Below are 46657 nucleotides of genomic sequence, written 5' to 3'. Positions count from 1 at the left end.
CCGAGGAGGCCGAGTCGGCACTGACGTTCTTGCGGTTGATCTCGTATTCGCCGGCGAGGAGGCGCGTGAAGGCGGTTTCGTCGGTGAAGGCCTGGTAGAGATCGAGGGAACTCTTCTGATACCGGCTGGCCAGCATTTCGATGATCGGCAGGAGCGCCCGATTCACGGCGCTGGCTTCGGGCCCGAGCCTCAGGTCGGCGATCGCATCGGCTAGGTTGGCGGTGGAGACCAGCAGGGGCTGCCGAGGTGCCTGCCTGAGATCGATTGCCCTGATTTCGCCGTCCCGACCGAAGGGCCGGGCCACCTCCGCCAGTTGCTCGGTCATCATGTCCGCATTGGTGCTCTGGACGATGATGGCACCCATACGATTGAGGCAGGCACCGAACACGAGGTTGGCGGCAGCCTCCTCGTGCCAGACGGAACCGTCGCTGTAGAAGCTCAAGCCCTGCACGAGATCCTCGCGCCGGAGCCAGACCTGTCCGGTAGCGGCAAGGCCGACCGGCCAAGTGGCATCGCCGCGGCGCCGAGTGGTCGCGTCGCGATAGCCGCGCCTGCCGATATGGAGCGGAATGCGGGCCGGCGCGCGCCAGGTCCGCCAGCCATAGGTGAAGTGGCGCAGGTAGCGATAGCCCGAATAAGCCAGGATCGCCTCCGGCACGAACGGGAGTGCCATGGCCGAGAAGGAGAGGGCGACCGCGATCCCGAATTGCGTGGCGACGGCCTTGGGCGGAGCATCGTCCATGGATCAGGACTCCTTGCCGCGCATCTTCGCCAGCATGGTCTGCCCGCCCTGGCGGGCATCCCTGACCGTGCGATTGATCGATCCTGTCGGGATCTGGCCGGGGGTGCGGGGCGCGACGATCCCGGCCATGGCGACGGCGGCGTGGTCGCCGGTGCGGCGCTCGATCTGACCGCCGATCCAGGACAGCACCGTCTCGGGCAGGGCACTGATCTGACCCGCAGAGGTGATGACGATCGAGAACAGGACGACGGCGTAGACGAACAATCCGGCGGTGCCGACCATGGCGTAGGCGACGGTGCCGTCGGGCGAGATCATCGCCAGGGCGCCGCGGAAGAAGATGTTGGTGATGTCGATGCCGACCCGCATGAGCAGGATCGAGACCAGCATGCCGATGACGATCAGGGGAGGGCGGAGCAGGATGCCGAGGAAGAACATGTAGCCCTGGCCGCTGTTGCCGACGAAGCTGTCGGAGCGGGCTGGCATGAACTTGGTCAGGAGCCAGATCGGTACGGCGATCATCGCCTCGGCGACGACGAGGAACCAGTTGAAGGTCGCCATCAGGAAGTGGACGATGACGACGAACGGCACGAGGCCGATCAGCAGGAAGGCGGCAAAGAACAGGATCAACGCCAGGATATAGACGAACCAAGACAGTTCCTGAGCGACGACCCGCCACTTACTATCGTCGTTAACGCCGAATTTTCCCAGCACCCAATCAAACCCGGTTAGCGTCGCGCCCACTCCCGTTGTTCCCATTCCGAATGATGCGATGCGCTGACCGATCTGCTGGACTTCCAGGATCGGATCCACCCAAGTCCTGCTTTCGGGCTGGCTGATGATGCCGAGGACGCCGGCGTAGATCTGCGCCAGGCCGCGGGCGAAGACATCGGATGGATCGACCTGCGCGGCCGGGTTGTCGCTGGCGACGCTGGCGATGCTGCCGGTGCCTTGCGCGGCGATGTAGCCGCCGAAGCTGACCACGTAGGTGAGATTGCGCTGCGCCTCCTCGGCGAGCGGCGCGTAGGCGCTGTGGCCGAAATACGGGATATACGAGTTGATGTTGGCCGGAGGCACGACCCGGACCGCCGCGTTCTGGCCCGCCGAGGAGGCCAGGAGCTTGGCCTGGACGAGGCTCAACGAGCGCTGCCAGAGCGCAGCAGCGAGCCAGCCATTGTCGGACGCGTTGGTGAGATAGTTGCGAAGCGCCTGATTGAGCTGGCTATTGTTGCTCTGGGTCATGCTCTGGGCGGCGGTGTTGTAGGCCGCATCGACCGCCTGTTTGATCCGGGCTTTGATCGCCTGATCGTCGCGGCTGCCGGAGTTGATGGTGCTGGCGATGCCGGCGGCGGCGCCGTCGAGGCTGTTGATCGCGGCCTGGAAGCTGCGCTGGCTCTGCTGTTCGGCCAGATCGATCACCAGCTTGGTGGTGCTGGCATCGTTGGCGTCGGTCAGTTGCGAGCCGAGCTTGTTGTACTCATAGACGACGGCGCCGCAGAGGTTGTCCGATTTGCGGAAATACCCATTGTCGTCGGTAAAATAATAGGTGGTCGCCCTCGCGTCGGACCAGGGGTTCCACGAATTGGTTTCCGTCCTCGCCGCCGGGCGAACCGTCGCGGCGTTGCTGCGACCGGAGACGTTGTCGGCATAGGTCTGCAGGGCCTGGGCGCAGACGTAGCCGTAGAGGCGGCCTTCCAGCACCTTGGCGAGCTTGCCGCGCAGCACGAAGTCCCCGAGCGCCTGGGTCGGGCTGGTGAGCGTGCCGTACATGCCGTTGAGGCCGGTGCCGGCGACGCGGGTCCAGAGGGTGTCGCCGAAGCCCGAGCCGAAGACCGCGAGCTGGACGACGAGGATCTGCACGAGCGACAGGCCGGACTTGATCGGCAGGCTGAGGATCGCGCCCGTGATGACCCGCAGGAGGGTGTATTTGGCGCTCGACTGGCGCCCGAAGGCCTGCCCGTCGTTGGCGGTGTCGGCCACCATCGAATAGAGCAGGTAGCAGGCGAGGATCGTCGCGACGATCAGGCAGCCGACGTTGAAGTAGCCGAGCGCGACCGTGAGCGGGCGGTCGTCGGTGCAGGCGGCGGCGGTCCAGACGCCGTCGACCACGCAGCCGAGGAGCTTGCGCAGGTTCACGAGCGCGAGGTCGTTCTGGACCGGGGTGAAGATCTCGCGCCCGGTGGTCTGGGCCTGCGCCGCCGTGGCGGCGGCGAGGAACCCGAGGCTGCCGGCGGCGGCCGTGATCCTGCGGAGCATACGGGCCTCTACAGATTGCCGCCGGCCTGGGTGGCCAGCATGGTGCCGAGGACCGCCGCGGTGCGGGCCTGCTGCTCGATGAGCTGCTGGCGCAAGGCCAGCGACATCGAGCGCATGCGGGTGAGTTCGATGAGCAGGCCGTGCTCGGACTGGCCGGCGAGGCCGGCCGACCACGCTTCGTATTGCGGCCCACCGCCGTACTGGGCGATGAGCGCCTCGAGCTGGGCGAGCGGCGAGGCGGCGGAGGTGCCGATCTGGTGGTCGTCGGTGGACGACATCGCCCGGACGGCGCTGAGCGACACCAGGGCGGGCGAGCGCAGGGCCTCGACGCGGCGGGCCCGCAGCATCATCAGGTCGGCCTCGGCCCCCGGCATGGCGGCCGTGGGCTTGGGCATCGGCAGACCGGCCATGTCCTGGATGACGATCTTGCGGTCGTCGTCGCTCGCGGAGGGATCGAACAGGATCGCGGCATCGGCCTTGGTCGGATCCTTCAGGCGGGCGCGGGTCGCCTCCGGGATCGGGACGTTCTTGCCCGGCGCGACGTCGAGTTCGCGATAGGATTCCCGGCCGGTCATGGCGACGTTGCCCATGGAGCGGTTGGTGGAGTTCATCAGGTCGATGGAGCCGCAGGCGTTCACGCCCTGGCCGGTGTCGATGGAATATTGCTCGCGGGCATCGACCAGGGCCTGGCGCTGGGCGACCTGGGACAGGGTGGCGGCCACGGCCTGCTGGGTGTTGCTGACGAGGTTCACCTCCCGCTCGCCGTTGGTGGAGACCTGGGCGGTCTGCACCTTCATGGCCGAGAGCAGCATTTCCAGGGTGAGGCTGCGCTGGGTGGCGACGTTGGTGCCCATGGTCGCCACCCGTGTTTCCAGGGCGCCGGTCGCCTTGGTGTGGCCGGCGACCCAGAGCTCGTCGACGACGAGGCAGGACTGCGCCGCCACGGGGGAGGCGAGGGCGGCCAGGGCCGCAGCGAGGAGGATCGGCTTCTTCATGGCGTCTGGAAGCTCGCTGGGGTCGAGGTACCGCGACCGGGGGAGGGCACGCTGGAGATGCGGGCGTTGACCATGGACAGGAGCAGGGCCGCGGCGGTGGCCTCGGTTCGCATCCCGCGTTTGATCTGGTGGGCGAGGAGGGCGAGGTTGGCCGCTTCCATCCGCACCGCGTCCTGAATGATGCCGCGGTCGTGCTGGCCGGCGGTGCCGGCGGCCCAAGCCGCACCGCCGTCGTTGCCCTGCCAGTGTCCCGACAGCGCGCGGGTTTTGGCGATCGGACCGTCCGGCCGGTAGTCGGCCGCGATGTCGGCGAGCACGACCGCGGTCATCGAGCGGTAGGTGTCCCGGCCGGTCTTCTCGAGCTTGTTGAGATCGTTGGTCGCGGAGTTTCCGGTGTTGCGCGGCTGCGGGTCGGGCGGGCCGATGACGGTGGTGATGAACTTCGTGGCGGCCTCGCGGTCGCCACTGTAGAGCGCGGCGCCATCGGGGGCATCGCCGGACTTCACGTCGGCGACCCAGTCCTTCGGGTCGGCGTAGCGGCCGGGCTGGGCGTGAACCTGGGTGACCATCTGCTGGCGGACCGCCGCGGAGCCCGTCAAGGCCGTGTAGAGCGACTGAGCCTTGGTGTTCGACCCGCACGGGTCGTAGCCGATCGAGCCGTAGCGGTGGGTGGCGAGGGCCACGGCCTGACGCTGGTCCTGGGTGGCGAGGGTGGTGGCGAGCGCCTGGCTCGAGGCCCGGAAGCCGTTGGCCACCTGGTCGGAGCCGGCGGCCGACTGAGCCGTCAGCACCTTCACGGCCGAGATGAGACGGGCCCGCTCGGCGAGTTCCTGGGCGACCAGGGCGGACTCGGTGGTGGTGATGGCGCCGGTGATCGCCGTGGTCAGGGTGGAGGTCGCGAGGTTCACGCGTCCCTCGACGCCGACGCAGCTCTGAGCCCGTGCCGGCGCCGAGACGCCGATCGCCGCGACGACGGCGCTGAGCCCGACGAGGGCGGTTGCGGTTCGAGCCCTCATGGGGTGCCTCCCTGGCGCCGATCGCCGCCCATGCCGCCGACGAGGACCCCGACGAGACCGGCGCGGGCACCGCTCATGATCGCGCCCTGGCGGCGGGCCTGGACCAGGGCGGCATCCTCCTCGGCCGTTCGCGGGTTGGGCTTCACCGTGGGCAGGGGGGCGACGACGTCGAGGTAGTCGGCGGCCGTCATCACCTCCTCGGCCGAGTAATTGCGATTGAACAGCCAAGGCGCCGCGTCGGAGTCGCCGGCACCATAGCCGCCGGGCTGGGCGCCCTTGCACCAGCCGGTCTCCTGCTCCGAGGGCGAGCAATAGAAGCTGCGCCGCTGATCGAGGGAATCGCCAATGCGAGCGCCGGCATCGCCGCCTTCCGTGAGCCAGCGGCGGTCTGCTGCCCCGAAGGCTTGGCGGGCCTTCGTCGCGGAGGCCTCGCTGTCACTGGCCTGCGAGAGCCCGAGCGAGATGTCGCAGGCGGCGTAGCCCGTACCGGTATCGTAACCGTATTGATGCTGGGCCTTGGCGATCCGCAGGGCGTTGTCCTGGCTCACCAGGGTTGAGGCGACCGCCTCGGCGCTGGCCTTGTCGCCGTTGGTGATCTGGAGCGCGGTGCCACTCGACTGCGCGCTGGAGACGCGCATGCCCGACAACACCCGCTGCAGGGAGATCTCCCATTGCGGGAAGAGGCTCTGCGCCTCAGCCGGACACGCCAAGGCGACGGCCAGGATGGCGCTCGCCGGAAGGAGGGGGAGGGGCCGTGTCATGGCTTCCCCTCCATCGGGCGCGCGTCGAGCGCGTAGAGCGTCACGAGCTGCGCGAGCGCGGCATCGATCTGGGCGTCGTAGTCGAAGGAGTTGGCGGCTAACTCGGCCGAGTTCGTGCGAGCCAGCTCGATGTAGAGGCTGCGGTTGGGCTGGTTGGCGACCTTGACCGCGTGGTCCTCGGAGCCCGTGGCCCTCTCGGCCGCGCTGGCGATCGCGGATTGCTGCGATTGGCTGTCGGAGCGCGAGACGGTCTCGCTGGCCGCGCCCTCATTGGCTCCCGGCGTGCAGGTCTTCGGCAGGGTCGTGTTCCGCGGGCCGCCGGCCATGTCGGGGTACGGATTGGAGATCGGTAGCTGGCGCGGCAGGAACGGTTCGGGATTGACGTAGTACCAGGCCTGCGGGAGCGCCGATTTGATCGCATCGGCGGTCATCGGGCTCGCGCCCTTGCCGGCATACATCTTCCAGACCCGGCCGTTGGTGCCGGTCGCGGCGAGGACGTTGCCCTTCAGGAGCGTGCCGAGATGGAGATGGGGGGCGCAGCTTTTCATGCCCTCGCAACCCATCGTCCCCACTTGCTCGCCGGCAGTGATCTGTGGGTCTTGCCTTTTGTTAAAAACAGCGGTGTTCATATGAAGATACAAAAAGCGCGTATCTCCAGAGACCACATCAGCGATGATCCCGCCGCCAGTAAAATTGTGATACGTTATCGCACCCGATGATCCTGAAAAGATCTTCGTTCCAGCCCCTTCGCTATTCACGATATCCATGCCTTGGTGATAACCGGCAGACGCACCGGCCCTGCCGGTTCGGTTCACACCGTACGGAGACGAAACCCTCTGACCGGCTGGTTTCATGATGTCAGACGTGAGGCACGTACCTGAAAGGGCGGGCACCGACGAAGCCATAAGTATGACAAGCGCCGATGATTGAATTTTTAATTCAATCATTACCCGACACCTTCTTGGACGAGCACAACGCATATTGCGTGTTGTTGAAGAGTATTTTTGTTTTGTCGATAACCTTTAGAGAAAACGAGTCGTCGTTTTCGTTGTCTGGGCTTTCGCGCATACCCTGCGGAACGTGAGCATCCCAATCGCATTTCGTATCGACAAAGATTATACCCTTGGGCTGCTTCTTTATTTTTAGAATTTTGCAGCGCGCTTCCCCACGCACGCCCTCTTGGTCAATTCGTTGGATCAGTCGATCTTTCTCGATTGTGAGAGGCGGCCTCTTACAGTCGGCCGGTGAGGCGGGTGAGTATCCCCAGTCGCCAGCTGGCAGGGTGATTGGCTCGGCCTGAGCCGAGCCGAAACCTGCGAGAAGCAGGCCCGCGGCGAGCACGATGGAACGGCGGATCATTGGTACATGCCTCCGTAGCTGCTGCCGGACGGGGGGGGTGCCGAGACCGGCGCGGACGCGCTCGGCTGGGTGGCGACCGAGCTGGCGCCCTGTGGCGCTGTGCTCGTGGTGAGCGCCGAGCCGAACGCGGTGTTCTGGACGTGGTTGTACGAGCCGAGGCCGGTAATGTTTGGCAGGTTGATCGGCGAGATCGACCCGTTGAGTTGCCGGAACAGGTCGCCCGATACCGAGTTCTGGAAGCTGCCCATCTGCTGGTTGATGCTGCGGATCGTGTCGCGCAGCTGCTCGTCCAGGATCTGGCAGACCTGCCGCTTGGCCGCGTCGATCACCGACCCGATCAGGCCCTGCGCGGCTCCCGTGAGGAAGCCACTCAGATCCGGGATCAGGTTCGACAGGTCGAAGCGCTTGAGCAGATCGCCGGCGATGCAGGAGTTCGGCCCGTTGAAGAAGGCCGAGGGATTGACCTTGGCCGCGTCGATCAGCGCGATCTGGCGCTGGACGGCCGCGTCGGCCGCCTGACGGACGAGGCAGTTCGAGCTGGTCTGAGCCCAGGCCGGCATGGAGCCGACGGCGAGGCCGCCCAAGAGGACGGAGCCCAATAGCACCTTGCGGATCCGGCGGCGGATCCGGTGCGGAGGCGAGTTCAGAACGCCGGCCATTTTCCACCCTCGATAAATTTCGCCCAGAGATATTTGAGAAAGCGCAGCGGCGTCATCTTGCGGTGATTGCAGTACGCCAAAAATCCGGCGTACAACGCCATCGCGATGAACGTGTAACGGCTCAATCCCGTGAGGATCAGCAGCGGGAAAAACGCCGCGATACTGCCGTGCAGGCCGAGGAACCGCATCGGCACGGCCGACCAGCGCCAGGGCATATGGCGGCCGCTCATGCGGGATCTCCCGGCTTGGTGATCGGGGTGCCGGGGGCGGGCTGCCCGGCCGGCTTCCGTCCGCCGGCCCAGACCCGGGCCTTGCCGATGTCGAGGTGGCAGAATTTTGGATAGATCCCGACGCCGCCGCGGCCGCACAGTGCCCCGGCAACCGCCACCGCATCCGCGCCGTAGCCGGCCGCGCGCAGGTCGGCGGCGCGCCCCGCGAGATGGAGCGAGGCCTTCGCGGCACCCTCGATCCCGGCATTGTGCTGCGGCGTGCGGTAGCCGGAGGTGACGATCAGCGGCACCACCGAGCCGTGGACCGCACTCATCGCCCCCTGAACCGAGGCCAGGAGGTCGAACAGGCGCGGATCGATCCAGACTGCCGAACTGCCGTCGCCGACGTCGCGCAGGAGCCACGACAGGAGGAGCAGGTCGCGGGTGTTGTAGCCGTCCGGCGTCCGGACGATCGCACTCACCTCCTCGCCGGTGCGGTCGCGACGCAGCCACAGCCGCACCGGCGGCGGAACGGCGCCCGCACCGGCCAGAGCCGCCGCGTAAGCCGGATCGGTGCCCGCGAGGCCGAGCGCCGCGCCGGCCAGGGTTCCGGCGAGGCCGGTGAGGAGGCTACGCCGCGAGACGGGCATCGCGGTATCCATAGCGCTCGAGCACGCGGCGGGCGGTGGCGACGTCGATCACGCCCTGGTCGAGCGCCATCGCGACCGTGGCCTTCATGGAGCGGCCGTCCTCGCCCCGGCCGATGATGTCGCGCAAGGTCTCGACCGACTCGGCCATGCCCGCCCGGGCCACCTCGCGGCGAACGGGGTTGGTGAGCACCTGCCACTCGCGCAGGCAGAACCGGCCGCCACCGACCCGCGGCACGAGGAGCTGCGAGACGAGGAGGTGGCTGCTGCCGAGGACGTCGTGGAACGCCTGGATTTGCAGGTCGGCCGGGAACATCAGCGTCAGGCGTCGCAGGATGTGGGCGACGTCGTTGGCGTGGGTCGTGGTGTAGATCGGGTGGCCGGTCTGGGCCGCCTCGACGCTGGCCATGACGGTGTGCATGTCGCGCAGCTCGCCCACCAGAAGCAGGCCGGGCTTGCGCCGCAGGGAATTGCGCACCCCGGCCGCGAACGTGGGCAGGTGCAGGCCGATCTCGTGCTGCATGATGGTGCAGCTCGCCGATGGTACGTTCTCGAAGACGAACTCGATCGGCGCCTCATAGGTGATGACGTTGCCGTGGATCGGCGTCTCCTCCTCGAGGATCCGGCGGATCAGCGCGGCCAGCGTGGTGGTCTTGCCCGAGCCGGTCTCGCCGGCGACGATCACGGCGCCCTGGGCCGGGGTGGACTCGGCCACGATGTCGTCCTCGACCCCGAGGGTGGCCACCGTCGGCGGATCGGCCGGGATGTGACGGCAGACGATCTGCACGCCGGTATCGCCTTCGTGGTAGCCGGCGGTGACGTTGATACGGAAGCGGTGCCGGACCGGCTCGGCGTCGCGCTTAGCGCCGATCCGGTCCTCGATCGTGATCGCCCGGTCGAAATCCTGCCCCGCATAGAGCTTCGACATGATCGAGTCGGTGGAGGACAGGTCGGTGGCGATGCGCGCCATGGTGCTCGGCTGAAGCCAGACGCGGGTCAGCGCGAAGAGCTCGCCGTGGATGGCGGCCAGGACCGGCTGACCGGACTGGAAGATCACGTCGGAGGCGCCGATCGCCACGGCATGGAGGAACAGGCGGGTCACCTCGTCGCGGCCGTGCACGACGATCTCCTGCTCGGGATATCGGGTCTTACCGGTCCAGCGCATGGCTCACTCCGGGGTCGCGGCCGCCGCCGAGGCGGTGCGCAGGAATTTCGGGGTGACGACGATCTTGAGGAGGCGCTGATCGACCGCGGCCGAGCGGCCGCCCTTGCCGACCTTGAGCGCGGTGGCGCGTGTCTTCACGATCGGCAGGCTGACCGCGCCCTGGGCCGCGAGATCCTGATAGCGGCGCATCCCGGAGTAATCGCGGTCGAGCCGGGCCAAGCCGTCGTCGAAGGCGGCGCGGGCCTGCTGCACGCCCACCTCCAGGCCGCCCTTGTACCCGACCTCCCAGTTGGCCTGCTCGATATCGCCCTTGGGCGGGGTCCACGTGGTCTTGGCCTCGGGCGGGGGCGTGACGGTGAGGTAGTCGCGCCAGTTCGGCGGCTGCACCGTGACCCGCGCGTCGCGCAGGATCTCGAAGCTGCCGAGCGTGGTGACCAACAGGGTGCGGCTCGGGGTCTGGCGCACCCCGCGCAGCTCGGACACCACCGGCGGCACGATGTCGGGGCCGATCATCACGGTGGCGAACGGGTACTTGGCGTCGAGCCGGTCGCTGATGTCGGACGTATCGAGGTAGGCGGCGATCCTGCGGGATTCCTCGCGGTAGCCATCCTGGATGCCGGCGGTCCGGGCGGTGCGCTGCACGACCTTGGTCGGACGGTTGGCATCGCCGAAGACCCCGGCCGAATAGCGCTGGAAGTCGGGGTTCGACGGGTGAGGCGGGGCGGGCGGTGCCGAGTTGTCGCCGACGTTGGGCGCGAACGGCTGCCCGTCCTGACCCGGCAGGGAGCGGGGCCCGTTGGCGATGGCATTGAGGACGTTGGCCTGGGCGAGGCCCCCCGGGCCGTAGTAGCCGGGCGGCGGATAGCCGCCGTAGCCGGGAACGCCGTAGCCGGGGGCGCCATAGCCCGGTCCACCGTAGCCCGGTCCACCGTAGCCGGGGCCGCCATAGCCGGGGCCGCCATAGCCATAGCCGGCGCCATACCCCCCACCGTAGCCGGGAGCGCCATATCCGGGTCCGCCGTAGCCGTAGCCGCCGCCGGCCGGGGCGCCGTAGCCGTAGCCCCCCGCAGGGGCGACGGGGGCGCAGGCCGCCGGGTTCTGGGCGCAGTAGGTGTTGGCGACCTGAGCCCCGGCCGGTTGCCCGAGGACGCAGAGCGCGGTGGTGCCGAGCACGCCGGAGAGGATCCTTGCCTTCAGGCGCATGGCTCAGATCCCGTGCTCACGCAGCTTGGCATCGACATGCCCCGAGGTGCTGCTTCCGGTGCTGACGCAACCGGGCAGCAGAACGCCGATACCGATCAGCACAGCCACCAGTCTAACGGCCGCCTTCACCCGAATTGCGCTCATAATCATACCCCGCGTAATCGGACTTGTATTTGCCTTGCGATACCGACTGATGCTGTTACACAAGCGCCGACGGATCGATAACTTCAGCAGGTGACCCAGATGGGGATCGTCTCGTTCGTGAGGGCACGCCTCGCGCGCCGGGTCGGACCGGAGCATCGCAGCTTCGCGGCCATGGGCGGGACGGTGCTGGGCGGGACGCACGCCCTCTGCCCCACCTGCCGGCGCGGCCGCCTGATGAGCGATCCCGAGGCGCTCGATCGGCGCCGCTGCGACGACCCGAATTGCGGCGCGACCTTCTCCCTGGCGGAACTCGGCCGCACCTACGCCCTCGACGGCACCGATCCGCGGACCCTGGCCGCCTATGAGCGCCAACAGGCCCTGACGCTGTTCGTGGCGGCCGAGATCATCGGCGTGCTGGCCGCCGCCTGGGCGATCTATGCCCGCTCGTGGCTCACGCTCTTCGGGGCCGCGCTGCTCTGCCTCGTGGTGTGCGCCACCGCCATGGTCTCGCGCTACCGCGCATGGCAGATCGAGCACGGGAGGCTGTTCGAGGCGCGGGCGCCCCTGTGGGCCTTCGCGGTCTCGGAGGTGCAGGGGCTGGTCCGACGCAGCGGCCGCTAGGGGAGCGTCCTCCATCTCAGCCCCCGATCATCGTGCAGACGTTCGACAGCGACACGTCCATCTTGATCGTGTTGCCGACGAGCTGGGCGACGTCGTTGATGAAGAACGCCAGGGTGCCGCCGACGAGGTACAGGAAGGCCGAGCCCGCCCCGTCATGCTGGCCTGAAGTCGCCTTGTAGAGCTTCAGTCCGGCGACGAGCCACGCCAGGGCGCCGAGGCACATGAAGAAGTATGTGATCGCCGCCCTGATCTGATCGCAGGTCGACCCACGCTGAGACCCGCCGTAGTTGAACATGCTGTAGGTGATATCGCCGCCGAGCACGAAGCTGTTGGCGAATTTCCACAGCAGGACCGGCGCCACGATCATCGCGCCGGCGAGGGCGAGCTTGCCGAAAGCGGTATCGATCGTCACCGGGCGATTGGAGAATTTATGTTCCCCGGCCGCGACACCGTAGAGTGCGTAGAGGCCGGACGTCCCGAACCAGATCCCCAGCAGGGCAATGCCCAAAAAGATCAAATTGACGAAGAGCGGGAACACCTCACTCAACGAAACGAGCAGACTGCCAAGATCGGGAACGACCATCACCGCACCTATTTAGAATTGTTCGAATTTCGTTCGAGCAGCTCTAATCTTTCCTCCAGCGCGTTTATCCGCTCGCGCAGCTCTTCCATCTTCAAATTCGTCGGATCGGTATCGAGATCAGGCCGCCGGTAAGGGCGTTTTTCTTCAGCACGCCCGTCGTGATATTCAAATCTCGATCGGTTTTGCCGTCCCTCCTCGCCGTTGACGGGGCCGATCAGTAACGTTGTAAAAAGCCCCGCCGACAACCCGACGATGTTTACAACTGTCGTCGCAAGCCTCGATGCGTCTCTAAACATTTGCTGCATTGCACGCTCTGGGTAGGGCCGCGTCACAGGACACGGGCTCGACCAGCCAATTACTTTGACGGCCGCGCCGCAGGGCGAAGGATATCCCACCTAAAACCAAGTAAAGGTGGATTGCATACAAAACACATGTCGCTCACAACCCCCACTTATGGCCCATATCCCGCCCCATATGGCTACCCATTACCCGGTACGCATAGATGTTTCATTGACATACCGAGGAAGGCTTCGCAATAAGTGCCGACCCTGAGCATTCAGGACTGTAGGCGGGCGGACCACGATGGAAAGCGCAATCAAACACATCGCTTGGGCGGGATCTTTGATTGCATGTGTCTTTTTTGCCACGGATAAACATTGGGTTCCGGTGCAAATTCAGATCGTTGCGAGCCCGACTACTCAGAATTTGGCAGCGCTCCCAAACGGCTCCGCTACGGCAGGTGCCTTGCCGGCTACAGGATTGGCGTCGGGCCCTCCGGTCTCGCCGGCGCTGCCCCCCTCTGCGCAGGTTGCACAATCTCCGGCTGCCCCATCGGCGAACTTCGCGACCATCGAGGACTCGAAGAAGGCCGGGCAGGTGATCGAGACGCTGGGGAAGCTCGCGGCGATCGTCGACGTGCCGGCCGGAACGCCGGAGAGCCGGGTGGCGACGATCTTCTTCGATCCGCGCTGCCCCTATTGCCACGCCGCCTTCACGGCCCTGCACGGCCAGGTCGCGGCACGCTGGATCCCGGTGGTGGTGCTGGGCGATTCCGAGGCCGGCACCCGCATGGCCGCGGCGATCCTGTCGGCTCCCGATCACGTCGCAGCACTCAAGAGCGCCTTCGACGCCAAGCTCACCCCGGCTGTCGCGCCGAGCCCGGAGATCGCGGCCAAGCTCGACGAGAACCGGCAAGCCTTCGCCTCGATCTTCGCGGCGGCCCCGCAGCTGCGCCCGGGCGTGCCGACGCTGTTCGTGCCCCGCCCCGACGGGCGGCTCGCCATCATGGTGGGGTACGAGCCCGGCGACGACGCCAAGCTGCGCTCCGTCCTGACCGGGAGCTGAGATGGCCCGCCGCGTGACCATCGGGGCGTTCAGCCTGCCCTCGGCCCGGGGCTGCCTGTCGCCCTCGGCCCTGGCCGAGCAGCTCGCCGGCTACGGGCGCGCCAGTTCGTTCCTGGCCGGTGCCCTGTTCGCGTCGCTCATAGGGACGATGTGGCTCACCTACTTCTGCCTGCAGCGGGCGGAGGTGATCCCCTACGTCGCCGACGGCGGGGTGTTCGGCTGCGAAGTGCGGGCCGTCTCGCAACCGGCCTTACAGACCGACAGGAGTGAACCATGAAGTCGGCCGACCGCATCTCGCGGGAGGTCGACGCGGGTCAGATGATGCTCCGGAACCAGTGGAACTGGATCCTGTTGCTGTCGGTGTTCCTCAGCATCTCGCTCGTCGTCAACGGGTTGCTGTTCTACAACGCCTTCTACCGCTTTCCGATCAAGCAATTCATCTGGACTTCGGACGCGCAAGCCGTCTGCGACGCGATCCCGTTGACCGAACCGAACATCAGCCAGGCCCGGCTGAAGGAGTTCGCCGTCAGTGCGGCGGTCGAGCTGAACAGCTACGACTATGCCAACTGGCGCGCACTCATCAACAACGCGCTCAGCCAGTCCTTCACGCCGAAGGGTCGCGACCGTTATCGCGCCGCCCTGCAGGAGAGCGGCATCATCCAGAAGGTGGTGCTCGGCTACCAGACCGTCTCGGCGGTGACCACGGATCCGGCCAACATCTCCGAGGAAGGCAAGTCCGGCGGTCGCTATTACTGGATCGTCGAGGTGCCGCTGCAAATCTTCTACCGGACCAACGTCGAGACCAAGGTCGAGCGCCGGCTCCTGACCATGACGATCGTGCGGATCGATCCCTCGCCGATCAATCCCAACGGCATCGCGATCGACTCGGTGATCTCGACGCAGCAACTGACCAATCAGGTGAGTCCATGACCCGTGTCGGTCACGCCTCGACCCGCGTTCGGGTCTCCGGCTGCCTGCTCGCGGCCCTTCTCGGCGCGGCTCCGGCGGCACGCGCCCACGGCGTTCATGCGGCCGGGCAGCCTGCCGATGCCGATGCGGCCGCGACCGCGGGCAGCGCATCCGGCGGCGCGAGCCCGCCCGCTTCGGGCGCCGGAGCGGTCCGCCGCCCGTTCGGCGTCCCTCCGACCGGTGTTCCGCCCGTCGGTGCGGCGACCAATGCGGCCCCCGCGCCGGCACCGCGCCCGCTGACGGCGGCCGAACTCGAGGAGCTGCGCCAGCGCATGCTCGGCAGTTCGAAGGGCGTGATCCTCAAGCCGGACGAGATCCAGGGCGTTCGCCGCGCGGTGCAGGACGCGCAGGGCGCCGGCAACTTCCCGGGCCGCGACGGGCGCATGCCCCGGCCGGAGCCGCGGCTGCTCTCGGTGACGCAGGAGGTCAGCCGGTCGGCCCCGGAAACGCTGCATCTGGCCTACGGAATCGTCTCGCCGATCACCTTCGTCGACGGCAAGGGCCATCCCTGGCCCATCGCCTCGGTCGCCTACGACCCGCGCCTGTTCGCGCAGGACGGCACCGGCTGCGGCGTCGATGCCGCGATGGGCTCGACCCAGGTCGCGGCCGCGGCGGGCTCCGACCGGCCGACATCGATCAACCTGATGCCCTGCCGCTACGACACCTGGGGCAACATCCTGATCCGGCTGGAGAACGTCCCCTATCCGATCCCCCTGATGGTCCTGTCCGGTCAGAGCGAGACGGTGGACATCCCGGTCACGGTGCGGGTGGCCGGCACCTCGCCGCTCACCCCCGTCAAGGTCGCCGCGGCGAGCTCCGGCCCGGTGCGCAAGGGCGGCGGGCGGCCCGCCGCCCGCGGCGCGGGGGCGCCCGACACCACGGCGCTCCTGCACCTGTTCGGGGCCGGAACCCCGCCGGCCGGGGCGCAGGTGCTCGTCGCCAACGGGGCGCAGGCCTGGCTCTACCGCGACCGGATGTACGTGCGGGTCCAGGGCAATCTGGTGAGCCCGCAGCCGGTGGCGTCGGCCGACGCCCCGGAGGGCTACCGGATCTACGAGTTCCTGCGCCCGGCTTCGCGCCTCGTCGCCGAACGCGGCGACGGCTCGGAGACCGCCATCAGCGTCGAGTTCTGAGGGAGACGGCATGCTCGATACCAAACAAACGGCCGCCCTCGGCGGTGTCGTCCTGATGGTGGCGCTCGGCTCCGCGGCCTTCATCCTGTCGGAGGCGCCGGGCGCCGATAAGGGCATCGGGGGCGCCTCCGAGATCCGGGGTCAGACGCCCAATCCGCCCAACAACATGATGAAGCCGGTGGGCAAGGCGGAGGCCGATCGGCGGGCGGGCGTGAACCAACAGGCCGCCGACGAGAAGGCCGGTGCCGGCAAACCCTACGTCGCCCCGGTCGTGATCGCGGAGAGCCGTGGCGCGACGCTGGGGGAACTGCCGGACGCGGCCCCGGAAAAGCCGGCCGAGCCCGCCCCGGCCCCGGTGCCGGAGAAGATCGTCTACCGCGACCGCGAGGTCGTCCACACCGTCTACAAGGATGCGCCGGTTCAGCCGACGGCCGATCCCGAGCAGGTCGCGGCGATCAACGAGCAGATCAAGGCGCTGCTCAAGCCGAACCCCGGCGGATTCCTCGTGCGCTCCTTCGCCAAGGGCGAGCGGGAAAAGCCCCCCGAGGCGCGGGCCGCCGCGGCCCCGGTCGTGACCGGGCCGTTCGGGCCCGGCATCCGCCACGCCACCGTGGCGCGCGCCGGCGACGTCGCCTACGCGGTGCTGGACCGCGGGTTCAACTCTGACGATCCGGCGGCGCCGATCTTCGCCACCATCGTCGATCTCGACGAGCGCCAGCAGCCGGGCCCCCTCAACGGCATCCGGCTGATGGGCCAGATCGTCTACTCTCAGACCCAAGCCTCGATCCGCTTCACCACGATGATCCTGCAGGACGGTCGCCAGGGGCCGATGCAGGCGATCGCGATCACCGTCGATCAGGCCCGGACCGGCGTAGCCGAGGATGTCGACAACCACGTGCTCGAGCGCTACGGCGGCCTCGTCGTCGCCGGGCTGATTCAGGGCGTCGGCCAAGTCGGCCAGCAGCTGACGCAGCTCAACACCAACACGACCTTCGGCGACGGCTTCGCCGTCCAGTCCGGCCGCAAGATCGACTGGCTGACCGCCGGCCTGGGGGCGGCCATGCCGGTGGGGCAGGCGATGTCGGCCGCGGCGGCGCGCTCGTTCAGCCGCCCCCCGACCCTGTCCTCGTCGGTGAACTTCCCCATCGGCATCGTCTTCCTGCAGCCGGTCGTGGTGCCCCTCGACGCCGCCCGCGTCGCGGCCGGCGCCGGGACGGGCTACGGGCCCGATCCGGCCTACGGTGCCGGCTACCGGCCGGAGACCCTGCCGGCCAGCTACGCGAGGCGGCCATGACCGGATCGAAGGGGATCGCCGACGTTCTGCGCGGGCTGATCGACAGCATACCCGCCCTCGCATGGCTGCTGGTCGTCGGAGCGGGCGTGGCTGGCATCGCCATGGCCGGCTACGCGATGGTGCGGGTCTATCAGGCGAACGCCACCGGCGACGGCACCGCCGGGAACTGGGTCGTGGCCGTCATCATCGGCAGCGCGATGACCTGCGTCACGCTCCTGATCGGCCAGATCTCCTTCTACTTTGCCGATTAGGTCCGCCATGGAAGCGATCGACCATCTCACGGCCAACACCGCCTTCTATCTCGTCGATCATCCCGTGGTGAGCGGGGCGGCCATCGCCCTGACCATGGCCACGGGCATATTCGCGGTCTTCGCCGCACCGGCCTGGGCCCGTCTCGTCTGCTCCGACCGGAGCTTGCAGCGGATCCTGCATCTGAGCGGAATGGCGGTCGGTGGCTGCCTGCTGCTGACGGGCCTGTTCTACGCCAGCCTCGTCCAAGGCCTGTTTGGGGCGATCACGACCCGTCCGCTGATCTACGTCTACTACCCGGCCAGCATCATGCTGTCCTGCGCGGCGGTCGTGTTCGCCGGCAGCCAGATCTTCTGCGCCCTCACGGTCCGGCCCGCTCCCCTGTTGCGGGCTGTCGTTCCAGGCATTCTCGGCGCCTGGCTCTTCGCGCTCTGCGTGCCGGTCTACCAGTTCTCCGTCCTCCTGCAGGGAATGCCGCAATGAGGACGGCCGACAAGTTCTGCGACCTTGCCGGTTTCGATCCGGAGCGCAGCGAGGCGGTCGTCTACGCCCATGACGGCTCGCAGCTCACCCTGATCGAGATCGACGGCACCCGGTCCATCGTCTCGGGCGAGGATTACCTCCACAACGTCGTCGAGCGGTTTGCCGGCGGGATCGCGCAGATCCTGAAGCGGCCCGGCCACCAGATCACGATCTCCTACGAGTCCTCGCTCAATACGGCCAAGATACTCGATCCGTTCGTGCAGCAGCAGGGCCGGCGCGCCCGGCAAAAGGGCCTTTCGGTCGAGGCGCTGATCGAGGAGGGCCGCACGGTGCTGGAGGGCCGGTCGCGCTCGGAGACGATCCTGCTCGCCGCCTGGACCCGGCCCTCGGCTGGCGCGGCCGACGAGGTGCGCAAGGAGCAGAAGGCGAACCGCAAGGCCTGGCAGGAGTTGCCGCCGGCGCGCGACGCACAGAACCCCTACCTGCATCTCGGATCGATCGCCGGCCCGCACGGCGCCTTCGTGCGCCGGATCATGGAGGCGCTCGGCGAGGCGCGCCTGCAGGGCCGGGTGCTCTCGCCCAACGACAAGGGGCGCCGCCGCGACCTGGAGCAGATCCGGGCGGCCGTCCTCTACCACGAGACGCCCGACGGCTGGACGCCCTACGGGCCGGGCACCCGGCGCTATCCCGGCGCCAAGGAGCGGCACGACGACGACGTCTCGGAGTTCTTCACGCCCACCGTCGCCCGCCAGATCATGACGTCGAACGCCGAGGCCGCCAGCAACATGCGGGCCCTCGACCTCGGCGGGCGCCGCTACGCGCTCGCCGTGATGCGGATGTTCCCCTCCACGCTCCTGCCGTTCAACCGGCTGCTGGAGACCCTGCTGGAGTCCTCCAGCAAGACCGCCGACATGCCGTTCCGGGTCTGCTTCCACCTCGAGGCTTTGCGCGACAACGATGTCGGCTTCCGCCTGCGCAAGGTCCTGGCCGGGCTCCTCGCCTTCGCGAGTCCGACCAACAAGAACCTGTTCCGGGCGCTGCGCGAGTTGGAGGACGTGGTCGACAAGGACGGCGAGGCGATCGTCAAGGGCCGCGTCATCGCCACGACCTGGACCGAACCGGGCGAGGATCCGGGCCTGCTGGAGCGGCGCCGCTCCTACCTGATGAGTGGGATGATGACCTGGGGCGAGGCGGTGATGACCGACGCGCCCCACAATCCCCTGCGCGCCCTGTGCGAGACGGTCGCCGGCATGACGGTGCAGGCGGAGGTGCCGCCGGGCTCGATCGCGCCGCTCGGCGACCTCGCGGCCCTGATGCCGTTCCACCGCACCGCGCCGATCTTCAAGCAGGGCCAGAGCATGCTGCTGACGCCCGACGGCAAGCCGATGCCCTACGAGGCGCTGTCGGCCGAGCAGCTGTTCTGGCTCACCCTGATCTACGCCACGCCGGGCTCGGGCAAGTCGGTGCTGATGAACCGGCTCAACGTCGAGTTCGCGGCCTTCAGCGCCGGGGCGGCCCTGCCGTTCATCGGCGTGATCGACGTCGGCGTCAGCTCGTCGGGGTTCATCGAGCTGCTGCGCAACGCCTTGCCGCCCGAGCGGCGGCACGAGGCGTTCTACGTGCGGCCGCTGAACCACCCCGATTACGCGGTCAACCCGTTCGATCTCGGGCTCGGCCGACGGCTGCCGCTCGATCGCGAGCGCACCTTCATCGAGAACTTCCTGGCGACGCTCCTCAACGTGTCGTCACCGGAGGCCGCGCTCCTGATCCCGCGTCTCATCACCCGGGTGTTCCAGATCAAGAGCGACCTGCAATTCTCGTCCTCGCCGTCGATCTACCAGCCCAACGTCGATCCCGAGATAGACCGGCTGCTGTCCGATCATCGGATTCCGGTCGGGAACAAGGTCCAGTGGTGGCGTCTCGTCGACGCGTTCGTCGAGCGCCGGCTCTACACGGCGGCCCAGCGGGCGCAGCGCTACGCCACGCCGATCCTGGAGGATCTCGCCCGGGTGCTCGGCGAGCCGATCATGGCTCAAGACTTCACGCCCGAGTTGATCCGCCAGGCCCAGCGCGCGCTGGAGAGCGCGATCGAGAAGTACCCGATCTTCGCCCGGCCGACCCGCCTCGATGTCGGCGAGGCGCGGGTGGTGTCGATCGACGTGCAGGACGTGGCCCTGCGCCACAAGTCGCCGGAGGCCGAGCGCAACAACGCGCTCATGTTCCTGATCTCCCGGCACATCTACCTGTCGAAGATCTCCGGCTTCGCCGAGGAAATCCCGAAAATGGATCTGCCCTCGGACGAGGCCCTGCGAGCGGAATACGTCCGCTACTGGGAGGCGCGCTACCACGAGATCGCCGAGACGCCCAAGCGCCTGTGCATGGACGAGTATCACCTGACCGGCGGCGTCGAGACCATCGCCAAGCAGGTGAAGAGCGACGCCCGCGAGGGCCGCAAATGGGGCCTCGAGCTGATCCTGGTCTCGCAGTTGCTCGCCGACTTCGACACGCTGGCCGACATGGCCTCGACGGTCATGGTGCTCAACGCCGACTCCAACGAGATCCGCGAGGAGGCGCGCCGCGTCTTCGGTTTCGATCTGGCGGTGAAGAGCGCGCTGGAGCGCCAGGTCCACGGCCCGCAGGGCCGGCGGGGTGCCAACCTTCTGACGCGGTTCAAGCTGCGCGAGGAAGAGCGCTGGATCGTCCTGAACAATTCGCTCGGCCCCCGGATGCTGTGGGCCCTGACCACCAAGGCGGAGGACCGCCTGGTGCGAGACGAGCTGTACCGCCGCATGGCGGTCAACGATGCGCTGCGCATCCTGGCAACCCGCTTTCCCGATGGCACCGCCATCGAGGCGTGGGGCCGGGTGGCCGCGCTGGCGCGGTTCGGAGAGGACCGGATCGCCAAGACGATCGTCGATCAAGTCCTGGGGGAGATCATGAGCGAAGCTCGGCCTCCGATCGACCGATCCAGAACCGCAGCATGACCATGGAGGCTCCTGTGCAAATCAAGGATATGCAGTACCGCGTCCTCGCGAGTGTGACGATGTTCGGCCTGGGCGTACTGCCGGCCTGGGCTCAAAATACCACCGGCGATCCGACGGCACCGCTCGATATCCTCAAGACGGCCCGGCAGAAGGCGTCCAGCTCGGCGCTCAACGCCAGCAGCATCGCGACCGGCGGCAACAACGCCGGCATCGTGTTCACGATCCTGTTCGCGGTGGTCGGCATTGCCTTGGCCGGCATCTCGGGGGTGAAGCTCTACAAGTCCTCGCAGGACGACAACGCCCGCGAGGATGCCGGCCGGTCCCTGGTCGGGCTCGTCGTCGGCTCGGGCATCACCATCCTCGGCGTCATCATCGGCGTGATCACCACCTACATGACCGGCAGCGGCACCTGAAAATTGACGCTGGGCAGGTCTCACGGGTCTGCCCAGCGCCCAAATTGACACCAGAAATTACAACATCAATTTCTCTTTGGCTCTGGGCAGTGATTATAAATTGTCCGCTTCATTACGAATGATGTGCTCGACCTGACATCAAGATGCACAACCGTAATTGATCTATCAGGATCCCTTTCAATATCAGCCGTTATCGGCCGATCTACCCCCTGCGCCTCAATGCACACAAACTTGTAATTGCCAATTTTATCTAGCTTATGCGTTTTGCATTGCTCATAGTGCCCCGAGATATTCGATCCATCAAAATACATCGCACCAGCACCTCCGATACCGCTACATCCAACATCATCAGGAAGATAATACCCTTTCTGAAGGAAGGAAATATCTTTAGAAACTGCCACAAAAGGAAAAACAATAAGAATTGGTGTTATATATTTGACCAGACCGAAAGCACGCACGTGCAACTCCAGGGCTCAATAGCTCGTCACGACCGACTGCAAGGTCGGATCGACATGGCGAAGCCATGCATAATCCGGAAAGAACAGCCGGCCCGTCGGCAGGGCAAGGCTCGCCAGTCGGGTGACAGCGTCGTCCAGCGTGGCGGCGCCTTCGACTAGATCGTGGACCCGATCGAGCATATCGATGTCCCGGCCGGCTTGATCCGAAATTGCCAACACCATGAGGCTCCGCAGGTCGGCCTGGGTCGCTGTAAGCGGCGGGGCGGCTGGATCCGCGGCGAAGCGGTCCGAAGCCGTCCAGGCGGCCTTCAGCACGGCGGCGTGAGCCTTCCGGTCCTTGAGCGGGGCCGCCGCGTCGATCGTGAGGAACAGGACGGCCGCCAATTGCCAGGGCACCGATTCCGCAACGCCCTCCACCGCCCGCGCGTCGCGCAGGTCGCGCAGCCCCGCGAACGGGTTGGCGACGATGACGGCGTCCCGCGCGGGAGCATCGGCCTCGTCCGCGCCTGAGGGCGACCGAACCCGGCAGAGCGGCGGCGCGAACTTCGCCAGGATGACCTCCTGCGAGAACCCTGGAGCGGGTGCCGTGATGAGGACCTCGATGTGCTCGCGGCTGCGCTTGCGCCAAGCCAGATAGCCCAGAAGCGCGGTGAGCCCTGTCGCCACAAGGCCGAAGCCGACCGACGACTTGTAGATCGAGACGAAGGCGAAGGGCTGCCCGGCCGGCATGGTCATGAAGTACTGGCCCCAGCCGGTGAACCGCCACAGGGTGGCGGTCTCGGCGAGGCGCATGCCGGCATAGACCTGCCCGAGGATCGGCGAGAAGGTCCACCAGAGCAGACCCAGCATGGTCATGGTGGCCAAGCCGATGGCGCCGAGGGCGACGATCCGGCCGGGGCTGACGGTCGTGATCGGCTCGCGGAACAGGGGCGTCATGCCGAGCGTCCCAGGGACGGCTCGTCTCGGCCGAGCGTCTGCTGCTGGGCAAGGCTCGTCTGCAGCTTGTCGTCGGCGACCACAGCCTTGAGCAGCGGCTTCAGAACCGCGCGGATCTCCTCCAGGCTCTGGCCCTGAGGGAGCAGCTTCCTGGCTTCACCGGACAAGCCTTCGATCAGCACGGCCGACCCTTCGCGCCCGAAGCGGTCGATCAAGCTCCGGTCGATCTGGCGCACTTCCTGGGCCAACCGGGGATCCGCGGCGATCTCCTGCGGCGAGCGCGTCTTCAGGGCCTCGGCGAGCGCTTCGCTCGGCCCCGGGATCTCGATGGCGTTGCGGCCGACCTCCTCCGGTCGCTGGTCGTTCAGGGCCAGGAGGCTCGCCGGGATCAGGACCCGGCCGACGATCTGGGAGCGCACGGCGTCCTCGCGCGGCTGTTCCCTCTCGGGGCGTCGGCCTTCGGGCAGCACCCGGACGTCGACGCGGTCGTTGTTGCGCGGCATCGTGTGGAAGGCGCTCAGCGGCACGGCCGAGACCTGCCGGGAGTCACGGATCAGGGCATGATGATAGCTCATGGCGATCACCTGCCCGCGGACCTGGGCGCCCGGCTCGGGCAGGACGATGCGCGGCGCGCCCATCAGGCGCAGCGCCTCAACCGCGTCGGCCGACAGGCGCCCGAGCACCGGATGCGCCCGCATCTCCTCCGAGTAGCGCGCGTTCTGGATCGTCTCGGCTAGCGGCCGGATCTTGCCGCGGGTGGCGAGGACGAGGGCGTCGCGGGTCTCGCTCGGCACCCGGTTGATGAGGCCTTGGTCGAGCGGCTGGCGGTGGTGGCGAGCGTGCTGCTCCATGAAGGCGAGCAGGGTCCGGGTGTTGCCCTCCCGGAACGGGTGGGCCTGCCACAGGGCGGAGAAAGCCTGGGCGTAGGCGACCGTCGGCCGGTCCTGCTTCAAGTCGCCCGGGGGCTGGCGCAGGCGATCCAACGCCGACCGGGCATGGCTCTCGATCGCCGCCGGCGGACTGTAGGCCACGCTCTTGCCCTGGAGCACGATCTCGGGCTTCCACAGATCGATCGTGCGGGTCTCGCCCGCCCACGGGTAGATCTCACCGAACAGCCGCTTGTGGATCGCGGCGTAGTGCGCCAGGTCGAAGTTTCCGAGCACCGGCTCCTTCTGCATCTGGATCATCGCTCGGAACGAGACGATCTGCTCGCGCTCGGCCAGGGCCTGCGGATCGCGGATGTCGGCGGTGTTCCGCAGGACGTCGGTGCCCTCGTAGACGTAGGGATCGGCGCTCATGCCGCCTCTCCCCGGCCGAGGGCCCGCCGGGCATCGAGCGCCGCGAACACCTCCTCCTGGGTGACGAGGCCGGCTTCGGTCAGCAGGGCACCCAGTTGCACCCGCACGCTCATCTCGTTGCCCGAGCCGCGCATGATCGCCGCGGCCTGCTCGGCCTCGTAGGTCATCAGCGCCATGAGGTACGGGGCCAGTTCGGCCTCGTCGACGCCCGAGGCGATGGCCTCGAGCAGGGTCACGGCTTCCTCGCGCTGGGTCACCAGCGACGGCAGATCACGAAAGCTCATGGTGTCGTCCCCTTCGGTCGGCCCGGCCGGCACCGGGCAAGTCTCTCGATCCCGTCCCCTGACGGCCCTGTCCTCGACTGCGCTCTATCTCCTACCCTTACCCATTGCACCAACGTCGCCAATGCAATCGCCGCAGCCCCGGCATCACAGCGACAGCCCGAGATCGGGGCCCTGCTCCAGGTCCCGCTCCTGCGCCCGGCTCATGAAGCGCTCGCGGAACAGCGAACCGTCCTTGACGTAGGAGGCGACGTAGCCCCCGCCGCTCAGGATCTCGCGCTCGTCCTTGTCGAGCCATTGCCCTGGGCCGAGGCCGCGTTCCGCGTCATGGCCGATCGATCCGTTCGCACCGAACCGACGCCCGACGGCCTCGGCGAAGGCCAGGACCTCGGCCCGCAGCTCGGGGGTGGCCACCGCCTCCGCCACGGCCTCGTCGAGGGCTTTCGTCGCCGGCGTGCGGCCGACCTTCGCCAAGGCCGCCGCCGCGGCCGGGCTCAAGCCTGGCACCTCGATCGTCAGCCGCTGGCGGTACTCGACCTCGGCGCTGCGACCTGACTCCGCCAACCCCTCGAAGGCGTGTTTGAGCTTGATGGCCTCAGCCTTGGCCTGCTCGAACGCGGTCTCGGCGAAGGCCCGCTCCTCCTTCTCCTGTTTCGGCACGAACCAGCCCTTGCGGCCGCGCAGGCCGCCATGGGCGTCCGGATCGGACAGGAGGGCACCGATCCGTTCCCGATAGACAGAATTTCGCTGTCGAAGCTCGGCGAGGATCGCGGCATAGACCGGCCCCGAATTGTTGAGCGCGGAGCGCAGGCGGCGCTGAAGCGAGTCCATTTCAGGCTTCAGATCCCGCGCAGGATCGACGCGGGCATAAAGGGCGGCCTTGAGGCCGTTGGCGCCGAGATCGACGGCGGCGAGGAACGGCGCGAGCGGCGCTTTCGGCTCGGGAGGAGCCGCGGGCTCCGCCGCCGGAACAACCGCGGCCGAGGGCTTCGCGCCGGCGGCCTGAACCATGTCGGTCGCGGCCATCCCGTGGCGCGCGACGACCGCGCCCCACGCCGCCGACAGGCGCGTGGCAAGGCCGTGCAGGCGGTGCAACCGGGCCTGGGCCTTGCGCACCATGACACGCGCCCGGCGGACCAGGGCGGGGGCGAGCGCGGCGTGGCCGTTGAGGCTGCGACGCTCGGCGAAGGCCGAGGCGAGGGCGCGAAGATCCTGTGGCCGAACCCTGTCGGCGATCTCGGTTTCCGCCCGCTCCAACCGCGCCAAGGCGGCGTCGAGCGCGGCCAGGGCCGGGGAGGCCGACGGATCGGTCGGATCGGCCTGGACCGGAGCCTGAGCCGCTTCGGAAGCCGGATCGTCCGGGATCGGGGCATCCGCCTCGAGCCGCCCGGCCAGGGCGGTGAGATCGCGGGCGATCCGCCCCGGATCGAGCGTGGACAGCTCCACGGCTGCCTCGCGGAAGGCCGCCTCGCCGGCGAAGTCGAGGGTCGAGGCCTTCGCCCCATCCCGCCCGAGCCGCCACTCCATTCCGGCGAGCGCCGCCGTATTGAGGGCCGCCGCGGATGGATCACGCTCGAGCTTGGCCCGGCGCCCCGGCGAGATGAAGTCGGCATGCGCGCCGTGCAGCACCACGGATTGGCGATGGCGCGACATCGCCACGTAGGTGAGGTGCCGATCCATGCCGGGCGTGGCCAGGACATGCACCCGATCCAGCGTCGCGCCCTGGCTCTTGTGGACGGTCGCGGCGTAGCCGTGATCGAGGTTGCGGTAGAGTTCCGCCCGCACCTCGATGCGCTCGCCGTCACCGGTGCCGTCCCGGTCGAGCCGAACCGTCAGCCGGCCGGCTTCCGCCGCCTCGACCGTGGCGAGCATGCCGTTCTTCACGCCGAGCGCTCGGTCGTTTTCGAGGAACAGCACCCGGTCGCCGGGCGCGAACATCCGCTCGCCCCGCTCGGTCACGAACCGCGCCTCGCCCGTCAGCATGCCGTCCGCCTTCAGGGCGGAACGGGCCATGGTGTTGAGGGCCAGAACGTCGGCATTGGTCTGGGCCAGGATCAGGGTTTCGGTCGCTCGCCCATCGGGCTTCCGGCCGAGGTAATCCGGCTTCCAGGCAGCGATCAGGGCGGTCCGCGCCGCCTCCCGGTCGGGCGTGAACCGGACCATGCCGCGCTCGCGATACAGCCCAAGCGCCGCAGCGATCTCGCCGCGGGCGAAGGCGACGCTCGCCCGCCGCATCGCCGGATCGGCCTGTCGCCAGATCTCCGAGAGTTCGGCATAACCGATCGTCTCGGTGATCGCCCGGAACCCGGCGCCGGCCTCGATCGGCTGGAGCTGCATCGCGTCGCCGACCAGCACCAGCTTGGCCCCGCGCCGCTCCACCTCCTGCACGATCCGCGAGAGCTGATCCGACGCGACCATGCCGGCCTCGTCGAGCACGAACACGTCACCCCGCCCGAGCCGATCGCGGTCGTTCTTCCAGGCGAGTTCCCACGAGGCCAAGGTGCGGCTGGCGATCCCCGCGCTACGCTCAAGCCCCTCGGCCGCCTTGCCGGCCAGGGCCCCGCCGACGACGCGATGGCCGCCGTCATTCCAGGCGGCGCGCGCCACCCCGAGCATCGTCGATTTGCCCGCACCGGCAAAGCCGACCACGGCGGCGATCCGAGCTGCTCCCGTGACGTGACGGACCGCTTCGCGCTGCTCGTCCGACAGTTCGGGGCGGGCGGCGAAAGCGCGGTCGCGGGATCGATCCGGCACCCGGTGCGAGGTGTCACCGAACAGCCGACCGGTGGCGGCCTGCATCCGGACCTCGGCTTCGAGCAGCGTCCGTGTCGTCCAGCGCGCCCGGGCGACCACGCGGCCGCTCTCCGGGTCGAACACCTCCTCGGCGACCGCCACCAGTTCGGGTGATTGGCCGAGCCGCAACCGAACCGCCTCGAACGCCGTCGGATCGTCGATGTAGCGGAACACCGCCCGGGCGATGTCACGCTCGTCGAACACGCTCTTTTCGCGCGATAGGATCGGCAACAGCGTCTCGGGATCGTCGATGATCGCCTGCGCGTTGCGGATGCGCTTCTGCCTCTCCGCTTCGACCTGATTGCTGGGCTTGCCGAGCTTGGCCATGTTTAAGGCATGGACGCCGATATGCTCGGTCGGTTCGATCCTGATCCCGGCCTCGACATGCGAGCGGTGATCGACGCGAAGGTCGAGACCGGCCTTGGCGAGGTGCAGGTTGGTCGTCTCGGCCCACGATTTCCGCCACGGGACGAGGTGCTTCATCGGCCCGGCCAGCCGCTCGTAGCGCGGCTTTCCGTCGTCTCGGTAGAGCACGTTTCCGTCCCGGTCGCGGGCGAACTCGAACTTCGATGCGAACCCCCTTTCGCTGAATTTGCGCAGGGGGATCATGACGTGGATGTGCGGATTACCCGGCACATCGTGCAGGGCCCAGTCCGCCACCATGCCCTGCGCGGTGATGGCGCTCTCGATCCAGTCGCGGGCGAGATCGATGTTCTGATCGAGGGTGAGTTCGACCGGGAGCGCGATGTTCATTTCCATCGCGTAGCCGGTGCCCTTCAGCCCCTCCTTCCGCTCGACGGCGTTCCACAGATAGGCCGAAGCGCCGTTCTCGCTGCGGCCGTCGATCCCGTTGCGAAACCACGCCGGGGTCTCGGCCGGCAGGGCCAACTCGGTGTGCGCGACGTGCTGCTTGCCCTCGTAGGTTAGGATCTTACCGGTGGCCTCGCGGACCATGTTGGTCGCCCGGCGATAGGCAGCGGAGGCGACGGCACTCTTGCCGGCACCTGCGCTGATGACCTGAGCCGAGAGGTGGTAGATGGCCAAGCGCGGACCCCCGAGCTTGGCCATTAGCCCGAAGCACAGGGATATGCAATATCCCCATAAGTGCGCCCATTCGTAAACTCATGGGACTTTGCGGAGGCGCTGCGCGCCGTAGCTCCGCTTCGAGCAGGCCCCTATCGGGGCCGCCCATCCGTCCGGCGGAGCCGGCCAGCGCGACCGAAATTCCAGCGGTTGGACGGGAGGTGAACAGCTCTGGTTCTGAAGCCGGAGCCCGCTCCCCGACGCGCGCCAGGCCGGGAGGTGAGGCTCGCCGGTGTGGTTGGATCACCACAGACACTTGGGGGCCCCGTTCTTCGCCGAAAGCTTGGCTTGCCCTGCGTAAGCTGGCTGGTAATTTTCCAACGTCGCAACCGACAATGGAATTCAAAATTCATGGCCAGAACAAAGTCGCGTCAGGCACTCGTCAAGGAGATCGAGGCGGCACAAGCGAAGCTGAAGGCCCACGACAAGGCCGAAGCCGAGCGGCTCGGAACTCTCGCGATGAAGTGCGGGATCGGTGGCATCGACATCTCCGACGAGGAGCTGACCCACGAGTTCCAGGCGATCGTGGCCCGATTTCGTGAGGGAGCATCGAAGGTGGAAGAGCCAGCGCCAGAGAGATCTCGAAGCGCTGGAAAAGCTCCAGAGGCAGTCGATGATGAAGCGGCATGAGGAGCGGCGCGCCGACGCCTACCGCAAGATCCAACTCGGCGGCCTCGTCATCAAAGCCGGCCTCGCCGACCTCCCCAGCAACGTCCTGCTCGGCCTCCTCCTGGATGGGGCCGAGCGCCTCCGTGACCCCGACATCGTCGAGGGCTTCGCCCGTCGCGGCGACAAGGAGTTCAAGAAATGAAGTGGTTCATCGCCGCCTTCGTCGTCGCGATCGGGCTCGCGCTCCATGTCGCGATCGGAACGTTCCTGCCCCCGCTCGTCGGGTCGATCTACGTGATCGAGCCCGGCCATTCGATGATGCTTTACGCGCTGCGAATTGCGGCAGTGGCGTTCCCCGCCCTGGTCCTTTTCGCTGCCGCCGGGCTCACCCGGCAGGGTGACAGCGGCCGAGTCGTCGCCGCCGGTGTCTCCCTGTTTCTGATCGGCCTGATCGCCTGGACCGTGCGCGACGAGTACCTGCGTCTCGTCACCCTCGCTCCCGGGGCCGACGGCCGCTCGCTCCTGCGCCGGGCCGATATCGGGCTGTTCTGCGCGGTGATGTTCGCGGGCTTCGTCGCCTTCATCACCCCGCTGGTTTCGCTGGTTCGGGTGCGGCGGACCACGCGCGGCTACAGCAAGCCGATCCGCTCCAAATCCGCCGCCCACGGCGACGCCGAATGGGCGACGATGAAGCTCGCCGGCGAGCTGTTCCCGCCCCAAGGCGATCTGATCCTCGGCGAGCTGTACCGCCCCGATCTCGATCCGAAGAACACCTCGCGCGTGTTCAAGCCCAACGACCCCAAGACCTGGGCCTCGGGCGGGCGCAAGCCGTTGATGGGATTCAACTGCGATTTCGGCTCGACCCACGGCCTCGTGTTCTCCGGCTCCGGTGGCTTCAAGACCACCGGAGCCGTCATCCCGATGCTGCTGTCGTGGCCGGGCAATGCGGTCGTGCTCGATCCCTCGACCGAGTTGCATCCGATGCTCGCTCAGTACCGCAGCTCGATCCGTGGAAAGGACGTCGAGCGGCCGATCCATTGCATCACCCCGACCAATCCCAAGAGCGGCTTCAACGTGCTCGACTGGATCGGTCAGGGGGAGAACAGCGCCGAGAAGGACATCTCGGCCGTGGTCGGCTGGATCGCCACCGGGCCGGTCAAACGCGACGATCCCAAGGACTTCTTCCGCAACTCGGCGCTTCAGCTCATTCGCGGCGTCCTGGCCCATATCTGCCTGAACCGATCGTACACGGGACCTCGGACGCTTCGCGCCCTGCGCGAGATCATCTCGGAACCCGAAACCGACTTCATCGAGCGGCTGATCCTGATCCTTCGTAGCGAAAATGACGGTTCGTTCGCCAAGCTCGCCCTCGGCCCGTTCAAGAGCATGGCGCAGCAGACCTTCTCGGGCGTCTACGCCACCGCGGCCGACCTCACCAACTGGCTTTCGTTCAAGGAATATGCCGCCATCGTCTCGGGCGGCGACTTCTCCAGCCTCGACCTGATCGACGACGATCTCGACGTGTTCGTCTCGCTCGACCTCCAGACGCTTCAGGATTATCCGGGCCTGGCGCGGGTCATCATCGGTGGGTTGATGAACGCGCTCTATCACGCCAACGGCGAGATCGACGGACGCGTCGCCTTCATCCTCGACGAGGCGGCCCGCCTCGGCAATATGAGCCTGATCGAGGTCGCCCGTGACGCCGGCCGCAAGTACGGCATCACCATGGTGCTCGTGTACCAATCCCTCGGCCAGCTTCGCCAGCAATGGGGCGACAAGGACGCCGTCAGCGCGTGGTTCGAGTCGACCTCCTGGCAGAGCTTTTCCGCGATCACCGACGTCGACACCGCCAAGTGGCTGTCGGAGCGCTGCGGGTATTTTACCCAGGAGATCGTCTCCTACAGCCAGCAGGCCCGCTCCGGCGGCAAGGGCTCGAACGGGGTGAGCGTGTCGGCCTCGACCAGCCTGCAGAAGCGGGCTCTCATCATGCCCGACGAGATCATCAACACCATGCGTCGGGACGAGCAGATCCTGCTCGTCGGCGGCGTCGAGCCGATCCGCTGCGGCCGTCCGATCTACTACCGCCGCCCCGAGATGCGGCCCCTGGTCGGCGCCAATCGCTTCCAGACCCGCGACGTGCAGGAGGCAACCGCCGGATCGGATCGGCCGGACAATGCCGCCGATGCGAACGGAGCCGATCAAGCCCAGCGGGCGGCGGCCTGATTGGCCGCTTTGCGCGGCGCGGACCGTCGCGAATTCCGTCCTGTCGAATGGTGCGCCGGTCGCTGAAACGGCGCGTGACGATCTCACGGATCCCGCCTAGCGATGCTCGCGCCCACCGGGGCCATCGCCAGGCACGAACCAGGGTCAGGCCCCCTCTTCCGTCGAGATCGAAGGCCGCCCTAAGGCGGCCCTGGGGGAAGGGCCTCAGCCCTCCGGGGAGAGCTGGCTGACCGCGCTCCGGGCGGCCTTCAACTCGGCGGCGATGGTGCGGCGTTCGCGCGGGCAGGAGACCGAGGCCAGCTCGGCCTCCAGTTCCGCGACGTGGGTGACGAGGGCGAGGCGGGCGTGGGCGGGGAGGGTCGAGGTGGGGCGCGGCATCGGTGGGGTTTCCTGAGGCGCTCGGGACCGTCCCTGCGCGATGCGACCCCCCAAACAGGCGGCGGCGCCGGCCGCACCCGAAGGGCCGCAGCGCAGCGGAGGACCGGCCGGACCGACGATTTTGTCCCGCGAGGAATGGCGCGCAGCGCCAGGGGAAAATCGTCGGGCCGGACGGTTGCGGACGGTGACGGCGTCTGTTCCCTTGTCGCCATCGTGTTGGGACGGTCCGTCGCTGTGGCGAACGTCGCTGCCGCGGTTCACCGCCGGTTCCGCCGGGGTCGGGTCGACCGGCCACTGCGCTGGCCGGACGGGACGCCCTGGCCGTCTCCGACCCTCGACAGGCCTCCAGCCTGGCTCGGGAGGGCGCCCCCCGACGCACTGCCGCTCCTCGCGATGGCACCCGCGCCGGATGCCGCCGGCACCGCCCTCGACAGGTGAGGCTCCGCGGCTGGGGAGGGTCGTTCCAGCTTGACGCGGGATGCTCCCACCTCAACGGTGCACGACCCTATGGAGCGTGATACAACCCAAGGGAAAGCGCTTCATTCTCCATTATCGACCCGTCCATCATGCCCCGCTCGACTTCCACCGATCAGCTTCTTGCCGAGATCGCGGCCGTTCTCGGCGTCGATCCCGCCGTGTTTCGGGATCCAAGGGGTCCCGGCCAATGGCATCGCCAAACCGTCGAGTTTGCCAAGACCTGGAAATCGACAGGCTGCCCGCGTGCCCGGAAACACATCCTCGATCACTTGCGGAACGAGGCGAACGAACTCAACGCAATACGAGAACGAAACCGACACTGGCCGCCGATCCAGTGAGGATGCCGGATGACCCTGCCTGAAACCGCTTCGTCACTGGGTCCGGAACCAATTTGGACCCCGCTCAAGTCGGTGCTGGCTCACGCCACCCGCGTCTCGCTGGCCGTCGCCGAACCCGCCGACGTGCGGATCATGGTCGATCTCGGCTTTGCGCAGATCGTGGCGAGCGGTGTCGATGATGTCGGCGATCTGATCGAGGGGTTCCAGCGGCGTGACGAGGATCGGATTGCCTGTGAGCGCTACGGGTTCGTCCTCTCGGAAGAGGGCGACGAGGATGAGCGGCGGCTGGTGATCTACCGCGACAAGCACACCGAGGTGCGGATTCCTCGCACCGACTACGACCGGATCTCCGAGTCTGTGTCGGATTTGCTGGCCGACCCGCGCGTTCAGGCGGCTTTCGAGCGTGCCTACATGCGTCATGCCGCTGCGTTGCGCGGAACGGCCTGGAGCCCCGGCCCCGAGGGGGCCGGCGCCTAAGCGCCGGCCTTCACGCCACGCCGGACCGGGATGCCCTTCGCCAGCGCCTTGTCGGCGAGATTGTCCGAGATGCCGCCGCCGGGGAAGTGGATGATGCCGATCGGCATCTGCTCCAGGATCGTGTCGTTGCGCCGGAAGGGGGCGGCCCGGTTGTGGCGCTTCCAGTCCGGCTTGAACACCACCTGGGCGACCTTGCGGTTCTCGGCCCACTTCGCCGCGATCAGTTCGGCACCCTCGCCGCCCCCGTGCAGCAGCACCATGTCGTGATGCCTGGCCCGGACCTTGTCGAGGATGTCCCAGATCACCGTGACGTCCTGGTACTCCTTGCCGCCGGTGAAGGCGATGCGGGTGCCCTGCGGCAGGTGGATCTCGGTCTCGGCCCGCCGCCGCGCGCTGATGTAGTCGCGCGAGTCGATCATCGCCGCGGTCATGGTGGCGCGGTTGACCCGCGACCCGGAATGCGGGCGCCACAGCGACCGGGTGGTGCGGGTGAACAGGTTGGCCGCGGTGTCCCGGGCGTACTCGAAGGCGTTGCGGCGCTCCGACAGCGTCAGCCCGAGGGCGGTAAGGCGCTCCAGCTCGACCGACAGCACCTCGCTGCCGTCCTGCTCGCGCTGGCTGGCGCGCTGCGCCTGCTCGTTCTCGTCGAGCTTGCGCTCGATCTGCTCGACGCGGCGGTGGAAGACGTTGACGAAGCCCCACAGCACGTCCTCGAGGTCGTCCTCCAGACGGGTGTCGGCGAAGGCCTGTTCGAGGGCGCTCATCGCCACCTGAAGCCCCTGGTCCATCGCGCGCTTGGCCGGGAGCGGCCGGGGATCGTCGTGCTCCTCGAACGGGCGATAACCGGTGACCGCCAGTTCCTCGAGCAGGGTCGCGTCGGCCGTCGGCAGGTCGGCATCGAGATCGTGGATCGCGTGGTCGAGCATCGCTGGGCTCCATCGGGTCCGGGGACCGCGTCCATCGCGGCCTTCGTGGCGACCCAAGGCCGGGCCCGGGGCCTGGCGCACCCGCGCACCCCTCCGCATCGCACCTTTCGCGATGCGGCGGCGCGGGCCGTAGCGCAGCGGAGGACGGCTCCAAGGCCGTCGATTTTGCTTCGCGATGCAAAGCCGCCGTCAGGCGGCGGCGGAAAATCGTCGGCCGGGAGCGTTGCACCCAAGGCTCCGGACCCGGCACCCGTCGCCCTCTCGAGAAGGCCGTGGACGCCGGCTCTCCCTCCGGGCCGGGACAGCCGGCTCGGCCTCACCCGGATGCCCCGATCGGACCGACCGGATCAGGCCGCCGCCGCCTCCTCGAACCGGAGGTGGCTTACCGCGTGGTTCGGATCGAGCTGCGGCGCCAGATGCAGGGCGAGATCGCGCGGTCCGAGATGGCAGAGGTCGCGGTTGAAGTCGTCCTCGCAAGGGATCAGATCGCTCACCAGGATGCCCTCGGCTTCGGCGCGCCGGCGCAGGATCGCCGCCCCCCGCTCGCCGGCCTCGTCGGCGTCGCGGGCGATGTAGAGGTGGCGCAGGCCGGGAGGAAGGATCAGGGCGCCGAGATGCCCGGCCGAGAGCGCGGCCACATGCGGCACCGTGGGCATCAGGCGGTGGACCGACGCCACCGACTCGACCCCCTCCCCGGCCACCATGAGATCCACGACCGTGCCGGGAAAGCGCACGCCGTGGCCGATGAGGTTGCCGAGCGCCCGACGCGGTTTCGGGAGATCCGCCTTGCCGCGCCCGTCCGCGGCGAGCCAGGTCCGGCCGACGCCCATGACGGTGCCCGCGAGATCCGTGACGGCGGCGAGCAGGGCCGGGTGCCAGGTGTCCGGCCCCGGATGCTTGCGCGAGGCCCGGTACAGGCAGCGCGGATGGAACCGCAGGGCGGGCAGACCGAGCGCCCGCTCGATCCCGCGCGAGCGCAGATAGGCCGCCGCCGGACTGCCCGCGAGCGACCGGCCGTAACGCCACATTCGCCGCGCCGCCTCGGTCGAGTCCCGCGCCTCCGGGATCGGACGAGCCCGCTCCATCTCCGGAGGTGGGGGCAGGCTGAGAAACGCCCGCGCCTCGGCCATGGCATCCTTCCAGTCGCTGCCGCGCTGGAGACGGATCACGTCGAGCAGGTCGCCGTGCTCCCCGGTGGCGCCGTCCGCCCATTTGCCCCGGGCACCCTTGCCCCGGCTCGGGCCGGTGAGGCGCACGTACATCGACTCGCCCGGCGTGTTGAACGCATCGCCGACGCACCACCAGCGGCCGGATCGGGAGCCGTTGGAGAGGTAACGCCGGCAGAACGCCTCGACGTTGTCGGCGAGCTGGCGAGAGAGATCCGCGGCGGTGGGATGGGTCGGCATGGTCGGCCTCCGTCGGGTTCGCGTATTAAGCGTGAGCGGACGCGGCGACGCAACGCAGCAACGCATGGCGCTCGAACACCCCGGCCAGGATGGCGGCCCCGCGCTCGCCGGCCGGGATGAACAGGCGGGTGCGGTAGGCGATCACCTCGGCAAACAGCCCGATCGACTTCAGCCCGGCTCTGGCCCCCTCGCTCGCCCCGATCACCTCCACCCGATCCTCGCCCATCACGCGGGCTCGCTTGACCTGAAGCCCCCCGGCCAGATGCAGGCTGGCGCGCCCGCCGAGCACGGCGGCGAAGGCCTCGGCCGGGGCCATCGTCGCGCCGGCGCCGAGGTTGAGCCGCTCGCGGGTGACCTGAAGATCCTCGGGCTCGACCACCCGGCCGACGATGCGCTCGCCCGCGTCGGTGACGAGGCGGAACACCCGCATGTCGATGCCGGGCAGCCGGTCCCAGATCGGCAGTAGCAGCCCGGTGACCATGTAGAGGGTGCGTTCCTCGAACTCAGGCAGGCTCGCGAGTTCCTGGCGCCAAGCCGTCGCGAAGGCCTCCGGCGTCACCTCCTCGAACCGCGAGCGGTCGAACGTGTCCCGGTCGAGGATCTGGCGCTGGAGCGGGCGTACCAGCCGGACCCGCGCCACCACGGAACCATCCTCCCGGGTTTCGCTCGCGGCCTTGCCCATCAGCGCCGGCCGCCCGGACTTCGCGTTGACCATGGGCCGGTAGCCGTCGGCGACCAGGGCGAGGGCGTCGTCGAAGTCGAGCGGATGCAGCCGGCGCCGCTCGGCGATGGTCAGGAGGTGGGTGCGCGCGCCGCTCTCGGGATGGGTGTAGGCCACCTCGCGATCCGTGACCGTGAACGACTCGGCCGTCAGCACCTCGACGCCGACGTCGTAGACTCCGGCCGAGATCGCGCCCTCGATCACCAGGGCCAGCCGCTCCTCGAACGCCGCGAACAGGCGGTTCTGCATGGCGATGCGCAGGGCCAGCACCCGATTGAGGAAGCGGCCGATCGGCGGCAGTTCGTCGAGCAGGCAGCCAGCGTCGTTGACCAGGGACAGCCCGGTCATCGCCTCGAAGGTCTCGCGCGAGCAGCCCTCGATCTCACCGCGCACGATCGCCCAGTAGAGCTGGCGCAGGGCCGTGGCGGCGTAGTGGCCTTCCAGATTGTCCTCTGCCCGGAACAGGCCCTGACCGCCGGTCTGGCGCTGGCCGCGGGTGATCGCCCCGAGGGTATCGAGGCGCCGGGCGATGGTGGAGAGGAAGCGCTTCTCGCCCTTCACGTCGGTGGTGACCGGCCGGAACAGCGGCGGTTGCGCCTGATTGGTGCGGTTGGTCCGCCCGAGGCCCTGGACGGCCGCGTCGGCCTTCCAGCCGGCCTCGAGCAGGTAGTGGACGCGCAGGCGCCGGTTCTTCGCGCTCCGGTCGGCGTGGTAGCTGCGCCCGGTGCCGCCGGCATCGGAGAACACCAGGATCCGCTTCTCGTCGTCCTGGAAGGCTTGGGTCTCGGTCAGATTGGAGCCGGCCGGGCGGTTCTGGAGCACGAGGCGGTCGACGCCGTCCTTGCCCGTCTGGCGCACGATCCGGCGTGAGCGCCCGGTCACCTCGGCCACGGCCCCGGCGCCGAAGTGGTGGAGGATCTGGTCGAGGGCCGACTGCACGGGCTCGAGCCCGCACAGATGCTCGATCAGCCCGTCGCGGGCCTCGACCGCCTCGCGGCACTGGACCGGCCGCCCCTCGTCGTCGGTGACCGGCCGGGATTGCAGGTTGCCGTCGGCGTCGGTGTAGGGCTCGTAGAGCTGGGTCGGAAAGGCGTGGGCGAGGTAGTCGATCACGTACTCGCGCGGGGTCACGTCGACCTGAAGGTCGCCCCATTCCGACGAGGGGATTCCGGCCAGACGCCGCTCCATCAGCGCCTCGCCGGTCGAGACGATCTGGATCACCGCGGCGTGCCCGGCCTCGATCTGCGCCTCGATGTCGGCGATCAGGCTCGGGCACTTCATCGCCGTGAGCAGGTGGTTGAAGAAGCGCTGCTTGCTCGACTCGAAGGCCGAGCGGGCCGCCGACTTCGCCGCCCGGTTCAGCGTTCCCGACGTGCCGGTCACGCCCGAGGCCTTGAGCGCCGCGTCGAGATGGGTGTGGATCACCTGGAACGCGTCGGCATAGGCGTCGTAGATCGCCGTCTGCGCCGGCGTCAGCGCGTGATCGAGCATCTCGACCTCGACGCCGGCATAGGAGAGCGAACGGGCGGTGTAGAGGCCGAGCGCCTTGAGATCGCGGGCCAGCACCTCCATGGCGGCCAGGCCGCCCTGCTGCATCGCGCCGACGAAGTCCGTCCGGGCCGGGAACGGGAAGCTGCCGCCGCCCCAGAGGCCGAGGCGGTGGGCGTAGGCCAGCTTCTCGACCGTCACCGCCCCGGTGGCCGAGACGTAGAGCACGCGGGCATCGGGCAGGCGGTACTGGAGGCCGAGCCCGGCCTTCCCCTGCTGCGAGGCCTCGACCACGCCGCGATCGCCCGACCCGGCGGCGGCGTTGGCCAGCGCATGGGCCTCATCGAGGGCGATCACGCCGTCGAAGTCCGGCCCGAGCCAGTCGCAGACCTGATCGAGGCGCGAGCCCGCCCCGCTCCGGCTGCCGCCGCGCAGCGTCGCGAAGGTCGTGAACAGGATGCCCTCGGCGAGGGTCACAGGCTTGCCCGGGGCGAAGCGCGACAGCGGCACGATCTGGAGCGGCTCCTGGCCGAGATGACGCCAGTCGCGCTGGGCGTCCTCCAACAGGGCGTCGGACTTCGACACCCACAACGCCCGGCGCCGGCCCTGCATCCAGTTGTCGAGGATGATGCCGGCAACCTGGCGGCCCTTGCCGGCGCCGGTGCCGTCGCCGAGGAAGAAGCCCTGGCGGAAGCGCGCCGCGCCCTCGGCGTCCGCGGCGGCGGCCGTGAGGATCGTGCCGGTCTCGTCGATGGTCCAGTGGCCCGGCAGGTGGCGGTCATGGGCGGCGCCGGCATAGATCACGGTCTCGAGCTGGCACTCCGAGAGCAGGCCCTCGGTCACGACCGGCGCCGGCAGGCGCGGGGCGTGGGTCGGCCGTGGCAGCCGCACCGAAGCCATGGCGGTCGATTGGACAAGCGGGGTCGGATGAGGCTGGGCGCCCTCGATCCGCAGGGTCTCCAGCGCATAGGCCTCGTACAGGGCGGCCTCGGCCACCAGCGTCGCCGGCAGTTCCTCGATCACCGTGTAGGCGATCGGCGCGACGGCCTCGTCCGCGGCGGCGGGAGCCGGCCGCGGCGCCGTCGGGCGAGCGACGGCGGGCCGGCGGACCAAGCCGGGAATGGCGCTGCGCGGGGCCGGCGCGGGCGCCGGGATCGCGCGAAGCCGGGGCGGCAGCTCGGACAGCACGGCCTCGAGCAGGGCGGCGGGATCGGCGTACAGGCCGAGCGGAGTTGCCTGGGCCCCGGCCTCGCCCTCGGGCATCCGGTCGAATACCGACAGGCGCACGTCGACGGTGGTGCCGTGCTTGGCGTAAGCCCGACCCGACAGCCCGGCGGAGAACACCAGCCGGCCGCCGCGCTCGGCCATCGCCGCGAATGCCCCGGCGCTGGACGGACGATCCGGCCGGAACCCCTTCCCCGTGATGGCGACCAGGCGCCCGCCGGGGGCGAGCCGGGCCAGGGCCGAGCGCAGATGCGTGGCCGTGGCGTCGCGATACCGGCCCTCGACCCCCGCCGCGACCGAGAACGGCGGGTTCATCAGCACCACGTCCGGGATCACGTCCGCGTCGAGCCGGTCGTGGATCTGGGCGGCATCGTGCCGGGTGACGGCGTCGGCCGGAAAGAGTTGGGCGAGCAGGCCGGCACGGGTCGCGGCCAGTTCGTTGAGATGCAGGCGTGCCCCGGCGAGTTCGGCGTGAACCGCGAGCAGGCCGGTGCCGGCCGAGGGCTCCAGCACCCGCTCGCCCGGGCGAAGCCCGGCCGCGAGGGCGGCGACGAAGCCGAGGGCCAGCGGCGTCGAGAATTGCTGGAACGCCTCGCTCTCCTCGGAGCGGCGCGTCTGGGTCGGGAGCATCGCGGTGATGCGGGTGAGCAAGGCGAGCCGCGCGGCCGGGGTCGCGGCCTTGGCCCGGATCGCCGGCCAGAACCGGCGCAGGAACAGCACCTGGGCGATCTCGCCGGCCTCGTAGGCGTCCTTCCACAGCCAGAGCCCGTCGGCATCGCTGCCGCCGCAGACAGCTTCCATGGTCGCCCGCAGGCCCTCGGTGTCGATCGCCCCGCCCTGCGCGAGCCGGTCGGCGAGCCGCGTGCCGGCGCGGAACAGGGCCTCGGGCGCGGGCGAAGGCGCGAGGGCCGTGCTGTAGAGGTGCGGCGTGCGGATCGAAACGTTCATGGACGGCCTCCTGACGGGGTTCGGCCGACCCGCAGGACTTTCTCTGTCCAACTGTCGGCTTACTCCCGTCCGGCCTCCTCTCACTCTCGTGAACCGACCCGGTTTATTCAGCCTTGCGAGCGTGTAGCCATGACATCCGCCCATCTCTCACGGTGTTGCCGGGTTGTGTCGTTGACGAACCCCACGGCTTGCCCGTTGACCCCGACCCCGACGCGGTCATGCAGGACGCAATCGGAGATCGGGACCGAAACGGGCACGAATGCAGGGCTCGCGCCCGTCCCTGGCCCTCACTCGGCGGCGATGGCGTACCCCATGTCGGGATCTCCGTCGGCCGAGCCGTCTTCGCCGTCGAGGAAGGGCGGAAGCGGCTCGCTCGGCTCGGATGCGGCTTCCTCCACGGCTTCGCCGAGGAACGGCGGCAGCGCGACATCCTCAGTCGCCGTCGGCTTGTCGGATACGGCGGTCTCGCTCTGGCCGGCTGCCGGCTCGGCGCTCAAGCCGGGGGTGCGCAGCAGTTCGGGCAGCCAGCCGCTTCCGGCCATCAGCCGCTCGGCTTCGCGCGCCATGTCCCCCTTCTTGAGACCTTCGAGCAGGCGCGCGGTGTCCTCGCCCTTGGCCTCGCGGATGGCGGCGAGGATCCGGGTCTTGGTCACGCGGCCAAAGTAGTTGGCCGCCGTCGGCGTCCAGTCCCGGGTCATGTCGAGCCCGACGAGGTGGGCCAGCCGGTCGGCGTGCGGGAGCGCGTCGAGACGCCGGTCGTAGGGGCTGTGCATGGCGTTGACGCTCAAGCCCGCGCAGAGCGCGAACAGCTCGGTGCGCTCCTCCGGAGCCAGGGCGATCAGGAAGTCCCAGATCGCGTGGTGGTCCTCCGGCAGGCGCTTGGCCCAGGCCTCGCGCCGCGCATCGAGGGCGGTCGCCGGCCGGAAGGCGTCGAGGCCTTGCACGGTGTGGTCGACCCGGCTCGAGGTGGTCACGACTTCGAGGCAGGTGCCGGTGCGGTAGCCGAGGCCGATGACGCGGATCACCATGGCGTGCAGGACCGCGATGAAGGCGGCCTCGGGATCGTCGGCCAAAGCCTCGCGCAGGGCGATGGTGCGGTAGCTGGTCAGCTCGGTCCGGTGCTGCTCCGAGAGCGGCCGGTCGGCCTCCTCCGGTTCGGCCGTGGGGCTCGACGACGCCGAGCCGCCGCCGATGGTGATGATCGTGCGCATCACGCTCGGCTCCGGTCGGACGGTCCGCCCATCCGCCCCAGCCTCCGTGGAGCCCGCACCGATGGCGTCGGCCTCGGAGTCCGCCCCCGCCGCCGCGGCCTCACTCTCCGGGGCTGCGACGGGCTCGTCCTCCGGCCGGACGTAGCCGCGCCTCACCGTCGGTCGGCCATCGTAGTCGAGGCTGACGAAGGCCCCGGCGATCGCGATGTCGGCCGGGTCGTAGATGGTGGAGCGCAGCTCGTACTCGGCGATCTCGGCCTCCAGCGCGGCCAGCCGCTCGGCGACCTCGTCCGGGAGGTCGTCGCCGTAGCCGTACTCGTCGTTGAGCGCGTCGTAGCTGGCGACCGCGGCCTCGAAGGCCGCCTCCTCGGCCTCGCTCAGCTCGGAGCGGGTCCGCAGGATGCGCAAGCCGTAGGTGCGCCCCGTCATCAGCGACAGCGACACCTCGATCCACTTCCAGCCCTCCTTGGCCACCTCCGCGCCGACGGCAGCCAGCTTCTCCTCGGCCAGCCGGTCGAGCAGGGCCGCATCCTGGAACCAGCCGTCGCCGCGCTCGGCGAACAGGTCGCGCAGGACGGTGCCGCCAGCAGCCACGTAGGCCTCCTCGCCGACGAAGCGGGCGCGGGCATCCCCCACGCTCACCGTGCGATCGGTCAGGGCCTGCCGGATCGACCAGTTGCTCACCCCGCCCCGCTTGCACAGGGCCTCCCACACCTTGACCTGGCGCTCCTGGTCCTCGGTGACGGAGAACGCCATCAGGCATTCCAGGGTCAGCTCCCCGGCCGCATAGGCGTCGAGCAGCACCGGGCTGATCCCGGCCAGCCGCAGGCGCTGGGTCACGATCTTCTCCGACACGAAGAACCGGGCGGCGATGTCGGCCAGGGGCATACCGCCGTCGGCGAGCGCCTTGAACGCCCGGAACTGGTCGAGTGGGTGCAGGGCCTCGCGCATGGCGTTCTCGGCGATCGAGTCCTCGGTCGCGCTGATCGCGCTGTCGGCCGGGCGGACGATGCAGGGAACCTTCATGCCCTTGGTCATGCGCCGGGTCTTCACGAGGTGCTCGAGCGCGCGGAAGCGACGGCCGCCGGCCGGCACCTCGTAGCGACCGGTCTCCTGGCCCTGCTCGTCGAGGATCGGGCGCACGCTCAAGGACTGGAGCAGGCCTCGACGGGCGATGTCCTCGGCCAGGTCCTCGATGCTCATGTCCCCGGCCACCCGGCGCACGTTCGCCTGGCTCAGGGACAGCTTCTCGAACGGGATCGCGGTCGCCTCGGTCAGCGTGATCTTGGCGGCGGTCTTGGTGGTGGCCTTCGGGCTGGTCATGGTGGCATCGTCCCTGTGTGCGGGCGGCCGGGAACCTCTCTCCCAGCCTCGAAACCCTCACGCAGGCGAAGCCCCCCTCTGCCTCTGGGAGGGGAGCCGCGGGGCCGGGCCGAGCCGGATCAGGCGCTGTCCGCCGCCAAGCTCAGAGGCGGGACGGTGGCGGCGTCGGCCTGGCCGAGACGATCGATCAACTCGGCCAGGGTCTGACCGCCCTGGTGGCAGCGCCTCAGGGCCGCCAACGTCATCATCGGCGTGCCGCCCTCGTCGGCGGCTTCCTCGAGCGGCCCCGCCAGGCCAGGGCGCCAGTATTCCAGACCGGCCCCGAACTGCCCGACCTGGGCGACCCACGACCGATGCCAGGTCAGGCCGTGCGCCCGGCAGAAGGCGTCGAGGTCGGGGGTGTTTCCGAAATTCTGGAGGGCCTCGAACGTGATGCTGCTGCCCCTGGCCAGGGCGTCGCGGACCCCGATCTCGGCGTCCTCGAAATACGCTCCCGCCGCCTCGATCAGCGCCTCGACCGCCCCCTGCCCCCTCAGCAGCCCCCCGATGGTCACGGTGGTCATCACGTACTCGGCCATGGTTCACTCCTTCGCCGCGGCGATCCCGCACGGGCGAAGGGCCTCCCTCGTGCTCGGAGGGAGGCCGGATCGGTCTGCCGATCGTCTCAGAGCCCGCCCTGGGCGGCGCCTTCGGCCTCGCTGGGCGTGCAGTCGATCTTCGTCGCCGTGACTCCGGCCCAGGCAAGGTTGCGCAGGCCGATCAGGACCGAGAGGGCCTTCGGCACGTCGTCGGCGAGATGGGCGCGGGCCGCCTCGACCGACGCGACCGTACCGATGCGGGTCAAATGCGTGGCCGCCGCTTCGAGAACGGCGCAGCGATCCTGGACCGCAAGGTCGAGGGTCATGGTGAAGTGCGATGCCTGGGGCATGTCGGCCTCCTCGGGATCGCGGGACCGAGAGCCTCTCTCTCGGCCTTGACGATCCTTCTACCCGGCAAAGCTCGTCTCTGGCTCTTGGAATGAGGCCGGGCAGGCGCCTATCATGGTCGCGGGGCGGTACGCGCCGCCCTGGGGCGTGGAAACCCCATGACAAGCGGTTGGTGCCGGCCGTTGCGGCACCGGAATCCTTGACCCTTCGGGTCGGGGAGCCTGCGACGCATGTCCAGGCGCCCCGGTGCTAAAGGTCGTAGGGACCGTCTTGTCACGGTTTTCCAACTCCCCGGCTGTGGGTGGTCGAGGCTCGTTTGCGGGGGCGTACCGCGGACACGGGCCTGCGGTGGGGCAGCCGATGGAGCCGTCACAAGATCCCGCCGAAGCTCGTCCGCTGGATCTCACCGAGCTTGGAAGCGTCTACCTACAGATCAAGTCTGAGCACGACCAGCGCAAGCACGAGCCTTACTTTACTCGTTCATTGCTCAATTTAGGTCGTATTCTCGACATTCTTGGCTGGCGCCCTCCGGACAGCGCGCCCTCGGATTCAGGCACTTGATCCGCGCCTGCGCTACGATCATGAAGTGTCCGCTACGGCGGCGGGTTCGGCGATGGACCCGGGTACGGGCACGAGCCCGCGTCCTGCTTCGCCGCCATGGTAGCAACGCCTATTACATCGCCCGCCATCGGGCCCGGCGCCCGCTCGGACGGCGGATTTGGTTCTGGACGCAGGTCGCGATCGAACTGGCGCGCCTGGAAGGCCGGAAGATCGGCGTCAGCGCCAGTGACCGTTGGCGCTGAGCGCTCGATCTCCCGGCCGGGCCGACCGGCGATCGGGTCGATGCGCCGCATGACCACCGGCCGGGTGTCGGCAGCCCGGGCCAACCGGGTGATCCGGCGGAACTCCTCATCCGAGCAGGGGCCGCGCACCTCGATGTCGGCCCAATGCCCACTGCTCCCGACATGGCTGTCGCGCAGGCGATGGCTCGACGAGGTGTAGAAGCTCTCATTCGGCTCGATCAGCCGTACGCGCGTGGTCAGGAACAGGATTCCCGAGCCGAGATTGCCGCAGAACAGCCGCTCGTCGGCGCCGACGGTCTTCCGGCCACCGCCGACCGTGCGCTGGCCGATCTGCCGGAACGCCTCGGCGAAGCCCGCCGGGTTCGGCGTCGTGCGGGGATTCAGCGCGTGTGCCGCCCCCCAAGGCGGCCGCTCCGGATCGATCCGGCCGGTCGCGATCTCATGGAGCAGGGTGCCGAAGTAGCTCGGGTCGGCCGGATACGGGCAGACCCGCCACAGCGCCCGGATCGCGCGGCGCCGGGCGCCCTCGAGGGCGAACAGGCGGGCGCGGACCCGGCGCCAGGACGCGGCCCGCTGCCGGCGTCCCTCCTGCTGCTGGCGCTCCCACTGGCCGGTGCGGCGGACCATCTCCTCGGCCACACAGAGCTGGCGCTCGGCGATGGCCGGGGCGAACAGCGGCAAGGCTGCCTGCTCGCGCTCCCTCTTGCGCCGGTAGGCCGCGCGTTTGCGCGGCGTGTCCTCGAAGGGTGTGGGCCGGGGCCAGGACTTGAAGCGCATCAGGCCGCCTCCCGCTCGGGCTCGGCCGAGGCCGCTCCCTCCTCGCCGCCGTCGGCGGTAGCGCCATCGCCGAGGGCCAGATCGGCCGGAAGGTGACCGAGCAGCCAGTCGGCCGAGCGGCTGGCCAAGCCCGCCGCCTGGACGATGGCGCGGGGGTCCGAGCGCAGCACGTCCAGCCATGTGGCGATGTAGTCGGCGTGGCGCACGGTCGGAACGATCCCGAGGCTGGCGCAGACATAGGCCGCCGAGATCTCGGCCACCAACTCCTCGCGCGCGTACCCTTCGCTGCCGTAGCGGCCGGTGAAGTCGCGGGCGAGCCGATGGGCTGCTCCCGTCGCGTGGCTCATCTCGTGCGCCGCGGTCCTGTGAAAGTTCACCGGCTCGTGGAAGGCCTGCGGCGGCGGCAGGACGATCGCGTCGTCGGCCGGGCGGTAGAACGCCATCTGGCCGCCGAGATGGATGGTCAGGCCGCTGGCCTGCATCAGCGCGCGGAAACGCGGCTCGATCAGATCCTCGCGCGCGGGCGGGGGCGGAACGTATAGATCCTCCGGCAAGCCGTCGCACTGCGCCGCGTTGAACACCGTGTACTGCTTCAGGAAGGCGATCGAGCGCGCTTCCTCTCCGTTCTGCTGCGCCCGCTCGCGCTCCTGCTCCGGGGTGAAGCGGTCGGCGTAGACCACGGGCGTGCCCTTCTCGCCCCGGCGGACGCAGCCCCCGAGCCCGAGTGCCTGCTTGAAGGTAAGCCAGCGCTGGGTCGGGTAGGCCAGGGCGGTGCCGCTGGCCCAGAGCAACATCACGTTGATGCCGGAATACGCCCGGTTCGTCGCCGCGTTGCGCGGCATGCCGACGGCGGCGGTGCCGGGCAGATCGCCCCACGGCTGCACCCACGGCACCCGGCCCTGCTCGAGCTGGGCGACGATGGTGTCGGTGATGCGCTGGTACAGGTCGACGCGTGGGGCTGGAGCGGTGTCGGCGCGCGCGGAAGACGGTTTCCGGGATGAGGACGGGCGGCGGGCCATCGGCGGAGCTTTCGCGACGGGCGCCGGAGCCTCTCTCCGGCCTGATCTCCCGTCACCCCGCCCCGGCTCACTCCGACTCCGGCACTGCCTTTGCCGGGATTCATCCCGGCCTCATCCTCCAACCACCGCCGCGCCGTGCCAGGCGCGGCGGCGGCTGAGAGCTGCCCTTCAGGTCAGCTTGATGAGGGCCGCGAGCGCAGCGAAGCCCGCAGCAAAGCCAGCCGCGACGATGCCCCCGAGGCGCACCGTCATCTGGAGCGTCTGAAGCTCCATGGCGGTGCGCAGATCGTCCTTGGTGACGAGTTCGTGCATGATGAACTCCCGGGCCGCCTCGGCATGCGCATCGGCCTGTTTCGGCGAGATGCCGGCCGCGCGGAGGGTCTTAGAATATCCGAGCGTGTCGAAGGCGAAAGCCATTTCCGTGTCTCCGTGCGGCGTTGGAGCGGCCCCGCCCGGCCGGGCGGGGCGGCGATGGCCTCGGTTCAGTTCCGGCGACCGCGCGCGTTCGAGCGACCCTCGGAGCGGCTCTTCGAGGGCTGGTCGGATTTCGGGGTGGAGCGGGACCAGATCACCGAGTGGGTGCGGCCGTCCTCCTCCGCGAACAGGCCGGCGAAGAGCGGAGCCGGCAGGCTCGGATCGTCGATCTTGAGCGAGATGTAGTCCCGCCCCTCGCTCGAGCGCTTGGCCCAACCGGCGCCGATCTCCGCCTTGCCGAGGAAGATCCGGTGGGTCGGCGCGTGCTCGCCGCCGCGGCTCTCCTCCACGATCGCGACCTTGGTGGCCTGGATGGTCAGGGTGGTGATGCTGCCGGTGAAGCCGTTCTCGGTGCGGGTGAAGGTGCCGATGGTCGCCATGGTCATGATCCTCGTTCCGGTGCTCTCGGCCGCGCCGTCGGGGCCTCGATGGCGGTCGGTGAGCCGGAGGCGTCCCGGCGCCGCACCTGCCTTGGCAGGCCGCAGCGCAGCGGAGGACGGCGGGGGACGGGTTTGTTGTTCCGCGAGGAGCCGCCGTCAGGCGGCGGGGAAGAAACCCGGATCCCGCCGTTGCGGTGGTCCCGGGCGCCCCGGATAGACACGCCCATCTCAGAGGCCCACGGGCCGCGGCCGTGCGTCAGGACGCAGGGTGAACCCTGGCCGGCTCGGCTCGACCACACCCGGTGAAGCGCCGCCGCCTCGCTCCCGCACACCGTCCAACGAGTTCGACGCGTCAGAGGGAATCCGGTGTGACGCCGCTCTTGGCCACGCTGAGATTTGCAAGGCCTGCCGGGGTGCCGGCAAGACGGGCTTCGCGACGGCAGGCGCCCGGCTC

44 protein-coding genes and 1 pseudogene are annotated in these 46657 nt (G+C 68.9%); 14 read left to right on the top strand and 31 right to left on the bottom strand.

Going from position 1 to position 46657, the window contains the following annotated elements:
* The 12 genes and pseudogenes from K2X24_RS01465 to K2X24_RS01410 form a co-directional block, all read right to left on the bottom strand.
* Window positions 1–742, bottom strand: a pseudogene (locus K2X24_RS01465) (hypothetical protein); the annotation flags it as partial.
* Window positions 743–745: 3 nt separating this feature from the next.
* On the bottom strand, window positions 746–2995 hold the full coding sequence (locus tag K2X24_RS01460) for a DotA/TraY family protein (RefSeq protein ID WP_292493983.1): 2250 nt from the start codon (window positions 2993–2995) through the stop codon (window positions 746–748).
* An 8-nt stretch (window positions 2996–3003) separates the two neighbouring features.
* A complete protein-coding gene (locus tag K2X24_RS01455) occupies window positions 3004–3990 on the bottom strand; it encodes a hypothetical protein (protein WP_292493981.1) in 987 nt (328 codons plus the stop codon).
* Window positions 3987–5006, bottom strand: coding sequence for a hypothetical protein (locus K2X24_RS01450; RefSeq protein ID WP_292493979.1), 1020 nt, complete (start codon window positions 5004–5006; stop codon window positions 3987–3989). Before K2X24_RS01450 ends, K2X24_RS01455 begins: the two co-directional genes overlap by 4 nt.
* Window positions 5003–5767 (bottom strand): hypothetical protein, encoded by a 765-nt coding sequence (locus K2X24_RS01445; RefSeq protein WP_292493978.1) that lies wholly within the window; start codon window positions 5765–5767, stop codon window positions 5003–5005. The genes K2X24_RS01450 and K2X24_RS01445 overlap by 4 nt, the downstream gene beginning before the upstream one ends.
* Window positions 5764–6534, bottom strand: coding sequence for a peptidoglycan DD-metalloendopeptidase family protein (locus K2X24_RS01440; RefSeq protein WP_292493976.1), 771 nt, complete (start codon window positions 6532–6534; stop codon window positions 5764–5766). The genes K2X24_RS01445 and K2X24_RS01440 overlap by 4 nt, the downstream gene beginning before the upstream one ends.
* A gap of 172 nt (window positions 6535–6706) precedes the next feature.
* Complete coding sequence (locus tag K2X24_RS01435) at window positions 6707–7126, bottom strand: hypothetical protein (protein WP_292493974.1); 420 nt, start codon at window positions 7124–7126, stop codon at window positions 6707–6709.
* Complete coding sequence (locus K2X24_RS01430) at window positions 7123–7731, bottom strand: hypothetical protein (RefSeq protein ID WP_292493972.1); 609 nt, start codon at window positions 7729–7731, stop codon at window positions 7123–7125. Before K2X24_RS01430 ends, K2X24_RS01435 begins: the two co-directional genes overlap by 4 nt.
* 38 nt (window positions 7732–7769) lie before the next feature.
* Window positions 7770–8015 carry a hypothetical protein gene (locus tag K2X24_RS01425; RefSeq protein ID WP_091971916.1) on the bottom strand — a complete coding sequence of 82 codons (246 nt, stop codon included), beginning with the start codon at window positions 8013–8015 and terminating at the stop codon, window positions 7770–7772.
* Window positions 8012–8644: a DUF882 domain-containing protein gene (locus tag K2X24_RS01420; RefSeq protein WP_292493970.1), complete on the bottom strand. Its 633-nt coding sequence runs from the start codon at window positions 8642–8644 to the stop codon at window positions 8012–8014. The genes K2X24_RS01425 and K2X24_RS01420 overlap by 4 nt, the downstream gene beginning before the upstream one ends.
* Window positions 8625–9806 (bottom strand): ATPase, T2SS/T4P/T4SS family, encoded by a 1182-nt coding sequence (locus K2X24_RS01415; protein WP_292493968.1) that lies wholly within the window; start codon window positions 9804–9806, stop codon window positions 8625–8627. Before K2X24_RS01415 ends, K2X24_RS01420 begins: the two co-directional genes overlap by 20 nt.
* Before the next feature lie 3 nt (window positions 9807–9809).
* The gene (locus tag K2X24_RS01410; RefSeq protein WP_292493966.1) at window positions 9810–11009 is read right to left on the bottom strand and encodes a type IV secretory system conjugative DNA transfer family protein; all 1200 of its coding nucleotides are present in this window, start codon (window positions 11007–11009) and stop codon (window positions 9810–9812) included.
* 243 nt (window positions 11010–11252) lie between these two features.
* On the opposite strand from K2X24_RS01410, the gene K2X24_RS01405 reads away from it, so the two are divergent.
* Complete coding sequence (locus tag K2X24_RS01405; protein WP_041359123.1) at window positions 11253–11774, top strand: hypothetical protein; 522 nt, start codon at window positions 11253–11255, stop codon at window positions 11772–11774.
* 16 nt (window positions 11775–11790) lie between these two features.
* Here the strand turns inward: K2X24_RS01405 and K2X24_RS01400 are convergent, their stop codons facing one another.
* Window positions 11791–12357 (bottom strand): hypothetical protein, encoded by a 567-nt coding sequence (locus tag K2X24_RS01400; protein WP_080579962.1) that lies wholly within the window; start codon window positions 12355–12357, stop codon window positions 11791–11793.
* An 8-nt stretch (window positions 12358–12365) separates the two neighbouring features.
* Window positions 12366–12662 carry a hypothetical protein gene (locus K2X24_RS01395; protein ID WP_158021008.1) on the bottom strand — a complete coding sequence of 99 codons (297 nt, stop codon included), beginning with the start codon at window positions 12660–12662 and terminating at the stop codon, window positions 12366–12368.
* A 571-nt stretch (window positions 12663–13233) separates the two neighbouring features.
* Here K2X24_RS01395 and K2X24_RS01390 point away from each other — a divergent pair.
* Genes K2X24_RS01390 through K2X24_RS01350 form a run of 9 tightly spaced genes read left to right on the top strand, consistent with a single transcriptional unit; the run spans window position 13234 to window position 21226 of the window.
* A complete protein-coding gene (locus K2X24_RS01390) occupies window positions 13234–13701 on the top strand; it encodes a hypothetical protein (RefSeq protein ID WP_244414126.1) in 468 nt (155 codons plus the stop codon).
* Between the two features lies 1 nt (window position 13702).
* A complete protein-coding gene (locus K2X24_RS01385; protein WP_012778854.1) occupies window positions 13703–13978 on the top strand; it encodes a hypothetical protein in 276 nt (91 codons plus the stop codon).
* On the top strand, window positions 13975–14631 hold the full coding sequence (locus K2X24_RS01380) for a DotI/IcmL family type IV secretion protein (protein ID WP_012778853.1): 657 nt from the start codon (window positions 13975–13977) through the stop codon (window positions 14629–14631). The genes K2X24_RS01385 and K2X24_RS01380 overlap by 4 nt, the downstream gene beginning before the upstream one ends.
* Window positions 14628–15803, top strand: a complete 1176-nt coding sequence (locus tag K2X24_RS01375; protein WP_012778852.1) for a DotH/IcmK family type IV secretion protein — start codon at window positions 14628–14630, stop codon at window positions 15801–15803. Before K2X24_RS01380 ends, K2X24_RS01375 begins: the two co-directional genes overlap by 4 nt.
* Before the next feature lie 10 nt (window positions 15804–15813).
* On the top strand, window positions 15814–17097 hold the full coding sequence (locus tag K2X24_RS01370) for a DotG/IcmE/VirB10 family protein (RefSeq protein WP_012778851.1): 1284 nt from the start codon (window positions 15814–15816) through the stop codon (window positions 17095–17097).
* Entirely contained in the window at window positions 17094–17348 is a 255-nt protein-coding gene (locus K2X24_RS01365; RefSeq protein ID WP_012778850.1) for a hypothetical protein, read from the top strand. Before K2X24_RS01370 ends, K2X24_RS01365 begins: the two co-directional genes overlap by 4 nt.
* Before the next feature lie 7 nt (window positions 17349–17355).
* Window positions 17356–17829, top strand: coding sequence for a hypothetical protein (locus K2X24_RS01360; RefSeq protein WP_041359121.1), 474 nt, complete (start codon window positions 17356–17358; stop codon window positions 17827–17829).
* Window positions 17826–20813, top strand: a complete 2988-nt coding sequence (locus K2X24_RS01355; RefSeq protein ID WP_012778848.1) for a hypothetical protein — start codon at window positions 17826–17828, stop codon at window positions 20811–20813. The genes K2X24_RS01360 and K2X24_RS01355 overlap by 4 nt, the downstream gene beginning before the upstream one ends.
* Window positions 20810–21226 carry a hypothetical protein gene (locus K2X24_RS01350; RefSeq protein ID WP_111772157.1) on the top strand — a complete coding sequence of 139 codons (417 nt, stop codon included), beginning with the start codon at window positions 20810–20812 and terminating at the stop codon, window positions 21224–21226. The genes K2X24_RS01355 and K2X24_RS01350 overlap by 4 nt, the downstream gene beginning before the upstream one ends.
* A 65-nt stretch (window positions 21227–21291) precedes the next feature.
* Here K2X24_RS01350 and K2X24_RS01345 read toward each other — a convergent pair whose 3' ends face one another.
* The 5 genes from K2X24_RS01345 to traA form a co-directional block, all read right to left on the bottom strand.
* On the bottom strand, window positions 21292–21684 hold the full coding sequence (locus tag K2X24_RS01345) for a hypothetical protein (protein WP_158021007.1): 393 nt from the start codon (window positions 21682–21684) through the stop codon (window positions 21292–21294).
* A 15-nt stretch (window positions 21685–21699) separates the two neighbouring features.
* Window positions 21700–22620 (bottom strand): hypothetical protein, encoded by a 921-nt coding sequence (locus K2X24_RS01340; protein WP_012778846.1) that lies wholly within the window; start codon window positions 22618–22620, stop codon window positions 21700–21702.
* Window positions 22617–23918: a Fic family protein gene (locus K2X24_RS01335; RefSeq protein ID WP_292493956.1), complete on the bottom strand. Its 1302-nt coding sequence runs from the start codon at window positions 23916–23918 to the stop codon at window positions 22617–22619. Before K2X24_RS01335 ends, K2X24_RS01340 begins: the two co-directional genes overlap by 4 nt.
* Window positions 23915–24202, bottom strand: coding sequence for a hypothetical protein (locus K2X24_RS01330; RefSeq protein WP_041359180.1), 288 nt, complete (start codon window positions 24200–24202; stop codon window positions 23915–23917). The genes K2X24_RS01335 and K2X24_RS01330 overlap by 4 nt, the downstream gene beginning before the upstream one ends.
* 144 nt (window positions 24203–24346) lie before the next feature.
* A complete protein-coding gene (traA, locus tag K2X24_RS01325) occupies window positions 24347–28036 on the bottom strand; it encodes a Ti-type conjugative transfer relaxase TraA (protein WP_292493953.1) in 3690 nt (1229 codons plus the stop codon).
* A 390-nt stretch (window positions 28037–28426) separates the two neighbouring features.
* On the opposite strand from traA, the gene K2X24_RS01320 reads away from it, so the two are divergent.
* The 3 genes from K2X24_RS01320 to K2X24_RS01310 are packed head-to-tail and all read left to right on the top strand — an operon-like array spanning window position 28427 to window position 30907.
* Window positions 28427–28705: a TraC family protein gene (locus K2X24_RS01320; RefSeq protein ID WP_012778842.1), complete on the top strand. Its 279-nt coding sequence runs from the start codon at window positions 28427–28429 to the stop codon at window positions 28703–28705.
* Window positions 28689–28886 (top strand): conjugal transfer protein TraD, encoded by a 198-nt coding sequence (locus tag K2X24_RS01315; protein WP_041359118.1) that lies wholly within the window; start codon window positions 28689–28691, stop codon window positions 28884–28886. Before K2X24_RS01320 ends, K2X24_RS01315 begins: the two co-directional genes overlap by 17 nt.
* On the top strand, window positions 28883–30907 hold the full coding sequence (locus tag K2X24_RS01310; RefSeq protein WP_012778840.1) for a conjugal transfer protein TraG: 2025 nt from the start codon (window positions 28883–28885) through the stop codon (window positions 30905–30907). Before K2X24_RS01315 ends, K2X24_RS01310 begins: the two co-directional genes overlap by 4 nt.
* Window positions 30908–31111: 204 nt before the next feature.
* On the opposite strand, the gene K2X24_RS01305 is transcribed toward K2X24_RS01310, so the two are convergent.
* On the bottom strand, window positions 31112–31285 hold the full coding sequence (locus K2X24_RS01305; protein ID WP_012778839.1) for a hypothetical protein: 174 nt from the start codon (window positions 31283–31285) through the stop codon (window positions 31112–31114).
* Between the two features lie 539 nt (window positions 31286–31824).
* Window positions 31825–32082 (bottom strand): hypothetical protein, encoded by a 258-nt coding sequence (locus tag K2X24_RS01300; RefSeq protein WP_012778837.1) that lies wholly within the window; start codon window positions 32080–32082, stop codon window positions 31825–31827.
* Between the two features lie 27 nt (window positions 32083–32109).
* Between K2X24_RS01300 and K2X24_RS01295 the strand changes: the two genes are divergently transcribed.
* Window positions 32110–32577 (top strand): hypothetical protein, encoded by a 468-nt coding sequence (locus K2X24_RS01295; RefSeq protein ID WP_080579960.1) that lies wholly within the window; start codon window positions 32110–32112, stop codon window positions 32575–32577.
* Here K2X24_RS01295 and K2X24_RS01290 read toward each other — a convergent pair.
* The 10 genes from K2X24_RS01290 to K2X24_RS01245 all read right to left on the bottom strand — a co-directional run bounded on the left by K2X24_RS01290 (window position 32574) and on the right by K2X24_RS01245 (window position 46209).
* On the bottom strand, window positions 32574–33503 hold the full coding sequence (locus K2X24_RS01290; protein WP_041359116.1) for a DUF2493 domain-containing protein: 930 nt from the start codon (window positions 33501–33503) through the stop codon (window positions 32574–32576). The genes K2X24_RS01295 and K2X24_RS01290 overlap by 4 nt on opposite strands.
* 347 nt (window positions 33504–33850) lie before the next feature.
* Window positions 33851–34909 carry a toprim domain-containing protein gene (locus K2X24_RS01285; RefSeq protein WP_012778834.1) on the bottom strand — a complete coding sequence of 353 codons (1059 nt, stop codon included), beginning with the start codon at window positions 34907–34909 and terminating at the stop codon, window positions 33851–33853.
* A 25-nt stretch (window positions 34910–34934) separates the two neighbouring features.
* Window positions 34935–39290 (bottom strand): strawberry notch-like NTP hydrolase domain-containing protein, encoded by a 4356-nt coding sequence (locus tag K2X24_RS01280; protein ID WP_292493946.1) that lies wholly within the window; start codon window positions 39288–39290, stop codon window positions 34935–34937.
* Window positions 39291–39577: 287 nt separating this feature from the next.
* The gene (locus tag K2X24_RS01275) at window positions 39578–41824 is read right to left on the bottom strand and encodes a ParB/RepB/Spo0J family partition protein (protein ID WP_012778832.1); all 2247 of its coding nucleotides are present in this window, start codon (window positions 41822–41824) and stop codon (window positions 39578–39580) included.
* 119 nt (window positions 41825–41943) lie between these two features.
* Window positions 41944–42402 (bottom strand): hypothetical protein, encoded by a 459-nt coding sequence (locus tag K2X24_RS01270; RefSeq protein WP_012778831.1) that lies wholly within the window; start codon window positions 42400–42402, stop codon window positions 41944–41946.
* 86 nt (window positions 42403–42488) lie between these two features.
* The gene (locus K2X24_RS01265) at window positions 42489–42752 is read right to left on the bottom strand and encodes a hypothetical protein (RefSeq protein WP_012778830.1); all 264 of its coding nucleotides are present in this window, start codon (window positions 42750–42752) and stop codon (window positions 42489–42491) included.
* Between the two features lie 591 nt (window positions 42753–43343).
* Window positions 43344–44330: a hypothetical protein gene (locus K2X24_RS01260; RefSeq protein WP_012778828.1), complete on the bottom strand. Its 987-nt coding sequence runs from the start codon at window positions 44328–44330 to the stop codon at window positions 43344–43346.
* On the bottom strand, window positions 44330–45349 hold the full coding sequence (locus tag K2X24_RS01255; protein WP_012778827.1) for a zincin-like metallopeptidase domain-containing protein: 1020 nt from the start codon (window positions 45347–45349) through the stop codon (window positions 44330–44332). Before K2X24_RS01255 ends, K2X24_RS01260 begins: the two co-directional genes overlap by 1 nt.
* A gap of 168 nt (window positions 45350–45517) precedes the next feature.
* Window positions 45518–45766, bottom strand: a complete 249-nt coding sequence (locus K2X24_RS01250; RefSeq protein WP_012778826.1) for a hypothetical protein — start codon at window positions 45764–45766, stop codon at window positions 45518–45520.
* A gap of 65 nt (window positions 45767–45831) precedes the next feature.
* A complete protein-coding gene (locus K2X24_RS01245; RefSeq protein WP_012778825.1) occupies window positions 45832–46209 on the bottom strand; it encodes a DUF736 domain-containing protein in 378 nt (125 codons plus the stop codon).
* Window positions 46210–46657 lie beyond the last annotated feature (448 nt).

The organism is Methylobacterium sp. (genome assembly GCF_019750675.1).
In the GTDB taxonomy this organism is placed as follows: Bacteria; Pseudomonadota; Alphaproteobacteria; order Rhizobiales; family Beijerinckiaceae; genus Methylobacterium.
Note: the sequence above shows the minus strand (reverse complement) of the source record. Positions and strands in the feature narration are given on the sequence as shown.

Excerpts from the sequence above, each read along its gene's own strand:
- K2X24_RS01460 (WP_292493983.1), bottom strand. The coding sequence starts at position 2,995 with ATGCTCCGCAGGATCACGGCCGCCGCCGGCAGCCTCGGGTTCCTCGCC.
- K2X24_RS01455 (WP_292493981.1), bottom strand. The coding sequence starts at position 3,990 with ATGAAGAAGCCGATCCTCCTCGCTGCGGCCCTGGCCGCCCTCGCCTCC.
- K2X24_RS01450 (WP_292493979.1), bottom strand. The coding sequence starts at position 5,006 with ATGAGGGCTCGAACCGCAACCGCCCTCGTCGGGCTCAGCGCCGTCGTC.
- K2X24_RS01445 (WP_292493978.1), bottom strand. The coding sequence starts at position 5,767 with ATGACACGGCCCCTCCCCCTCCTTCCGGCGAGCGCCATCCTGGCCGTC.
- K2X24_RS01440 (WP_292493976.1), bottom strand. The coding sequence starts at position 6,534 with ATGGATATCGTGAATAGCGAAGGGGCTGGAACGAAGATCTTTTCAGGA.
- K2X24_RS01435 (WP_292493974.1), bottom strand. The coding sequence starts at position 7,126 with ATGATCCGCCGTTCCATCGTGCTCGCCGCGGGCCTGCTTCTCGCAGGT.
- K2X24_RS01425 (WP_091971916.1), bottom strand. The coding sequence starts at position 8,015 with ATGAGCGGCCGCCATATGCCCTGGCGCTGGTCGGCCGTGCCGATGCGG.
- K2X24_RS01420 (WP_292493970.1), bottom strand. The coding sequence starts at position 8,644 with ATGCCCGTCTCGCGGCGTAGCCTCCTCACCGGCCTCGCCGGAACCCTG.
- K2X24_RS01415 (WP_292493968.1), bottom strand. The coding sequence starts at position 9,806 with ATGCGCTGGACCGGTAAGACCCGATATCCCGAGCAGGAGATCGTCGTG.
- K2X24_RS01410 (WP_292493966.1), bottom strand. The coding sequence starts at position 11,009 with ATGCGCCTGAAGGCAAGGATCCTCTCCGGCGTGCTCGGCACCACCGCG.
- K2X24_RS01405 (WP_041359123.1), top strand. The coding sequence starts at position 11,253 with ATGGGGATCGTCTCGTTCGTGAGGGCACGCCTCGCGCGCCGGGTCGGA.
- K2X24_RS01400 (WP_080579962.1), bottom strand. The coding sequence starts at position 12,357 with ATGGTCGTTCCCGATCTTGGCAGTCTGCTCGTTTCGTTGAGTGAGGTG.
- K2X24_RS01395 (WP_158021008.1), bottom strand. The coding sequence starts at position 12,662 with ATGCAGCAAATGTTTAGAGACGCATCGAGGCTTGCGACGACAGTTGTA.
- K2X24_RS01385 (WP_012778854.1), top strand. The coding sequence starts at position 13,703 with ATGGCCCGCCGCGTGACCATCGGGGCGTTCAGCCTGCCCTCGGCCCGG.
- K2X24_RS01380 (WP_012778853.1), top strand. The coding sequence starts at position 13,975 with ATGAAGTCGGCCGACCGCATCTCGCGGGAGGTCGACGCGGGTCAGATG.
- K2X24_RS01375 (WP_012778852.1), top strand. The coding sequence starts at position 14,628 with ATGACCCGTGTCGGTCACGCCTCGACCCGCGTTCGGGTCTCCGGCTGC.
- K2X24_RS01370 (WP_012778851.1), top strand. The coding sequence starts at position 15,814 with ATGCTCGATACCAAACAAACGGCCGCCCTCGGCGGTGTCGTCCTGATG.
- K2X24_RS01365 (WP_012778850.1), top strand. The coding sequence starts at position 17,094 with ATGACCGGATCGAAGGGGATCGCCGACGTTCTGCGCGGGCTGATCGAC.
- K2X24_RS01360 (WP_041359121.1), top strand. The coding sequence starts at position 17,356 with ATGGAAGCGATCGACCATCTCACGGCCAACACCGCCTTCTATCTCGTC.
- K2X24_RS01355 (WP_012778848.1), top strand. The coding sequence starts at position 17,826 with ATGAGGACGGCCGACAAGTTCTGCGACCTTGCCGGTTTCGATCCGGAG.
- K2X24_RS01350 (WP_111772157.1), top strand. The coding sequence starts at position 20,810 with ATGACCATGGAGGCTCCTGTGCAAATCAAGGATATGCAGTACCGCGTC.
- K2X24_RS01340 (WP_012778846.1), bottom strand. The coding sequence starts at position 22,620 with ATGACGCCCCTGTTCCGCGAGCCGATCACGACCGTCAGCCCCGGCCGG.
- K2X24_RS01335 (WP_292493956.1), bottom strand. The coding sequence starts at position 23,918 with ATGAGCGCCGATCCCTACGTCTACGAGGGCACCGACGTCCTGCGGAAC.
- K2X24_RS01330 (WP_041359180.1), bottom strand. The coding sequence starts at position 24,202 with ATGAGCTTTCGTGATCTGCCGTCGCTGGTGACCCAGCGCGAGGAAGCC.
- K2X24_RS01320 (WP_012778842.1), top strand. The coding sequence starts at position 28,427 with ATGGCCAGAACAAAGTCGCGTCAGGCACTCGTCAAGGAGATCGAGGCG.
- K2X24_RS01315 (WP_041359118.1), top strand. The coding sequence starts at position 28,689 with ATGATGAAGCGGCATGAGGAGCGGCGCGCCGACGCCTACCGCAAGATC.
- K2X24_RS01310 (WP_012778840.1), top strand. The coding sequence starts at position 28,883 with ATGAAGTGGTTCATCGCCGCCTTCGTCGTCGCGATCGGGCTCGCGCTC.
- K2X24_RS01305 (WP_012778839.1), bottom strand. The coding sequence starts at position 31,285 with ATGCCGCGCCCCACCTCGACCCTCCCCGCCCACGCCCGCCTCGCCCTC.
- K2X24_RS01295 (WP_080579960.1), top strand. The coding sequence starts at position 32,110 with ATGACCCTGCCTGAAACCGCTTCGTCACTGGGTCCGGAACCAATTTGG.
- K2X24_RS01290 (WP_041359116.1), bottom strand. The coding sequence starts at position 33,503 with ATGCTCGACCACGCGATCCACGATCTCGATGCCGACCTGCCGACGGCC.
- K2X24_RS01285 (WP_012778834.1), bottom strand. The coding sequence starts at position 34,909 with ATGCCGACCCATCCCACCGCCGCGGATCTCTCTCGCCAGCTCGCCGAC.
- K2X24_RS01280 (WP_292493946.1), bottom strand. The coding sequence starts at position 39,290 with ATGAACGTTTCGATCCGCACGCCGCACCTCTACAGCACGGCCCTCGCG.
- K2X24_RS01275 (WP_012778832.1), bottom strand. The coding sequence starts at position 41,824 with ATGACCAGCCCGAAGGCCACCACCAAGACCGCCGCCAAGATCACGCTG.
- K2X24_RS01270 (WP_012778831.1), bottom strand. The coding sequence starts at position 42,402 with ATGGCCGAGTACGTGATGACCACCGTGACCATCGGGGGGCTGCTGAGG.
- K2X24_RS01265 (WP_012778830.1), bottom strand. The coding sequence starts at position 42,752 with ATGCCCCAGGCATCGCACTTCACCATGACCCTCGACCTTGCGGTCCAG.
- K2X24_RS01260 (WP_012778828.1), bottom strand. The coding sequence starts at position 44,330 with ATGCGCTTCAAGTCCTGGCCCCGGCCCACACCCTTCGAGGACACGCCG.
- K2X24_RS01255 (WP_012778827.1), bottom strand. The coding sequence starts at position 45,349 with ATGGCCCGCCGCCCGTCCTCATCCCGGAAACCGTCTTCCGCGCGCGCC.
- K2X24_RS01250 (WP_012778826.1), bottom strand. The coding sequence starts at position 45,766 with ATGGCTTTCGCCTTCGACACGCTCGGATATTCTAAGACCCTCCGCGCG.
- K2X24_RS01245 (WP_012778825.1), bottom strand. The coding sequence starts at position 46,209 with ATGACCATGGCGACCATCGGCACCTTCACCCGCACCGAGAACGGCTTC.